Below are 57,506 nucleotides of genomic sequence, written 5' to 3' on the forward strand. Positions count from 1 at the left end.
CGTGACGCTCGCGAAAAAGGTCAGGTGGGGCAGAGTCAGGACCTTGGCAAACTGCTGGTACTGATGGTCGTCAGTGAAATCACCCTGGGCCTGGCCGATGACAGCGTCGACCGGTTGCAGGCCTTGCTCGCACTGTCTTTCAAAGGTATTGACCGGAGCTTCGCTGCATCCGTCGAGCTGATCGCCAGCGAAGGCCTTTCCGTGTTGCTCAGCTTCACGTTATGCAGCGTCGGCATGGCCATGTTGATGCGCCTGGTCAGCAGCTGGATGCAGATCGGCTTTCTGTTCGCGCCCAAGGCCTTGAAGCTGGACATCAACAAGATCAACCCCTTCTCGCATGCCAAGCAGATGTTTTCCGGGCAGAACATCCTCAACCTGCTGCTCAGTATCCTCAAGGCTGTTGCCATTGGCGCGACCTTGTACATGCAGGTCAAGCCCGCGCTGGGCGCTCTTATCCTGCTGGCCAACAGCGATCTGACGACGTACTGGCACGCATTGGTCGAACTCTTTCGCCATATTTTGCACGTGATTCTGGGGTTGCTGCTGGTCGTCGCCATGGTCGACTTCGCCATGCAGAAATACTTTCACGCCAAGAAGCTGCGCATGAGCCACGAGGACATCAAAAAAGAATACAAACAGTCCGAAGGCGATCCTCATGTCAAAGGCCATCGTCGACAACTGTCCCATGAAATCCTCAACCAGGAGCCCAGCGCCGCCCCCAATCCGGTGGAGGAAGCAGACATGCTGCTGGTCAACCCGACGCACTACGCGGTGGCGCTGTATTACCGGCCAGGCGAGACGCCTCTGCCGCTGATTCATTGCAAGGGTGAGGATGAAGAAGCCCTGGCGCTGATTGCTCGGGCCAAAAAGGCCGGTATCCCGGTGGTGCAGAGCATCTGGCTGACAAGAACGCTGTACCGCGCCAAGGTGGGCAAATACATCCCTCGCCCCACGCTGCAAGCTGTCGGGCACATCTACAAAGTGGTTCGCCAGCTGGATGAAATCACCGATGAAGTGATTCAGGTTGAGGTGGAGCTTTAAGCTGGGAGCTGCAAGCCGGAGCCTCCATCGCCAGCGCTGCACTCAACGTAGCTCAATCGGCATGATCCGTACACTTATCTGAAGGATGTCCTCACATACCTACCGACGCCGCAGCCGAGTGAAGTTGATCAACTGCTGCCGCATAAGCGGATGCCGTTTCAGTCATGCAAGACGGAGTTGCTGAACGCTCGCGGTTCAGGGAATGGCGTGAGGCGAAGAACGAGCGACGGCTCCCATTATCGGCATCACCCTGGGCAGCTCAACTGTTCAGGGTGAAGTTCAATGGAAAAGAGCGTGCTGTCCCTGGCCAGGTAACTATGCTCCTGGTGAAACTTGAACCTGCGCATCATAGCCAGCAACTGCGGTTCCTTGCAGGCCAGTTGGTCCAGACCAAGACGTATTCTCGCCTCCATGCTGGCCTTGCGTTCCTCGGAGAGGCTGCTAGCTGGCAAGTCGATCCTGTAGCGGTAGAAGATCGTGTCACCGTACCTCAAACCCACGTACTCAAGGGTGGTAATTGCATCCAGTTGCTTTGGCAGGGTCGCGTCCAACTGGGCGAGGCGCTCGACAAGCAGAGCCTGTTGGGCCACCTTCTCCTGCTCTGCCTTGAGCGAGAAATAGCGCCCAATCCCGGCAACCAGGAGCACCGCAGCGATACCCAGGTAGAAATTACGCGGGTTGCGCCGCTTCTTCGGCGCCAGCTTCATCAACATCTTGAATGACTCGTCCTGAGCATGAAAAAGCCCCTAACGAAACCAGGAGCTACGGGTAAAAACGACATAGTTTGACACAGTACCTCAGGGGGAGCACTCGGCTAATCCCCGGGCGGGGGGGGGGGTTATCAGGCGAGCACTGCGTGAGCTATCTGCCCAAGCCTGAACTGACTTTGACGCGCTGCGGCTCCGAATCGAGAAACCAGGAAAAACCTCTAAGTGCCAACCGGTTTCATCACGCAAGGTGTGATGCCCGGACGCTTAACGCTTACCTTGTAGCTTGCCTCTTTCAGTTGCCCCAAAAAAAGACCGCCTCCTCTGCAGGGGCGGTCTTCTTTCATGCTGGCCGAATTGCCTAAGCCAGGTGTTCCAGGCCTGCCAGCATCAACTCATGTCGCCGTATGTCATCCAGGTTGGTGACGGCATCCGGCGCGTCGCTTACGGCATGCCACACTACAAAATCACGCTGTACATCCAGAAACAGAAAGTAGTTACGGAACCGCTCGGCCTCTGAGAACCTCATTTGCAGCGCCTCTCTCAGTTGCTCGGGACGCAGCGCACGCCCTTCGATGTGCAGCGCGATGCCCCAGTCATGATGCTCACGCCGACTGACGAAGGACACTCCGTTTGCCACCGGCCAGACAGCAGGGCTCTGGGCAGCGACGTTGTAGTAGAACGCCGCTTTTTCCTTTACCTCAATCATTTCTAATCCTTTAACTTCACGACTGTGTAATCCCGCTCGTGGTCCTGGTCGTCCAGACCGTCGCGCATGTCCGGCGGCCACCAGATGACCAGTTCGCGGTTTGTGGAGTCCGGACGTTTGCAGGCAACTCCCGTACAGCCATGGGTGGCACACCCCGACAGGGTAGCGAACAGCACCAGCACAACTGCAATGCTACTGATCTTCATGGTTTCGCTCCCTTGAGCAGTGATGGCCGACTCTCTTTCGCCATTTTCGATATCTGTGGCTGGCGCACAGCGATATACACCTCGCTCTCTTCGCCCGGTTGCAGCCAGGCGTGAGGCCAGGCGGCAACGCCGATGACCCAGCGACCGCCGCAGCGGCTCTCGTCGATACGTACCGGTTTGTCGGTATTGTTGTGCGCCACGACAACCGCAACACCCCAATCCTTTCTGGCGTACCACTGCGAACGTTGACCGTCGAGCGTCAGTCCCGCGCCCGGATCACAAAGGCTATCGGTTTCAAATGGCAGCGTTTCGCCGGTACGCATACCCACGGGGGCAGTTCCATCGACCATCTGGGTGAAGACCTTCTGGACATCGCCACGGGTCGGCAACTCTCCACCGTCGCGTCGCTCCTTGATCCTTTTCATCTGATCATCGACGTCATGCGGGTTGCCGTTTTGCACATAGCGAGCCGGGTTGACCTGATCACCGATCAGGCGCGGGGTCAGAATGAACAGGCGCTCGCGATTGCTCAATTCACGGCTGCGGGACTGGAACAGCAGCTTGCCAATGTAAGGAATATCGCCCAGCAACGGAACCTTGTGGACCTTGTCATTGGCCTCCAGGCCATGGAAGCCACCGATCACCAGCGAGCCATGCTCAGCGATGACGGCCTGGGTGCTGACGTTGCCTTTGCGCACACTGGGTTGCGTATCGTTGATATCGGAGATATCGATCTGGCCGTCTTCAATGTCGACGATCAGCTGCACCTGCGGCTTGCCGTCGTTATCCAGTGAGCGCGGAGTCACTTGCAGGCTGGTGCCGGCGGTGATGGGCTCGATATTGGCGACGCGCTCTGAGGTTGCAGTGAGGTATTCGGTGCGACTGAAATCAATCACCGCCGGTTGGTTTTCCAGCGTCAGGATGGACGGGTTGCCGATCACCGACGCTGAACCGTTACCTTCCAGAGTATGCAGCTCCGCCGTGAACTTGCCTGCGTTCTGAATGAACATAGTGGAAGTGGTGCCTGCGTCGAACATATTGACACCGCCACCCACACTGCCCGCATTGAAGTTCCAGCGGCTGGACAGTTCTGCCAGTTCGTTGCGATCAATATCGAGAATCACCGCATCGATTTCGATCAGATTGCGCGAAACGTCCAGTTCCTTGATGAGCTTTTCGTACATCGGCTTGCGCGACGGCAAGTCGTAAATCAGCACAGCGTTATTACGCACATCGGCTGTTACACGAATGGTCGCACGGCCACCCGAGCGACTTTTTCCGCTGCTCTTGCCACCGCCACCGCTGCCATAATGCAGCACTTGATCCAGGCCTTGCTCCAATGCGCCGGTATTGATGCCGCTGGCGTTCAGCGGCAGACTCGGGGTGTCCTGACCGTCACCGCCCGACAAGCCGCCGGTACCGCGACCACCTCGCCCTATCAGGTCCGTACCTTTTATAGACTGACCGCGAGAACGGACATCGAGCAGATCCTGCAGAATGCTGGCGACCCCTGCGACTACCAGCTCTTGATCACGATAGCGAATGGTACGGTCCGCCGCGCTGGCATATTTGAGCGGAAATACGATGATGTCTTGCTTGTCGCCCTTTTCCGGCGTATCGACTTTCTTGCTGTAATCGCGCACCAGCTCCACGTATTTTGCCGGACCGCGCACCAGCACCACGCCCTCGTTCGGTAGCACCCCCCAACCGAAGCGTTTATCCAGCAATCCCACGTCGGTCAAGGCCGTTTGCAAGTCGTCTACCGCGTCGGCTGATACTTCGACGCGCGCCGAGGTGTGTTCGCTGGACGGGCTGACGTAGAGCGTGTCGTTATAGACAAACCACTGGAAGTGGTATTCCTGACCAAGCCGGTCGAGAAACTCTTCCGGGCTCTGGGCACGAATCCGGCCATCGAGCGTTCCCGGAATGGACGGCATGTCCAGCGCCATGCCGAACTCTTTGGCAAAGTCAGCCAGCGCCGTGGTCAGTTCAGTCTGCCGGGCGTCGTAGGCGTAAGCCGTGTGTTTCCAGGCTTCGGGGGTGACCGCCCATGTAACAGGGGTCAACCCGATCAACAATAAAGGCAACCACATCAAGGCCTTGCGCATTTCAAACTCCCGGTTGCCGGTGATTGAGGGTCGTGCGCCCGGATATCGCGGGCGTCATGTCGCCAATGGTGGTCTGCATCAGGCTGAGCAAGGCCGCACGCTGATTGGCCAGGCTTTCAAGGCGATCGAGTAGATCGGCGAGGTTGCAGGGGTGGGGTATCCAGGTGACCAGGACCATGCAGCGGGTCTGCGGATCAATGGCGAAGGCGCCATCACAGGCACACGCAAGGCTGGCACCCCCGTGGCTGAGCAACGCCTCGATGCGTTGGGAGTCATTGGCATCGTAGGGATCGAGCAGCTCAATGCTGCAACGTATCCCATGACCAACCACTTCCAGGCGGACGTTGGCGTCGTCGACCCAGCAGTCCAGCGCAGTCGATGGACGCTGATCACACCACTGGCCGACGACCTCAGCGAACTCACTGAAATCCATCGATGACATTTTTGGTCAATTTGTAACCAGCCTGCTGGCATTGATTAGCGATGCTGGAGCTCACCGCAGCTTGCTGGCTCGCTTCGCTGAAGGCATCGATATCGTCGGCAGTGAACTGGCCGTTACCGCTGTCCAGTACGTCATCCACGTCGGACAAGGCGCGCGTCATCGTGCTGTCGAGGTTAGTTTGCAGGGATTTGAAATTTATCATGTCCTGATACTCCAGCAGAAAGGTTCAAACCTTGAGTGGAGCAAACAGGTGGGGCGGTTCCATTTTTGCTGTGAGAGTCTGTTTCAGGCAGACGGTTCGTTGCCTGCCAGGCCATTGCACAGCGTCGTCCAGTCGATGTCGAAAGCGCCGTTGGCATCGCTCAGGCGCAGGCATTCGGGCGCCAGCGTGGCATCGCGCTTGAGCTGCCAGTGTTCGGCAAAGCGGCTTTCAGCCAGCCATTCGGCGACCGGCTCGGCCATGTCGGGGTGAACGCTGAGAGTTGCCACAGCCTCATTGAGCTGACTGGCAGCCAGGTTTCTGACCAGCGCCCGGGCACGCTCGGCCAATGTTGTTTCATCGAGCAACTGCCGCAACGCCACACTCAACAGCTCCTCCACGGCGACCATTGCCTGCTGCTGCAAGGCGGCGCGCTGCATCTGCAGTTCGCCAAGAAAGGCATTGGCGGTTTCCCAGAACTGTGCAAGAGCCTGCTGATGCTGGCGCTCGGCTTTCTCCTGCCCCAGCACCAGTATCTGCTCTGCCTGCTGGCGTGCATCAGCCAGAATGTTGCGCGCCAGCAGACTGTTGGCGATATCTTCACGGCGCAACACTGGCTCAGGCAGAACCGCTTTGCCGGTCAAGGTAATACTGCGTTTGGCAAGCATGAGAATGTCCTGGTACAGAGGGATCCGAATCGGGATTCAACCCGCTGTGACACGCCATAAAACAGCCTGCCACAACGTCCGAAGTTTATTCTCGGGTGCCTCGCAGGGCCTGTCGGCGACCGCATCGGGCGCCCAGGCCAGACGCAGGCGCGGCCAGTATTCAGGCCCCAGCCAGGCACCCAGCAGCAAGCGAGCATCTTCAGACTCCTGATCGAGCCAGACACCGGGGCGCAGCGCTTTAGTCAGCGCCCAGCACCACGCCCCATCAGCGCCATCGCTTTCGTTGCGGGAGAAACAGATTCGCTGCGCCAGATCCAGTGCCTGATCACGTTGAGCGGGTGTCAGTGCCAGCCAGTTCAACAGCGGCTCGGCAGGCGTCGGCGGCTGACTGGGGGCGATGCCCATGCGCTGCAGAAATACACTGTGACGGCTGACCATGAGCGCGTCACACTCCTCCACCGTCAATCCGCACTCAGCGGCGAACCGGCTTTGCCAGTCAGGATGTGCCCACTGCCAGGGGTTGCACCACCAGTGCACCCAATGGTCCTCGGCAGCCCGCTCCATCATGCGCGCGCCGGTACGATCGAACGGCTCTGCTTGCCGCCAAATCCAACTCGCTGAAGCACCGCGTTACGCCAGTCACTGCGCAACAGCAGCGCGGCAATCAGCAACAACAGCACCAGGCCGATCGGCACCAGCCACAGCATCAGATTCCAGAATGGCAGATTGGCGCTATCCAGCTTGAACGGTCCGAAACTGGCCCACTGGGTGGTTTCCTGAAACTCGGTAGCCGGTACGAAAACAATGGAAAACTTTTTTGATTCTGCCGACTGCGTCGACATACCGGGGATACTGCTGGCGACCATTTGTTGAATACGCCCACGTACGCTGTCAGGATCGAGCGCCGCCGAATGTTTGATGAACACCGCAGCAGACGCCGGTTGCACCGGCTCGCCTGGCGCTATACGTTCTGGCAACACGACATGAACCCTGGCGACGATAACGCCATCAATCTGCGACAGCGTCGCCTCAAGCTCCTGGGACAACGCATAAATGTAGCGGGCACGCTCTTCGAGCGGGGTCGAGATGACCCCTTCTTTCTTGAAGATTTCCCCCAGGCTGGTACGTGACTGGCGCGGCAGGCCCGCAGCGTTGAGCACCCGCACGGCGCGGTTCATGTCACGGGTCGCGACCGTGACGACGACGCCGGTTTTTTCCAGGCGCTTGCGCGCATCGATATGCTGATCCGCAAGGCGTGCAACCACCTCGTTGGAGTCCTGCTCGGACAGGCCAGTGAACAGATCGGTTTCATCACTGCACCCACCGAGCAGCAGCATGCAAAACAGCAGCAGCCCTGCGCTCAGAAATTTCACGGCAACCTCTACTGCAAGTTAGTCAGCTTATCGATCGCCTGCGCAGTCTTGCTCACGACTTTGGTCGTGAGCGCAGTCTGCAACGAGCATTGCGACAAGGTTCTGGTCATCGCCGCAATATCCAGCGCATCACCGGTACCAGAGGCTTTTTTCATGGAGCGCATGGCTTGCTGGGAGATCTTTTCGGTTTCGCCCAGACCACCGGAAATCGCACTGGCGATATGCTCGGAAAGCGGCGCACCACTCGAAACCTTGTCCGGTTGCGCGGCGGCGGTGAACAGATCGACATCAGCCTGGTCCGGTTCCAGAACAAGCCCCTGTGGCACATCCTGCCCAAGTTCGGACGGGATGCTTTTAACATTACCAATATGGGAAATGGTCACGTGAGTTCTCCGTCAGGCGGGTGTCCGTCAGGCAGCCGCCTGGTTGCGGTTACTTTGCAGCAGAGCGTCGACCAGCAAGTTGGCAACCTGCGCTGCACTGCTGTTCAGGTCATTGCCGATCTGACCAGTCCCCATGAGCGTCGCCTCCAGCCCTTTACGCACCAGGCCGCCGAGCAACTGATCCAGGTTCTGTTCGACACCCAGCGAAGCGTTTGCCTGCAGACTGACCGGGGGGGTTCCCAGTCCGCCGCCGGACAATACCGACTGCAGGCCAAGGTCGATCAGCTCACCGATCAACTGCCCCACGTCACCCGTGGAATTTGTACCGTTCCCGGGGCCGGTGTTGGCTTCGATCAGCGGGTCACCTACCGGGCCGGATGAACCGGCTGAAAAGCTGCCCAAGCCGCCATCGCCTGCTGCGAAATCGCCAGTATCATTCTGCTGGTTGCCAAGCTGTTGACCGATGATATCGAGCGCAGCACGGAACTGAGCGGTCTCGTCGCCATCGAGGAAATTGTCTTCTTTGAGTTCGCTCACCCACGAGCCCGAGTTCGGCGCAGGAAACTGTGCAGGGTTGTCATCCATGAACTGCGCGATCTTTTCCAGCATCGGCATGTCGTCATTGGAAAAGTTAGTCCCGTTACCTTGCTGGGTCAGAAGATCATCTAGCATCGATTTGGCCAGACCGTTCAACACTTGCGTCATCAGGTCAGGCTGTCCGACACCGCCCAGACTGTCGGCAGCGGCGCCAAAATTGTCACCCAGTTTTTCATGGATCAGCTTGTCCAGCGCGGCGATGACATCCTCAATGCCGCCGCCAGCCATGCCATCGGCCGCCATCGACTTCGCCAGCAGCTTGCCCAATGGCGAGCTCTCGTCCAGTTGACCATTACGGGTCAACTCTTGAGCCAACTGCACGATGACATCCTGAAGCGCCTTGCTGGATGTGTTCGCACCCGTAACCTCGGTTTCAGGACGAACAAGAACAAGCGCCATCGCCGGGGTCTGCAATGAGCTGTTAAGACTGAGACTCTGCATCACAACCTCCTCAAAGAAACCGCCCCTTCAGGTGTGAAGGGGCGCTCAAGACATCAGAACTGGACGACCGCGTTCTCGATTTTCTTTGCCACGATCTGGTTAGCCAGTTTTTCATCAGCAGCCTCGAAGCCCGCCATCATGCTTTCTTCGCGACGCTTGGCGCCCTCTTCGGTGGAGATGTCCTGCAATTTATCGTTCTCTTTGTCACCCTTTCTGAGGTTGTCATACACAGAATTTGCGGAATCGTTGGAACCGGTGTTTTTGTACATCGACGTCTGACGGTCTTTGGCGCTGTTCATGTCGCTCAGACCTTGCATGGCGCTACCGCCGCCGTTGATCAACTTGGTGCCAATGCTGGATAAGCTCATCGTTTGATACCCTTTAGTCAGTACCAGCGTAATTGCTTGGTACAACTAGGTGGTGACAGGCGGTGAATGGGTTCCAGCGTTCACACAAAAAAATCAGATCTGCAACTCCTTGATACGTCGATAGAGCGTGCGGCGTGGCATGTCCAGCTCCAGGCTTGCCGCATCGATGCAGTTACGGTGACGCTTGAGTGACTGTTGAATCAGGGCCTTTTCAATCGCCCTCAGCTGGGATTTGAGCCCACAGGCCAAGTGTTCTTCACTCTGCGGGTCGACACCCAACACCGGGAAACCCAATACATGGCGCTTTGCAGCAGCCTTGAGCTCACGGATATTGCCGGGCCAGTCATGCCCCAACAGCACCTGCTGAAGCAGCGGACAGACATCGGCCGAGGCGACGTCCAGTTCTTTGGCAGCCGCGGCCATAAAGCGCTTGAACAAGGGCAGAATGCGCTCAGGCTGTGTGCGCAAGGGTGGCAGTTGGAGCGTCAACACGTTAAGGCGAAAGTACAGATCGCGACGAAATTTCCCCTGCTCGACGGCATCATCCAGAGACGACTGGGCCGAAGCGATCACGCAGACATCCAGCTTGATCGTCGATGTCGAACCCAGTCGTTCCAGTGCTCGGGTTTCCAGCACCCTCAGCAGCTTGGCCTGCAGGCTGAGCGGCATGCTATCGATCTCATCCAGATACAGCGTTCCGCCTTGTGCCGCTTCGATGTAGCCGACTCTGGAGCGGTCAGCACCGGTGTACGCACCGCTGACCACTCCAAACAGCTCACTCTCTGCCAGCGACTCCGGAATCGCAGCGCAATTCATCGCAACCAGGCGACCTTTACGGCCAGACATTGTGTGAATTCGCTGGGCAATCGTGTCTTTGCCAGTGCCGGTCTCGCCTGACAGCAACACATCGATACCGAGTTGCGAAATGCTTTCAGCGACGATCCCCAGATTTGGAACACGCTCCTCGTCCAGGTCGTCATCAAACCCCTCATCAAGATCCATCACATGACTCCCGAGACATCAGCTTTTTGGACTCCAGCCGTTGCTGCGATCTATGCAGCAACTCCCAACTCCTTCATGCGGTGGTAAAGCGTACGTCTAGGCAGTTCGAGCTCCTGAAGCACGGCGTCGACATTGTGTCGATGCCGTTTCAACGCATCCTGAATAAGCATCTTTTCGATCACGCGCATCTGCATGCGCAGACCTGTCACCGGATCGCGCGCATCCATCGGCTCGGCCCCCAGCAGCGGGAACCCCAATACAAACCGCTTGGCTGCGGATTTCAGTTCGCGCACGTTGCCCGGCCAGTCATGGCTGAGCAGGATCTGCACACGACCGTTGTCCAGTACAGGAACGGGACGTTGGAACTCAGCGGCAATCTCCTGGGTGAACTGGTCGAACAATGGCAGGATCTGTTCGCGACGTTTGCGCAAGGCTGGCAAGTGAAGCGTCAGCACGTTGAGCCGAAAAAACAGGTCGCGACGAAAAAGTCCTTGTTCCACCAGTTCATCCAGAGGGCGCTGGGCGGAAGCAATCACGCGCAGATCCAGTGGAATGAATTCGGTTGAGCCCAGCCGCTCGACCCCCCGGCTCTCCAGCACGCGAAGTAACTTGGCTTGGAGGCTAAGCGGCATACTGTCGATTTCATCGAGGTAAAGCGTGCCGCCGCTGGACGCTTCGATGTAGCCCTCGCGAGCGCGGCAGACACCGGTAAATGCGCCATTGACGACACCGAATAACTGGCTTTCTGCCAACGATTCGGGGATGGCGGCGCAGTTCATGCCGACAAAGGGCCCGGACCTGCTGGACAGCTCATGAATGCGATTGGCCAGGGTGTCTTTACCCGTCCCGGTTTCCCCGCACAGCAGTAAGTCCATATCCAGAAACGCGCTGTTCATTGCAATTTGATGACCAGCGGATAATGCAGTTACGTCCCAACACGCTCGGACGTCCTTATCAATGTCTGTGCTCATCGATCACTCTCACTGTGGGTGGCAAGCGGACTATTAATACCACGTCTTACAAGGCATACATATAGTAATTTAGTTCCCCATGAAATGAGAAAAACCTCACAAAGTTGAGAATTATTATCATAGTAATATCGTCATATGAAGCACAACCCTAGCATAGAGCCAGACTGTTGGGATGATTAGCTTAATCTATCGATACTGTATTCCGATCAAGCGCTTACCACTCAAAAAAACGTTAAAACCCCCGGCTTCCGGGGAGCCAACCGCACTGCCCCGTCTTGGACCCTGGCAAAAAACCATGTAACCACACGGTTTATTATTAAAAAAAACTTCACAGAAAAGTCACACAACTCATAAAAATAAACTTAACGTTATAGGCCGTTTTACAAGGGCTCACTTAATAACGGGCTGAAGGAAATTAAAACGGGAAACACATACTCAAGCCGTCCTCTTTCAAGGAAAATAAACGTAACAAACTACCCGACTAAAACGAAAAGTTCGACAGTGAAACTTAACTTATTGATGGGGAACGGAAGATGTTACATGTAACGCTCGACAGGGTGACTCATGGGTTTTCATACATTCGGTTTTCCGAACGCCGCTCACCCTTGGCATGGAGCGTTACAAAATCCTCCCGGTTTTTGGGCTCGAAACTAGATAGCTTTTTGCCACCCACCCATTCGGCTATCCGAACGGGTGGGTTTCATAGCATGCGGGCTCAAAATTTGATCGAAGAGATAGTTAACTGAAAGGATTCAGTGTAGGACAATCCGTCAATCGCAAGCTGTCGCCACGCCAAAGGCGATGACCATAACGAACGGTGATACCTCGTCATCACGGAAGAATGTTTCTAAATGTGTGTAAGCACTAGCTTACAAAACTTTACAAAAGTTCAGCAAAAATAGTCGGCGAGCGTAAAAAGTTCATGGCTACCTGCCGCGAACGAGAACAAAAACAAGGACGTATCAGCGTTGAAATATAGCGTCTTAACGGCGAGTCACACCGAAACGCCAACAAGAAAAAGCACCAAAAAAGGGCATTTTTCAGGTGATTTTGCTAGACATCCGGCTTTAAAACCGCAGGTTATTAGCGTGAACCGCTGGCATAGACCACGATACGCGGGCCGCTTGGCAGCTCGCGCGGACCCGTACGATCCTCGATATCATCACGCCTGCGAGGCGACGAGCGGTCATCCACGTAGCGCCCGGCGTGTACCACGCTAGGCACCGATAATGCCTCCCTTGCCGGTGTCCGCGGGGTCGCTGGCGGCTCTTTATGCTCGACAGCCGGTATCAAGGGTGGTGTTTGCGGCGCAGAAGACTGCTCTGTTACCCGCATGGGTTCCACTGGGTTGGGCACAGGTGCCCGTTCAGCTACCTCAACCGGCTGCGCTGGCCTGGGCACCGGCGTTCGCTCGACCACCCTCACCGGCTGTGCCGTCTGGGGTAATGCCAAGTGTTCGACCACAGGCTTATCAATGCGCTGAGGGGTGCCCATAGTCACAGGAGATTCCCCGGTTATTCGCGCGATACCGGCTGTCAGCACTTGCTTCTGAGTCTTGGGCAACAGCAACCGCCCTGGTCCATCTGGCGTTTTTTTGCGCAGAAACGCCGAGTTGAGTCTCAGCAACTGGCCCTCATCCACACCCGCAGTGGCTGCAAGCTGGGTCAGGTCTACTGCATGGTTGAGTTCGACCACGTCGAAATATGGCGTATTGGCGACAGGGGTGAGTTTTACACCATAGGTAGCGGCGTTGCGCACGATCAGCGAGAGCGCCAGCAGCCTGGGCACGTAATCCTGGGTTTCCTTGGGCAAATTCAGGTGCCAGTAATCAACAGGCAGTCCGCGCCGCCGATTGGCCTCGATCGCCCGGCCGACAGTGCCTTCGCCCGAGTTGTAGGCCGCCAGTGCCAGCAGCCAGTCATTATTGAACTGATCATGCAGGCGGGTCAGGTAATCCATCGCTGCCTTGCTGGAGGCCACCACGTCACGGCGAGCGTCGTACGTAGCGCTTTGATAAAGATTGAAGCTGCGCCCGGTAGAAGGCATGAATTGCCACAGGCCAGCCGCCGCAGCCGGTGAATTGGCCATCGGGTTGTAGGAGCTTTCGATCATTGGCAACAGCGCCAGCTCCAACGGCATGTTGCGCTCGTCCAGGCGCTCGACAATAAAATGCAGATAGGGGCTGGCCCGGACACTTGCCCCACTGATAAACCCACGATTGCTCAGCAGCCAATCGCGCTGGCGAGCGATACGCTCATTCATACCCTGGCCATCGGCCAGTCTGCTGCGTTGCGCAACGCGCTGCCACACGTCCTCGCCGTTATAGACGGGCAAATCGGAAATTTTCTCTGCCGCCCGCGCACCTTCCTGATCATCTCCCCCCCAGTAGACCAGGCCCGTAACCAGACGCGGATTGCGTTCCTGCCGGGGTGCTGAATAGTCCATAGACTGACAACCCACACACAGCGAGCCCAGTGCGAGCACAGCAATTTGAATAGCGCGAGCCAGCAAGCGGGGGCTCGATACGATGGAGGCAACGGCGGGCATGGGGGGAATGTCCTGAACGTGTCCATCCTACGTGGCACGTTCACCGTTACGGTTCCCTTTTGAAACCGATATCAGCCGCGCAAGGCATCTTGCTGAATCATTTCAGCCATAAGTATTTGCGATGGAACCCGCCGTTATCAGGTGCCACTCAGCCAATGAAGGAATTTTCAAGCTTTGCATCAGGCTGCCATCAGTGGCACATGGACAGGGAGATTCACCGTGCATTCATCATCGATCCACCGCAACACCGGAGGCATCATTCAGCCGACAGTCCCGGCAAACACGAACGCTGCAACTGATCTACAGCAAAAAACCGAACAACCCAAACAACGCTCCTCGCACTCACTGAGCAGTGTCGGCAAGCGAGCGCTGAAGAACGTCAGCAAACTGTTCCAGAAATCCAAGGCACCGCAGCAGAAAGCGGCCACGCCTCCCACCGTAAAAAACGTCAAGCCTTCACAGCCCACTTCAAATGCGAAGACAGCCAAAAATAAAGCGCCTGTATCTCAGTTATCGAGCAATAGTCTTGATGACCTGGACGATACGCGCCAGCCAGTGACGCGTGCGGGGCATAGCGGCGCCAGCACTTCCGGCACCAAAGCCCAAGACCCGGACGAGCCGGCTACTATCCAGAGTTCTCGGCAATCGATGATGACGCGCAGCAACGGAGGCCGTTTCGAGCTGAAAGACGAAAAACTGGTTCGCAACTCAGAGCCACAAGGCAGCATTCAACTGGACGCCAAGGGAAAGCCTGATTTCTCCACGTTCAATACTCCCGGCCTGGCTCCATTGCTGGATTCCATTCTCGCCACCCCCAGGCAAACCTACCTGGCCCATCAAAGCAAAGACGGCGTTCACGGCCATCAGTTGCTACAGGCCAACGGGCACCTGCTGCACCTGGCGCAGGACGACAGTTCGCTAGCCTTGATCCGCAGCAGCAAAGAAGCACTGCATATAGAAGGAAAGAAACCGCCAGCGGTGAAACTGGAGCGTGAAGACGGCAACATTCACATCGACACCGCCAGCGGACGCAAGACTCAAGAGTTACCCGGCAAGGCGCACATCGCTCACATCACCGGCGTGCTTCTCAGGCACGACGGCGAGCGTATGCGTGTGCATGAAGACCGGCTCTATCAGTTCGACCCGCTCAGTGCTCGCTGGAAAGCGCCTGAAGGCACGGAGGACATTGCTTTCAATAGTCTGGCCACAGGCGGCAACGGCTCGGTCTATGCGAAAAGCGACGATGTGGTAGTCGACCTCACGAGCCCTTTCATGCCGCACATCGAAGTCAAGGATCTGCAGTCATTTTCGGTGGCACCGGACAACAGAGCGGCATTGCTCAGCGGCAAGGAGACTCAGGCGATCCTGCTCACAGACATGAGCCCGGTGATTGGCGATCTGACCGAGAAGAAAACAAAAGCGCTTGAACTCGACGGCGGCAAGGCGCAAGCAGCTGCGGTCGGCCTGAGCGACAACAAGCTGTTCATAGCAGACACCCAAGGCAGACTTTACAGCGCGGACCGTAGTGCATTTGAAAGCAATGACCCGCAATTGAAGCTGACGCCCGATCAGGCAAACTTTCAACTGGCAGGCCTGCCGCTGGGTGGCCACGACAGCGTCACCGGATTCATCAACGGGGATGACGGCCGTGTGCATGCATTGATCAAAAACCGCCAGGGCGAGATTCACTCCCACGCGCTCAATGAGCAGGATTCAAAACTGGAAAGCGGCTGGAACCTGACCAATGCTCTGGTACTGAGCAACAATCGCGGGCTGAGCATGCCCCCGGCACCCACCGCCGCTGACCGGCTCAACCTTGATCGTGCGGGTCTGGTTGGCCTGAGCGAAGGACGCATTCAGCGCTGGGACGCGACGCCCGAATGCTGGAAAGACGCCGGTATAAAAGATATTGAGCGCCTGCAACGCGGTGCCGACAGCAACGCCTATGTGCTCAAGGGCGGCAAACTGCACGCGCTCAAGGTGACTCCTGAACACCCCAACATGGCCTTTGACCACAACACAGCGCTGGCCCAGACCGCGCGCTCGACAACAGTCGAGATGGGCAAGGAAATCGAAGGCCTCGACGACCGAGTGATCACAGCCTTTGCAATGGTCAGCAACAAATGCTTCGTCGCCCTTGATGACCAGAACAAGCTGACCGCCCACAGCAAGGATCACAAACCCTTCACTCTCGATATCCCCGGCCTGGAGGGCGATATCAAGAGCCTTGCTCTGGATGAAAAACAGAACCTTCATGCGCTCACCAGTACCGGCGGGCTTTATTGCCTGCCCAAGGAAGCTTGGCAATCGACAAAGCTGGGGGATCAGATGCGCGCCCGCTGGACGCCGGTTGCCCTACCTGGGGGTCAGCCGGTCAAGGCACTTTTCGCCAATGACGACAACGTGCTCAGCGCCCAGATCGAAGACGCCGAGGGCCAGGGTCTGATGCGGCTCAGTGCAGGCAAATGGCAAGCTTTCGAGCAGCGCCCGGTAGAAGAAAACGGTTTGAATGACGTGCACTCGCGAATCACGGGATCGAACAAGACCTGGCGAATTCCAAAAACCGGGCTGACGCTCAGAATGGACATCAATGCATTCGGGCGCAGCGGTGTGGAGAAATCCAAAAAAGCCAGCACCCGCGAATTCATACGCGCCAACGTCTACAAAAACACCGCAGAAGTGCCCCGCTGGATGAAGAACGTTGGCAACAGTATTCAACATCGCCACCACGGTCGTCTGGGTCTGAATGAGGTTTATGAAACCGAGTCCATGCTGTTCAAGCAGTTGGAGCTGATCAATGAGTCCGGCGGCAGGCCACCAGCCCCGGGCAAGGATTTGAAAGCGCGCATTGCCGCACTGGAATCAAAACTGGGGCCTCAAGGCGCTACGCTGGTCAAGGAACTGGAAACCCTGCGCGAAGAGCTGGAAAATCACAGCTATACGGCGCTGATGTCTATCGGCCAAAGCTATGGCAAGGTGAAAAACCTCAGGCAACAAGATGGCATTCTCAACCAGCACGGTGAGTTGGCCAAGCCGTCGGTGCGCACTCAGTTCGGCAAGAAACTCGCTGAGCTGGGCACAAAGCTCAACTTCAAAAGCTCTGGACATGACCTGGTCAAGGAGCTTCAGGACGCCTTGACTCAAGTTGCTCCGTCTGCTGAAAACCCCACCAAAAAGTTACTCGGCACGCTGAAGTATCAAGGGCTGAAACTCAGCCACCAGAAAGCCGATGTACCCTTGGGGCAGCGCCGCGATGCCAGTGAGGAGCATGGCCTGAGTAAAGCGCGTCTGGCGCTGGATCTGGTCACGCTGAAAAGCCTCGGCGCGCTGCTCGACGAGGTCGAACAGCTACCGCCGCAAGCCGACATAGATCCGTTACAAAACAAACTGGCGACGCTACGTGATGTGACTTACGGCGAAAACCCGGTCAAGGTGGTTACAGACATGGGCTTTACCGATAACAAAGCGCTGGAAAGCGGTTATGAAGCGGTCAAGACATTCCTCAAATCGTTCAAAAAAGCTGACCATGCCGTGAGCGTCAACATGCGCGCAGCCACAGGCAGCAAGGACCAGGCGGAGCTGGCCGGGAAATTCAAAAGCATGCTCAAGCAACTGGAGCATGGCGACGACGAAATCGGGCTGCAACGCAGTTACGGACTGAACCTTACCACCCCGTTCATCATTCTTGCCGACAAGTCCACAGGACTATGGCCAACGGCAGGCACCACCGGCAACCGTAACTACATACTCAATGCCGAGCGTTGCGAGGGCGGCGTTACCCTGTATCTGATCAGCGAAGGTGCGGGAAACGTAAGCGGTGGCTTCGGTGCCGGCAAAGACTACTGGCCGGGCTTTTTTGACGAAAACCATCCTGCTCGTAGTGTCGACGTCGGTAACAACCGCACGTTGACCCCCAACTTTCGCCTGGGCGTGGACGTGACAGCCACCGTCGCCGCCAGCCAACGTGCCGGCGTGGTCTTCAACGTTCCGGATGAAGACATCGACGCATTCGTCGACGACCTGTTTGAAGGCAAGCTGAATCCATTGCAGGTGCTTAAGAAGGCAGTAGACCATGAGACCTACGAGGCTCGGCGATTCAACTTCGACCTCACGGCGGGCGGAACTGCCGATCTACGCGCAGGGATAAATCTGACCGAAAACAGAGACCCGGATGCCGATCCCAATAGCGATTCGTTCTCTGCGGTGGTACGCGGCGGATTTGCGGCGAACATCACCGTTAACCTGATGACCTACACCGATTACTCGTTGACCCAGAAAAACGACAAGACCGAGTTGCGCGAAGGCGGCAAGAACCGCCCGCGTTTTCTCAACAACGCAACGCTTGGCGGGCAGCTTCGAGGTCAGATCGGCGGCACCCACACGGCCCCCACAGGCACACCGGCCTCCGCCCCGGGACCGACGCCCGCGTCACAGACAGCCGCCAACAATCTGGGAGTAGCGGTCAATTTCAGCGTAGAGGACAGGACTGTCAAACGGGTCAAGTTTCGCTATAACGTCGCCAAGCCGATAACCACCGAAGGTTTGGGCAAGCTGTCTAAAAGCCTCGGCGAGGCATTCAAGGACAGCACGACCAAAGCAAAACTGGCCGAACTGGCCGACCCGCTGAATGCGCGTTACGCAGGCAAGAAACCGGATGAGGTTATTCAGGCGCACCTCGACGGCCTTGAAGAACTGTTTGCCGACACTCAATGGCAGAACGACAAGCAGTACAAAGCGCTTCGTGGTCTGAAACGCGGGGCGGTCGAGCATCGGGCATCAGTCAATAAGCACAGCGTGATGGATAACGCACGTTTTGAGACCAGCAAAACCAACCTCTCCGGCCTGAGCAGTGAAAGCATACTCACCAAAATCATGGGCTCAGTGCGTGAAGCGAGCGCCCCCGGCAATGCGGCCAGGGTTGCCGAGTTCATGCGCCAGGATCCGAAGCTCCGCGCCATGCTCAAGGATATGGAGGGCAGCATCGGGACGCTGGCGCGCGTAAGGCTGGAACCGAAGGACTCGCTGGTCGATAAAATCGACGAAGGTAGCCTGGACGGCACCATGACCCAAAGCGACCTCTCCGCCCTTCTGGGAGACCGCAACCAGATGCGCATCAAGCGCCTGGTGGTATTCCACACCGCGACTCAGGCTGAAAACTTCACCTCACCCACCCCCTTGGTCAGCTATAACAGCGGAGCGAATATGAGCGTCACTAAAACGCTGGGGCGCGTCAACTTCATTTATGGCGCAGACCAGGACAAACCGATTGGTTACACCTTTGACGGCGAGTTGTCGCGGCCATCGGCGTCGCTCAAGGAAGCGGCGAGCAAGTTGAAGCAAGAAGGGTTTGAACTGAAAAGCTGAAAACGCAAACAGTGGAAAAAAGCGCCGCTTTTACGCGGCGCTTTTTTATTCAAGCCTGTAGAAATGCGCGTGCCTCACGAGCCTGGGAAATGAAGCCGCGAGTCACGTCGCAGAACGCCGGCTCATCGAGCAATGCCAGTTCACGCTGGGCGCATAGACGTACATCGCCCTGATCGACAGCAAACCAGCAACCGTGCAAACGGGCGACGTCGAAGTTCAGGCTCAACAGGCGCTGTAGATCAGTGGAACGCTCCGGACAACGGCCTACTCGGCAATGAAAGACGACCATTTCGCTGTGCTCGGGCAATTCGATGACCGCCGCTTCGTTGTTCTGGCCGTCGTAAAGGGCGCATACGCCATTCTGCAAGGCCAGTGATGTACCGAGTTGGACGCCCAGAGCGTTGATGAAGCGTGCAAAATCGGGTGTCGGGTTTCTCATCGTTATAGTCCTTTAACGTTAAAGCAGTATGAATCAGCCGGACAGCAGACAGGTACGGACTGTGCCCGGCGTTGGAATCAACGCGGAGCGAGCAAGCCTTCTTCGAGCGCCCGCAACTGCTCGTCGTCAAGCGGAACGGAGGGTGCCGGCCTCTGCACTGTGGGGCTGGATGGCGGCGTTGGGGCCGTGTTCCGGAGCTCGTCGGCGGACCCGCGAGCTTCAGGCGGTTTTGCTGGCGTAAGCGCAGCGCGTGCTGACGACACGCCGTTCAGCGCACCGTCTGCCAACACTCGAACCGTGTCCACGGCCATCTGGGTTGGCAGCTGCAACGCGCCTCGTCCCATGTGATAAGCGCTTTCCATAGCCCTTGGAATACCGCTCAACGTGCTCGGCTGGAAGGTATGTGGCAGCGATGCCCTGTTCGGATGGCGGATGTTGTTCAAGGCTGTTTCGGTACGATCCAGCATCGGCGTTGCGCCCCCCATCCCCGCATCCTTCAACGCCTTGGCTTCGGCGGTGACAGACTGGTTGGCGTACAGCGTGGACAGGTAGGAAATCGAGCCCGTTGCGGCCAGAGCCATATTGCGCAGGATATTCCCCGCACTGAGCGTACCGCGCGCGCCTTCCGGCTGGGCTGTCACAGGCGGCAGTGCCGAGGTCAGCGCCGAGCTCTGAATACCCGATATTGCCTTGCTATAGAACGTGGTACGTACCGAGGCTTCGCGCAGGTCCATACCTTTGGCCAGATCCTTTTTCAGCTCTGTCTCGGCTCGGTCTGGCGTGAATACCGGAATTTTGCGCCCTGCGGGATCGACATACGTCGACTTCAACTGCAAAAGCGTTTGCGAACTGGCAGACACCGCCCCGCCAAAGCCGGATGCCAAGGCTCTTGCACTCAGCGTCTGACCATTGATCTGGTGTAAATCGTTGAGCATCTGGCGCACGGCCTGTGAACCACCAAAGGCACTGTAAGCCATCATTTCACCCACTGGATGGGTGGACGAACCCTGGACCTTCTTCTGATTCAGCACTGCGCGTTCGCCCTTGACGAACGCCTTGTCCTGAGCGATTTCCTCGGGCGTTTTTCTGATCAGCTCACCGTGCTCGCTTTTCAGTTCGAAGGGGTCAGGAATCACCGAATTGGTATCGATAGCCTTGAGTGGCACCATGTTCAGCCGTTCGTTCAGGCCAGTCTTCTGCAAAGTAGCCTGAAACACCGGTTTCACTACGCTGTTGACTGTCTCGTGGGCAATGCCCGCGACCATTCCGGTTATCGCCGCCTTGAGCATGCTGGCGTCGCTGCTGGTCTCAGGCACCTCCTCTCGCAGCTTGTCACTGGTGGACAAACGCACATAACCCAGGTGCGTCATTGACGACAGGAACTGTGGAACCGCAGCCGCGACAATCGGCCCGGCACCTTTCCAGCCGCCAACCGAGTTGCGGGCAGTGACAAGATCACTGACGACGGTGTCCAGTTGTGTGTGTGCGGCGACCGAAGCAAGGCGTTTGGCCTCTGGCGATTTGACGAAATCGGCGTGCAGGCCGACCAGAGTGGTTTTCGCATCAACCAGCGCCTGTCTGTTAGCGTGCAAAGCGTCCTTGGCGCCCTCTTCGGCACTTTGCAGGCTCACATCCAGTGCAGCGATGTGATCATCCAGCGACACGATGCCTTTGCTGAGCCCTTCGCCGATTGCCTTGCTCGCACGACCGGCGTACTCGCCAAGGGCTGTCTGACTGACGGCAAGAGTCGCCCGATCCTCGTTGGCATGCGGGCCTGTCTTGGTGGGCGTAGCGTCATGCATCAACTGAAAGTGCTCCAGTTGATCGGCGACCGATTGCGCGAAGCCCTTGATCAGTTGACCGACTTCGGCTTTGTCGGGGGCCTGACCCGGCTGGGTAAACTTGTCCAGCAGTTGTTGCAAGTCCGAACCATGAAACTGCTTCAGTTGATAGCGCTCAGGGGAGAGACGCTCGGCCATGACTTCAAAAGGCAGCTTTTCAGCTTGTAGCAAGCTGCCAATCAATAACGCGGCACGCGAGCTGATCATCGGCGCGCCGCTGACCGGAGCTGTCGCCTGCTCAGCCTTGAAGGCCTGCAAAAGCTGCGTGTGTCGCGCCGCAACATTCAGCCGCGCGGCACCGGTAGCCGAGCTTTCGGCTGCGTGCGGCCCTGCCTGATTGGGAGTCAGCGGCGGATTCATGCCTGGCGTCACTGCATTCGGGTGAGCGGTCTGGGCGGGAATCGCATCGGGCTGCTGGTTTATCCGGGCGAGCTCGATGCCGCCCGATCCACCGATTCGCGGAGTGTTCATTGAAACCTCCCTGAGGCCGATAGGCTCTCGCGTTTGGCTGCCGTGGCAACAGGCTGCTCAACCGGGGCACCTGCTGTTTTGACCTGCCCGATGAACCCATGCTCGCGCCACTCGTTCGCCAGATCAGCGAACGACCTCATCAACAGCAGCACGCCTTCGGCAGAGGCTCGCTCCAAGCTCACGGACCCCATAAGCAATACCCGACTGGTCTGAGCATTCCAGGAGAAAACCGGGCTATGGGCACCCGAGAACATATGAAAATTAATGTCCATCAACGCCAGCAATGCAGCGTCACGATTGCGTTTCGGCAACGCTCCCATGTCGCCGTAAATCAAAACAGCACGGCCCTCATCGCGATCCTGATACTGAAGTGTGAAGTCCACTTCGCTGATTTTGAAATTGGCAGACTCGTAAAAACGTTCAGGCGTGGAAATAAGGCTGAGCGCGCAGATTTCATTTATCAGGGTGTGGTACGGGTCATTATTGGTCATTTCACGGCCTCTGAGTGCGATATGAGACCACACCGTTTTTCTGTCGGTGTGTTCCGCACTGAGTCGAAGGTAAAGGCGTTTTGGTTCCGTGTGCTCGTCAAGCGCACCAGGGATCGCGTATTGAAAACATCGCCATCAATAGCGGCGAAACGGGAACCGCTCACCTCGCTTTGCCACTCACTTCGAGCAACATCTGGCGAATTCCTCGTCGACCTATAGAACTGACAGGGACGCGGCGACCGACGCTGGTAAATCCGGAAGACGACGCTGGTTCATATGTCCACCCCATCGAGGTAAAACATCATGAGCATCGGTATCACCCCCACACCCTACCAACCCACGTCAGCCGCGCTGGACTTCTCGGCGCTGAGTGAAAAAAGCCCGCAGACAAACACCTTCCACGATGAGAACGCCCCACAGGCCGTAGACGCTGGTGCCATGCTGTTCAACAGCGCCGCACCGAAAAACGTCAGTTTCGGGCAACCTGACAACAGCGTGCAGAGCCCGCAGGATGCCAACAACACAGCAAACCCCGAGTCCAACCTCATCAAGCTGTTCAGTGCATTGATTGTTTCACTGCTGCAGATGCTCATGAACCTTAATAAAAAACAGGACACAGATCAGGACTCGAGCGAGTGGCAGGACCCTTTTCAGAACAATGGCGGGCTCGGTACGCCTTCAACCGATAGCGGGGACAGCGGTGACGGCAGTACGCTAGCCGCAACGGGCGATGGCGGCGGCGATACACCCACTGCAACAGGTGATGGCGGTGGCGATACGCCGACTGCAACAGGCGGTGACGGCGGCGACAGCCCTGCACCCACTGCAACAGGTGGCAACACGCCTTCTGTCGAAGGCAGCAGCGAGAACGATGATGGCGTAACACCGCAAATCACACCGCAACTGGCCAACCCCAACCATACCTCAGGCACGGGTCCGGTTTCGGATACAGCGGGCGCCAACGACCAGGCAGGCAAGGTCATTGTGGTGAAAGACACCATCAAAGTCGCTGCCAACACAGTCTATGACGCACACGGCGCAACCTTCACCGCCGACAAGTCGATGGGTAACGGAGACCAGAGCGAAAACCAGAAGCCTTTGTTCGAACTGGCAGAAGGCGCCACCTTGAAAAACGCTAACCTGGGTGAGAACGAAGTGGATGGCATACACGTGAAAGCCAAGGACGCCCAGCAAGTCACCATCGATAACGTGCACGCCGAAAACGTCGGGGAGGACATGATCACCGTCAAGGGCGAGGGAGGCGCAAAGGTGACCAATCTGCAAATCAAAAACAGCAGTGCTGAAAACGCAGACGATAAGGTTGTCCAACTTAACGCGAACACTCATTTGAACATCGCTGGTTTCGAAGCCAACAATTTCGGAACGCTGGTTCGCACCAATGGTGAAAAGCAGTTTGATGACATGAATATCAAGCTGGACGGTGTAGACGCTAATCACGGCAAGTTCGCACTGGTAAAAAGCGACAGCGAAGACCTGCAGCTGGAGACCAGCAACATCGCCATGACCGATGTCAAACATGCCTATGATAAAACCAAGGCCTCGACCCAACACACAGAGCTTTGAATCCCAACCGGACAGCTGGAAAAAAGGGGTGGCCTCACTCGTTGAACCCACCCCTTTTTACCGTCTAATTGCAACTTACAGTTTGCTTACGACCGCCCAGGCTGAAACGGTGTTTCACTTGGAGACGCCGCAATACCACCCTCTTCGATATCCGCTTCACGAGCGGGACGATGACGCAGGTTATTGACCGTGTTGCGCAAGCTGGCACCGGTATTGACGAGCGCTTCCCCGCCTTTGTCTTTGACGGTTTTCGCCAGTTTTACGCTCTGGTCGGCGACATAGCCTGTCGTACTGGACGCAGTCGACTTCACCGTGTCCTGTATGAACGACTCGGCTTTTTTAACCGCAGGGTCAGTCGCCAGTGCAGCGGTGGTCCAGCCTGCGAAAACGCCTGCCGAACCCGCCAGGTTGGTCAACTGACTGACCGCAGCACTGGTCGCCGGATGGGTAATGTTTTTCGTCGCCATCTCCTGCAACTTGCCTACCCCTGCGAAACCGCCCGCCAAGGCAACACCGTTTTGTACCAGACTGGTTGCCGAGACCAGACTTCTCACCGCCTTGAGCCCGTCAGTCGCGATGTCCAGTGGCAGGCCGGCCATCCGCTTGCCAGCGTTAAGCGCCGCACCTGAGTAGCTGGCCGACTTGATCGCGTTGTAAGCATCGAGCCAGTCGGTTTCTTCATTCAGATCAGCCTTGGGCTCTTTATCCTTCAGGCCGAGCACGAATGCACCACCACGCAGGTGATCGCGCGACTGCACACTGAGCATGCGGTTGCCAAAGCCTGCGTTGGCAGCCAGACCACCCGCCGTCGACACGCTGATGTCGACAGCACTCTGGACTGCCGGTCTGGACGCCAGTGCCGGCGCCAATACCGTGCGTACTGCGTTGCGCGCCGAGTACGTTTGCACCGCAATCCCCATGTCCACAACCTGCCTGCCAAGCCCTGGCGAGTGGCGTTTCACGGAAGTAGCCATCGCATCATGGAGCCTGTCCGGCGAGGTGCTCAGATAATGCAGATCACCCGTCGCGCGATCCATCATCTTGGTGCCCACCTGGTCCATCGCTCCCGACAGCGCCCCGGAAATAAACGGGGTTAGCGGCTTGAGTGGAGCAGGTAGCCAATCGCCCTTGTTAATCGCCGGTTGCATGTACTGAAGCACCGAAGCCGCGGCAAATGGCGTGGCCCGTAACGCGCTTGATGCGGTAGTCGCCAATCGGTCGAACTTTTCCGCCTTGGCAAATGTTTCTCCGATGCTTGCACGGGTTTCGCCCTGCTCGCTCAAACGCCTGGCGCGTGCATCGATCAGCGCATCGATCTGCTCGTTATGAGCATGAATGGCAGCGTGGTCCTCCAATGAGTCGGTCAACGGCAATTTGTGTGCAGCGAACACATGATCCTTCAGGTAATCAGTAATCGCATGCAGATTGTCCTGCGCACCGGAGCTGACGGACCGCACAGAACTGGAAGCAAGAGACGCGTCAGACGCGGTTCGAAAGCTCTCCATCTCAATACCAGGCGGTTGTGGGGCGGATCGGTTGATGTGCATGGAAATTCCCTCTCGGTCTACGGAGTTTGAACAGCAAAACGCTGAGGCGGGCTTGTCCGGAACGAGTAGTTGCGCGAAAGCAATGCAGCGAAGTGTCGATCAAACAACGCCAGAAACAGCGAAACGTCCGGCTACCCGCCAATTGAACAGGATCGACAAAGGCTGTGTGGTCCCGGATCCGTTGACGGTTCCAGTGCATGACCTGTGCATGCCGAACTCAAAGGCTCCAGCCGAAACAGCACAGCAAACCGTGTTGAAGATTACGCACCTGGAAATTAAGCGGGCTTTAAGGCAAGCGGCGTAAGTTCGCGGCATAGCGTGTTCAATGAACATGCACAGCCTTTTTCCAACCCAGCAAGGGAGTGCCGTAATGACGGGTCTTTTCGAAAAAAAATGGCGGTGCATCAGCAGAACAGTGACCTATGTTGGCTGGTCGCTGTTCTGGCTTCTGCTCTGGGACCTGGCCGTGACCATGGATGTCATGCTGATCGAAGGCAAGGGCATCGATTTCCCGCTGATGCCTCTCACTCTGCTTTGCTCGGCATTGATCGTGCTGATCAGCTTTCGCAACACAAGTGCCTACAACCGCTGGTGGGAAGCGCGTACGTTGTGGGGCGCGATGGTCAATAGCTCACGCAGCTATGGCCGCCAGGTGATTACCTTGATTGAAGGTAATACCGATGATCGCAACAACCCGGTGAAAGAAGTGCTGTTTCATCGCCACGTGGCCTACCTGCGGGCACTGCGGGCCCATCTCAAAGGCGATGTCGGCACCGCAAAACTCGACGGACTGTTGTCGGACGCCGAAATTCGTCGGGCCTCTGATAGCAATAACTTTCCCAATGACATTCTGAACGGCTCGGCGGCCATCATCTCCGAAGAGTTTGCAGCGGGACGCATCGACAGCATTCGTCTGGCGCGACTGGAGTCGACCATGGTCGAACTGTCCAACTGCCAGGGCGGCATGGAACGCATCGCCAACACACCTCTGCCCTACCCGTACGTCTATTTTCCGAGGCTGTTCAGCACCTTGTTCTGCGTCATCATGCCACTGAGCATGGTAACCACCCTGGGCTGGTTCACCCCGGCGATATCCACAGTAGTCGGCTGCCTCCTACTGGCAATGGACCGTATCGGCACCGACCTGCAAGCGCCCTTCGGCAGCAGTCAGCACCGGATTCGCATGGAAGACTTGTGCAACACCATCGAAAAAAACCTGCGTTCGATGTTTAGTGCGCCGGAAAAGCAGCTGCTGTGGACAGGCTCGCAAAGCGAGGACGGTGATGCTTGGAAAGCGCATCGGCTGGCCGTTTGAGGGGCGGATATAAGCGCTAGCGGCCAACCCTGCAAATTTTCACAGCCCAAGGAGGTTTAGAGGCATAGCGTCGATGATCATCCCGTCGGCAGGTGTGAGGCCGTAGCCTGGGATGAGCGGCACATCATTGACTGCCAAAGCCGAGCTGACAGGAACGACGGCCTTCACCCCGTACTCTGGCGAAGGTCAGGGTGCCAAGCCATAAGCTTCTGACGCGGGGCCGCCGCCCTTGCCGTGAAGCGGGGCAAGGCATGCTGCAAGTTCGCTTTTGCGAAACGGCTTTGTGAGCCGCGGAAGATCCGGATCAAGGCCCTCACGTTCGGCATACCCGGAGACCAGAAGGACCGCGGTTCCAGGCCTTGAGGAGCGGACCACCCGGGCCAGATCGGTCCCGTTGATACCCGGCATGAGGTGGTCAGTGATCAGCAGATCAAATGCCTGCCCGTTGGCTATCAGTTGCATGGCCTCTTCACCTGACCCGGCCTCGATCACGCGGTAACCCAGCTCGGCCAGCATGTAACAGGTGCTTGCCCGTACCAGTTCCTCATCGTCGACCAGCAGCGCGATCCCGCGCGTCAATAGCGGCTCTGACGCCTCGACAATGTGCAAAGCCGCTGCTGGCACGGCCATGCTGCGCGGCAACCACAGCTCCACTTTCGTCCCGAAACCTGGCGAACTCTGAATCGTGAGAGCACCGTTCAATTGTGATGCCAGCCCATGCACCATCGAAAGACCCAGACCAGTCCCTTTGCCGACACCCTTTGTGGAGAAGAATGGCTCCACCGCTCGGCCAAGCGTGGCAGCGTCCATGCCAGTGCCCGTATCTGCGACGGTTAAACAGAGGTATTCGCCTTTCGGCAGCTTCGAACGATGCCCATCGCCGACCAGCACCGTGCCGGCAGATATGCACAGCGTGCCGCCCCCGATCATCGCGTCACGCGCGTTCACGGAAAGGTTGAGAACAGCCATCTCCAGCTGGTTTTGATCGGCAATGGCAGCGGGCAGATTCTCTGGAGCGTCGACGACCACTTTGATCTTCGGCCCGGCCGTTCTGGCCACCAGATCGCCCATATCGCTCAGCAATTTGGCCACATCGACCGGAACCGTCTGCAACGGCTGACGGCGCGCGAAGGCCAGCAGTCTCTGTACCAGCGTCTTGGCACGCTCCGCCGATTGCATTGCGCCCGAGATGAGACGTTGCTCTCGATCGCCACCCACGCCACGTCGCAGAAGCAGATCGAGCGTGCCCACAATGGGCGTGAGCAGGTTATTGAAGTCATGCGCAACGCCGCCGGTAAGCTGCCCCATCGCTTCCATCTTCTGGCTCTGGCGCAGCGTCTGCTGGACCTCCTCGCGCTCGGCGATGGCCTGGACAATTCGCCTTTCAAGGGTGTCGTTAAGCTCCCTCAACTCCTCCTCGGCGGCCTTGCGAGCAGTGATTTCGATTGCGGTGCCGGTGACGCGCAAACAGACACCGGCTGCATTGAACACCCCGCGCCCCTTTGCCGCGATCCAGCGAACGACGCCGTCCTCTCGGCCAACCGTGCGGTAGTCGACCTCGTAGAGCGCGCGACGCTCTGGATCTGCGGCCGCCAGGAAGGCGTCGATCGTCGCATCACGATCCTCAGGGTGCAAACCATCATAAAAATCTTGCAACGTGACTTTCACGTTAGCCGAGATGCCGAACATCGCCTTGGTTTGTGAAGGCCAAACCAGCGTGTCATGAACCAAATCCACGTCCCAGAAACCCACATCGGCGTGGTCGACGGCAAGACGCAATCTCGACTCGCTGATACGGATCGCGGAATCCGTTCGTGCACGGTGAACAATCAGTCCGACCGTATGAGCCACGAAGTTGATGATCTCAATATCCGCTGGCAATGGCTCACGCAGCTCACGGTGGTACAGGACGAACGCACCGAGCAGTGCGCCCTGCGCCGAACGGATAGGAACCGACCAGCAGACGAGCAGCCCATGTCCGACGGCCAGATCACGAAACTCGCTCCAGCGTGGGTCGATCATGATGTCGGCCACTGCCATTAATGCGCTCTGATAGCACAGGAACGGGGCGACAGCAATGGCTTTGAGAGCGTCAGTGTAAGCGTCAGGCAGACTCGGGCCGGCACAATGCTCCACGTGCTCCATGTCTTCATCCAGGAGCACGATGCTCCCCACGAATCCCGACGTTGACAGCGCTTCCACTTCGCGGACGATTGCATCCAGGGTAACGTTCAGGGTTGTTACTTCTACAGCCAGCTCCAGGATTCGATTCTGAGTGGTCCTTAGTGCCGCCCCGCGATTGCGTGCCTGGGTCAGGCGCGCATTCTCGATTGCGATGGTTGCCAGTCGCGCCAGACTTTCCAACAGTTTGATCGTATCGGGATCATGATCGCGAACATCGGACCAGTAAGCGCCAAGCGCCGAGAACGGAACAGGTCTACCGATGGGCACCATCACGAGGCTTCGGACAAAGGTCGGCGCGTAAGCGTCCTGCGGGATGCGTGGATCGAGCCAAACGTCACGGATCGCAACCGTCTCACCATGACGCATCGTCCAACCAGATACACAATGGTCAATCAGGAAGCTCTGTCCTTGCCAAAGGGGAGAGACCGCATCTTCGGCTACATAAGAACAGCGGCCTTCATTTTCAATGACGACCGCAATGCCCTCCGCGCCTACCGCAGCGCGCGCCGTGTCCCTCAACACAGCGACGACCTCCTCCACCGAGGCCGCACAGGTCAGTCTCTCGCTGGCACTCAGCATATGAGACAGGCGGTCATCACCGATCAGATCCTTGGGGACATTAAGCAAACGGATCTCCCAACGGCCGCAGAATCCTGTTCCGCGGCGTGGTTCAAATTGAAGGAGTAAAAGAGAGACTGAAGCGCGCCTCTCTTTTCACAATTGTCGAATTTCAGTCTCTCAGAAAAACGATTATCAAGCATCACCGCTGCGGTATTTTGCGACCGGTAGCACTTAGCCATGATTTTTTTCCCCGCGAAGGGCAGCTTTGGGCCGGCTGTGTTGAAAAAACTGGTTTTCTCAAACGGGCTGATCATTGGTCGACGACTTATTCAACAGAATCGGTAAAAACTGTCTTTCGCAGGCGCGATCTTGTTGCACAAAGAGTCTTGCAATGGCGGCACCGATGCCTTGAGCCGCGCCGGTAACGACTGCGGTCCTGGAAACCAGTTTATTTTCCATAAATGATGACATCTCCATGGTGAGGCTTATTCAGACCGCATGAGAATGAGGCCATGCCCTATGCCATGCTCACGCTTGGCAAAGAGGCTAAAACATAAGCGGGGCGGCTCAAAACACAAACCCCTGCCCTAACTCATTCTCCATCCATTCAAGAAATCTTCTGACTCTGGGGAAGCCGGAATGGGCCTTGGGAAAGACCAGATGATGCGCTGCAACCGGTGCAGTCAATTCTTGAGGCGCAACTTCGATCAGTTCGCCAGTGCCCAGATACTTTTGCGCCAGCAAGGTGCTTTCCAGCGCAAAACCCAAGCCGTGACTGGCGGCTTCCAGCGTCATGTACGAGCGGTCGAAACTCAGCGCATAAGGCTTTTCCGGGCGAGCCAGTCCATGCCGGGCAAACCATTCGGGCCATTTGAGCAACGTGGCTTCGGAGAGAATCAATTCGCGGTCGAGCAAATCCGCTGCGCTGTGCACCGGGCGACGCGCCAGCAGTTGCGGAGACGCCAGCACAGCGAATTTCTCGTCACGCAGGGTGCGCACTTCGTAGCTCGGCCAGTTTGGCCTGCCATGACGGATATCGACATCGATCTTGTCCCGGCTGAAATGCAGTGACTCATAAGAGCACGACAGGTTGATCTGGATATGCGGGTGGCTTACCCGAAACGCCTCCAGCCTCGGCATTAGCCAGAGCAGCCCGAAACTGGGCGCTGAATGCAGGCGCAAGCAATCGAGACTGACATCGCTTGCCGCACGTTCGGTCGCGACGGCAAGGCTGTGCAACACCCCCGAGACATCTTTCAGATACTGCTCGCCGACCGGCGTGAGCGTGACACCGCGCGCGGCCCGGACGAACAATTGCCGTCCGATCAAAGCCTCCAGTCTGGCCAGTTGGTGACTAACTGCCGAGGGTGTCAGGTCCAGGACCTCGGCTGCTCTGGCCAGATTGCCGAAGCGGGCAGTCTGTTCGAAGGCCTGAAGCGCTTTCAGCGGTGGCAGGCTCAGAGGTGCATCGTCATCAGGCTGCATGAACACTCCGATGTGTCCGATTATTCGAGTTTCATGCATTCAACCACTGGTATTGCGGATTGACGAGAGGTGAATTTTTTTCAGCACCCAGTGATTTTTGCGGCATTGCTCAGAACCGGCACCGGGAACACTCTGAAGTCATCGATCACCCGAATCGAACCCAACAACAATAATCAGAGGTATCCCTCATGCTTCTTCAAGGCAAAATCGCAGTCATCACCGGCGCGGCGTCGGAGCGCGGTATCGGTCGCGCAACCGCGGTCACGTTCGCCCGCCATGGTGCACGCGTGGTCATTATCGATCTGGACGAATCCGCTGCACGCGATGCCGCTGCCGCGTTGGGTGAAGGCCACTTGGGCCTGGCAGCCAACGTCGCCGATGAAAAACAGGTTCACGAAGCCGTCAGCAAAATCATCGCGCACTACGGTCGCATTGACATTCTGGTGAATAACGCGGGTATCACACAGCCCATCAAGACTCTGGACATCCGCCCTGGCGATTACGACAAGGTGCTCGACGTCAGCCTGCGCGGCACTCTGCTCATGTCGCAAGCGGTGATCCCGACCATGCGCGCCCAATCCTCGGGCAGCATCGTCTGCATGTCTTCGGTTTCCGCCCAGCGTGGCGGAGGCATTTTCGGTGGCCCTCACTACAGCGCAGCGAAAGCCGGCGTGCTGGGGCTGGGCAAGGCGATGGCACGTGAATTCGGGCCTGATCAGGTGCGTGTCAATTCCATCGCCCCCGGTCTGATTCATACCGATATCACCGGCGGTCTGATGCAGGATGAGCGACGCCACGCGATCATCGACGGCATTCCGCTAGGCCGCCTGGGCGCAGCGCAGGACGTGGCCAATGCCGCGCTGTTTCTGGCCAGCGACCTGTCGTCCTATCTCACCGGTATCACGCTGGATGTGAACGGCGGCATGCTGATTCACTGACCGCGTGTGGACGGGCTGGCAAACAGCCCGTGTTTGTTCTGGATCGACGATACGCCGGGCGAATGCCTGGCGGTCTATAAAAACAAGAGATCAGACCATCATGATAACCACCATGACCCTCGACGCGGTGTCGACCACGCGCGCCAATGCCTACCGCAAGACCGCCTGGCGACTGATGCCGTTCCTGATGCTGTGCTACCTGTGCGCGTACCTGGACCGTGTCAATGTCGGCTTCGCCAAGCTGCAGATGATGAACGACCTGTCGTTCAGCGAGACCGTCTACGGCCTCGGTGCCGGCATGTTCTTCATCGGCTATTTCCTCTGCGAAGTGCCCAGCAACCTGATCCTTCATCGCGTCGGGGCAAGACGCTGGATCGCCCGCATCATGATCTCCTGGGGCATCATTTCCGCCCTCTTCGCCTTTGTCGAAACCGCCTGGCAGTTCTATGCCCTGCGCTTTCTGCTCGGCGTGGCGGAAGCCGGTCTGGCGCCGGGCCTGCTGCTGTACCTGACGTACTGGTTCCCCTCTTATCGCCGCGCGCGCATGACCGTGCTCTGGTTCATCGCCATCCCGCTGTCCGGCATGATCGGCGGTCCGCTGTCGGGCTACATCATGACCCGCTTCGCAGGCGTTCATGGCTGGGCCGGCTGGCAATGGATGTTCGTCCTTGAAGCGATCCCGACGGTGATCGTCGGCTTGTTGGTACTGAGCTATCTGAAGGATGGCGTGCACCAGGCGACATGGCTGTCCGCTGAAGAAAAGGAATTGGTCAACAAGGAACTGCAAGAGGACAACAGCCAGAAAGTGGTACACGCGTCGGTAGGCGCCTTCATTCGCGACAAGCGTCTGTGGCTGCTGGCGTGCATCTACTTTTGCGTGGTGATGGGCCAGTACGCGATCACCTTCTGGCTGCCGACGCTGATTCGCAACGCAGGCGTTTCCGACCCGCTGCACATCGGCCTGATGACCAGCCTTCCCTACCTGTGCGCAATCGTCGTGATGCTGCTGATGGGGCGCAGCGGCGACAAGCATCGAGAACGCCGCTGGCACCTGGTCGGCCCGATGATCGCAGGCGCTCTGGGGTTAAGCCTGGCAGCGCTGTTCGGCGGCAATCTGCTGCTGTCGGTGCTCAGCCTGTGCCTCGCCGCTGCGGGCATTCTTTCGGCGTCCTCCATGTTCTGGATGCTGCCTACCACGCTGCTGGGCGGGGTATCGGCGGCCGCCGGGATCGCCGGAATCAACAGTTTCGCCAATCTCGCGGGCTTCTGTTCGCCCTACCTGATCGGCTGGATCACCACCACGACCGGCTCAAGCGCCATCGGCATGTACCTGATTACCGGCGTGCTGTTCATCGGCGCCTATCTGGTGCTGCGCATCCCCGCCGCCTCGGTCAATCGTTGAGTCAACGGAGTAATCACCATGACAGCCACTACTTTATCTGCGCCTTCAACCTCGCTGGCGCAGCGTGCTCATAACATTCGCCGGCACGCATTACGCATGGGCCAGGTTCAGGGCCAGGGTTATGTCGGACAGGCACTGGGCGCTGCGGACCTGCTCGCCGTGTCCTATTTTCACGCGCTGAACTATCGGCCTGAAGACCCTGAATGGGAGCAGCGCGACCGCTTTTATCTGTCGATCGGCCACTATGCCATTGCGCTGTACGCGGCATTGATAGAGGCGGAAATCGTCCCGCTCGATGAACTGGAAACCTACGGCTCGGATGACAGCCGTTTGCCCATGTCCGGGATGGCGACTTACACCCCCGGAATGGAAATAACCGGCGGTTCGCTAGGTCATGGTCTGGGCATTGCGGTAGGTGCCTGCCTGGGGCTGAAGCGCAAGGCCTCAAGATCTTTCGTTTACAACCTGCTGTCGGACGGCGAGCTGAACGAAGGCTCGACCTGGGAAGCGGCCATGTCCGCCTCGCACTGGAAACTGGACAACCTGATCGCGATCGTCGATGTGAATAACCAGCAGGCCGATGGCCACTCCAGTGAAGTGCTAGCTTTCGAACCCATCGTGGATCGCTGGCAGGCGTTTGGCTGGTTTACCCAGCGCGTCGACGGCAACGACTTGAACGCACTGGTCGCAGCCTTCGACGCGGCCCGCCAACACGTCGGCGCTCAGCCCAGGGTCATCATCTGCGACACGAAAATGGGCAAGGGCGTGGCGTTTCTGGAAACCCGTGAAAAGACCCACTTCATCCGCGTGGATGAGCACGAATGGGACGTCGCACTGAACAACCTCGACGAGGGGAAAACCGTATGAGCTCTGCCAATAACACCTCGGCTCCGTCCGTTGCCCCGAAGAAAAAACTCACTACCTCGGCGATGATCGCGTCCATCGCCTCCGAGGGTCAGGCCACCCGCCCGGCTCCGTTCGGTCATGCATTGGCGGCGCTCGCGGAGCAACGTCAGGATATCGTCGGGCTGTCGGCTGACCTGTCGAAATACACCGACCTGCATATCTTCGCCAAAGCGCACCCTGAACGTTTCTACCAAATGGGCATGGCCGAACAGTTGCTGATGAGCGCGGCTGCGGGCATGGCTCGGGAAGGCTTCGTACCGTTTGCGACCACTTATGCGGTGTTCGCCTCGCGTCGCGCCTACGACTTCATCTGTATGGCGATTGCCGAGGACAACCTCAACGTCAAAATCGTCTGCGGCCTGCCGGGCCTGACCACCGGCTACGGCCCCAGCCATCAGGCCACCGATGACCTGGCGATCTTTCGCGCCATGCCCAACCTGATGATCGTCGACCCCTGCGACGCGCTGGAAATAGAACAGGCGGTCCCTGCGATCGCAGCGCATCAGGGCCCGGTGTACATGCGCCTGCTGCGCGGTAACGTGCCCTTGGTGCTGGACGAATACGGTTACACATTCGAGATCGGCAAAGCCAAGACCCTGCGCACCGGCAACGACGTGCTGATCATCTCCACCGGCCTGATGACCATGCGTGCCCTGGAGGCGGCCAAGGCACTCCAGGCCGACGGTATCGATGTTGCGGTGCTGCACGTGCCGACCATCAAGCCGCTGGACGAGCAGACCATTCTGGCGGAAGCCAGAAAACCGGGCCGTCTGGTGGTGACCGCCGAAAACCACTCGATTATCGGCGGGCTGGGCGAAGCAGTGGCGACGGTGTTGCTGCGCAATGGCGTTACACCGACCTTCAGGCAGATCGCCCTGCCGGACGCTTTTCTCGACGCTGGAGCGCTGCCTACACTGCATGATCGTTATGGCATTTCCACGCCCGCCGTCTGTACGCAAATCAAGGCGTGGCTTTAAGCACTGACAGGCGCAGGGGCTTATTTCCCTGCGCCTCGGGAGCACGTATTGAACGCCGATGAATTACTGGACCCGGCCTATCGTTGGTTCATGGACGAGCCGTCGAGCAACTGGACGCTGCACACCCTTGCCGACATCAGGGCTCGCGTCAGCGCCTCATGGGCAACCGCCGCCACCAAGCGCGGCGAGCAACACTGGACTTCCTCCGATTCGGACAACGGCGTCAGGTTATGTCTTTATCGTCCGGACCTTTCGCTCTCTCACTCTGGACTCCCCGTCATCCTGTATATCCACGGTGGCGGCTTTGTTCTGGGCAGCCCGGAGATGGCCGATGATTACCTCGCAGAGCTAGCCGTCGAGCTCAAGGCAATCATCGTCGCTGTCGATTATCGGCTCGCCCCCGAGCATCCATTCCCGATCCCGCTGGAAGACTGTTACGCAGCGCTGGAGTGGATATTCAACCACGGGCCGACGCTGAGCATGAACACCGGTAACCTGGTGATCATGGGCCACAGCGCCGGCGGCGGGCTTGCTGCCGCGCTCGCTCTGCTGGCAAGAAACAAAGGGCTGCGGACAATCGCCGGTCTGGTGCTGATCTACCCCATGCTCGATCACCGCACTGGCGCGCCTGACGCTCCGCCAGCCAACCCGACTACCGGCACTTTCAGCTGGTCGCGCCAGGCCAATCATTTTTGCTGGGAAAGCCTGCGCGGTGCCTACGCACTGGACGATGATCGCAAGACCCTGTTCTCGCCCGCACTGGCCACCGACCTGAGCGATCTGCCGCCCACTTTCATCTGCGTTGGCGCACTCGATCTGTTTCTTGAAGAGGACCTGGCATTCGCACTGACCCTGTCGCGTTCGGGAGTGCCTGTTGAAATGCACGTCTATCCAGGCGTGCCGCATATGTTCGATCAGTTGCCAGGCGAGCAGACCGGGCAGGCGACGCAAGATATTGCCCGCGCCGTGCGCAGGATGATTGCCGCAGGGTTATGCGACTAGAATGACGCGCATGTTGCGGTGACGATCGCGAGTGCCATTTCAATGATGCGCTGAATGTGCTTGGCTGAGAGGCTCCCGCAGGGTCACGGCCTCGCCTCTGCTCAGGAATGCACACCTTACGACTGGAAAAGGGACACGCCTTGATGCTCGCCACGAAACTTCACCTGCTGAGCGGCAAGATCGCATCCGGTAAATCGACACTGGCAAAATCAATCGCGACCGAGCATTCAGCGATCCTGCTCAGTGAAGATCAATGGCTCTCTCGGCTCTACCCTGACGAGATCAAATCAGTGGCGGACTACGTGCGTCTGGCCCATCGGATTCGCGACATCATCGGCCCTCTGGTCATCGACATGCTGAAGTCCGGCATGTGCGTGGTTCTGGATTTCCCAGCCAATACGCTTGCAGACCGCCAATGGCTTCGCAGCCTGGCTGAAGACGCTCAGGTTAAGCATCGACTGCACTATCTCGATGTGGAAGATGATATTTGCCTTGCCAGACTGCATGCTCGTAACGAAACAGCAGAGCATGAATTTGCGGCTACAGATGCGGAGTTCAGGCTGATCACGCGCTACTTCCAGACTCCACACACTGACGAGGGGCTGGATATTCTGGTTCACCGCCTGTAATTCATCAGAGGGCGCGTGGCGATGTCCTTCCAAGAGTCTGATTTCTGATGCTCCCGCAACAGGCACCCTGCGTAGCCGGTCGGCAAAGATCGGGACAAACGGATGCCTTAACGCCACTCCACAACGAAGCCTGCCATATGAACCTTCGGCCGATATGACGCTCACTTTATAGGTTGCCTTGTCTCATCGCCGAAAGGAACTCGCATGCTTTCAACCTCGCCATCGATCCCTCTTGTCAGTCCTGTCGAGCGTGAACTAAGTCTGCGCGCGGTCATTACCGGGGTCGTGCTCGGTATCCTGTTGACGCCTTCCAATGTGTACGCCGGGTTGAAGATTGGCTGGTCGTTCAATATGTCGATCATCGCCTTGTTGATCGGTTATGCGATATGGCAAGGCCTGTCAAAGCGTTCGTCCGCGCACCTACCGTGGACGCTACATGAGAGCAACATCAATCAGACCGTGGCGTCGGCGGCTGCGTCGATCATTTCCGGTGGGCTGGTCGCGCCGATTCCGGCTTATACCTTGCTGACCGGTCAGCAACTGGATGCCGTCCCGATGATCGCCTGGGTATTCTCGGTAAGTTTTCTGGGGATCTGGATTGCCTGGTACTTGCGCCCATCACTGCTCAACGACAAGTCGCTGAAGTTTCCCGAAGGCATGGCCACTCTGGAAACCCTGCTACACATCTACAACCATGGGCGCGAAGCCGCAATACGCTTGAAGGTGCTGCTCAGCACCGCGTTGCTGTCTGCGCTGGCCAAGTGGGTGGACACGTTCATATGGGCCTTCCCGCGCTGGTCGCCGAGCGCTCACCTGGAGCGTCTGACCTTTACCGCCGACCCTTCGCTGCTGCTGGTGGGGTTTGGCGCAATTATCGGCATTCGCGTCGGCATTACCCTGCTGCTCGGTGCTCTGCTGGCCTGGGGCGGCGTGGGGCCGTGGCTGCTGGAACAGGGGCTGGTGATATTACCGGCCGACAGCAGCGGCCCGCAGTTCGCAGCACTGGTGGAATGGTTGCTGTGGCCGGGTGTAAGCCTGATGGTCTGCTCGACCCTGGCTTCACTGGCGATTCGTTTGTGGGCACTGCACAAATCCACCAGAACCAGTGGCGGGACGACCTGGTCAGTGCCTAAGGCCGGGCCTGCCGTCGGTTTTGCGTTGGCGATTTTGCTGGTGGTCAGCCTGCAGGCGCTGTTATTCGGTATCAATCTGTGGATGGCATTGCTGACCATCCCCTTGGCAATCTGTCTCGCAGCCGTGGCGGCTCGAGTGGTCGGTGCCACCGGCATTCCCCCTATCGGGGCAATCGGGCAGTTATCCCAACTGAGCTTCGGCATCGTCGCGCCCGGGCAGGTGCCGATCAACCTGATGAGCGCCAACACGGCCGGAGGTTCTGCCGGGCAATGCACGGACCTGATGAACGACTTCAAGGTCGGCCGGGCGATTGGTGCCACGCCGCGTAAACAGTTGATCGCCCAGACACTGGGGATTTTCGTCGGCAGCATCGTCGGCGTCCTGGCTTACATGGCGCTGATCCCGGACCCGCAATCGATGCTGCTTACCGAGGAATGGCCCGCCCCGGCGGTGGCCACCTGGAAAGCCGTCGCGCAAACGCTGACCCACGGCCTGGATTCATTGTCAGCGAGTATCCGCTGGGCAATTTTCATCGGCGGGCTGGCGGGGTTGTTGCTGGGCATCCTCGACAGCACGTTACCCGCCCATCGCACCCGGTACATGCCGAGCGCCGCCGCCCTGGGCCTGGCTTTTGTCCTGCCAGCCTCAGTATCTCTGATGATGGCCCTTGGCGCGGTGCTCACCTGGCTGGTGAACTGTCGCTGGCCGTCCCTCACAGAACGCTTCGCCATTACCGCAGCGGCAGGCCTGATTGCCGGAGAGAGCATCACCGGTGTCGGGGCGTCGCTGTGGCAGATGGTTGGAAACGTAGGGTAATCGACGCGTGTATGAGCAGATATTCCAGCTGGTATCATCCACGCATCTGCAAGCGAGTTGAAGAGCATGAATCGTCGTAAAAAAATACAGCAGCTACTGAAAGCCCACGCAAAAAAGGCCAGCGCAAAACTGGCCCCGCAGAGCAAGGCCAAATACATCAGCAAGGCCGACCGCTTGAAGCTGGCGGCCGAAGCGGATCAGGATTCGGTAAGCCTGTCCGAAGGCTGACCAGCAACGTACGCGCCTTGGCGACGCAGAGCGTGTGGAACGATAACCGCAACTATCGTGCGGCGCTCTGCGTCGCATGCCTTTCTGGACGCTCTGCGTCCTCTTGCGACGCAGAGCGTCGAGAACTGCGTTACCACGCTGGAGCATGGGAACGAGAGGTGTCCGGGAGAACACTTCTCGTGACTATGCGCGGCGCAAGCGCCTCAGGCACGGCGGTTACTTGGCGAAAGAATATTCCCCACCCTGCTCCAAAGCCTTGCGGTACGCAGGCCTGCCCTGCAGTCTTTCAACCCACACCGTCACATTCGGGTACGGCTGCAGCATTCCCTGAGCCTTGGCGAACTCGCCAATGAAGCTCATCTGAATATCCGCGCCACTCAGATCTTCTCCCAACAGATAAGGCGTCAACCCCAGAGAGTCGTTCAGGTAACCCAGATAATTGGCCAGCTCTGACTGAATTCGCGGATGCAGCGGTGCGCCAGCGTCACCCAGACGTCCTACGTACAGGTTGAGCATCAGCGGGAGAATGGCCGAGCCTTCCGCGAAATGCAGCCATTGCACGTACTCATCGTAGGTAGCGCTGGCAGGGTCCGGTTGTAGTCGGCCATCGCCATGACGGCGAATCAGGTAGTCGACAATGGCACCTGACTCGATGACAACATGAGGGCCATCTTCAATAACCGGTGATTTGCCCAGCGGATGGACAGCCTTGAGTTCAGGCGGCGCAAGATTGCTTTTCGGGTCGCGCTGATAACGCTTGATCTCGTAGGGCAGGTCGAGCTCTTCAAGCAGCCACAAAATGCGCTGCGAACGTGAGTTGTTCAGGTGGTGGACAGTGATCATGTCGGGCTCCGCGGGGTGAAAGTGTCTAGAAAAGACTGCGCTGCCACCGGGGAGTGCCCTGAAATGCTGTTACTTCGACGAGCGTGCCGGAAAAGCTGCGTTGATGAGCTGCACACCGATGAAAATCTCAGGCGCCTCTGTCACTGGAGCCGGCCGCTGGCTCGCCACGAAGTTCTCGCTCCACTGCGGCTTTATCAATGACCGACCAGACGCTGACAATCTTGCCGTCGCTGAATGTGTAGAACACGTTTTCAGAAAAGGTAATACGCTGGCCATGCGCATCCAGCCCCAGAAATCGCCCCTGCGGCGAGCAGTTGAATATCAGGCGGGCAGCAACCTGTGACGCCTCAACCACCAGCAAGTCGATGTTGAAACGCAGGTCAGGGATAATCCTGACGTCGTTTTCCAGCATCGCCCGGTAGCCGACCACGCTGATCCGCTCGCCGTTGTATTGCACATCGTCGTCGACGAAATCGCCGAGATCCTGCCAGCGGCGTTCGTTAAGACAGGCGATGTAAGCTCGATATTGCTCGGCCAGATTCATGGTGCGCCCTCCTGTTCAAAAAATACTTGAAGCAGCCTTTTTAAGGGGATGCTTCAAAAGATATGCGCTTCTGCGCATCTGAATGCGCTCAGGCCAACGCCTCGGCCGGACCAAAAAACTCATAATGGCTCTGCCGGTCCGGAACACCCAGCTCGTGCAGCGCGCGCTTGATGAACACCATGAACGGCTTCGGACCAAGAAAGTAGGCCTCGACATCCGTGTCCTCCGGCAACCATTGCTGCAGATGCTCCGTCGAAGCAAGCCCCGTCACGGTATTTGCCGGTACATCACCGGCCGTAGCTTCGCTGTAAACCACGTGCGCCGCAAACTGCGCATATCGCTCGCGCCAGCCATCAATGACCGCCTGGAACGCCTGCACGCTGGCATTACGCGCGTAGTGGATAAACACGACGTGTCGGCCACCTGCCTGCAACGCCGCTTCCGCCATGGCCAGCGTCGGGGTGATGCCGACACCGCCGCTGATCAGTACCAGCGGTTTGCTGCCTTCGATAAGCACGAACTCGCCAGAGGGCGGGAACAATTCTACGGTGTCGTCCACTGCGACCTGATCGTGCAGGTAGCCGGACGCAACGCCCCCCTGCTCTCGCTTGACGCTGATGCGATAGCTCACACCGTTGGCAGGCGCAGAGAGCGAGTAATTTCTACGAATTTCTCCGCCTTCGGTGTTCAACCGGATACCGATGCACTGACCGGGCTTGTGCGCGATGACCGGTTTACCATCAACAGGCTGCAGGTAGAACGACATGATCTCGCTGCTTTCCGGCACCTTGCGAACAACCTTGAACAGCCGTCCGCCACGCCAGCCACCCGGTGCTGCGGCGATGCTTTCATACACATCGCGCTCGGCATTGATCAGCATGTCAGCCAGTTGCTGATACGCCGCAGCCCATGCATCGATCACTGCATCCGTTGCGATCTCTGCGCCCAGCACCTCGCGAATGGCGCGCAGCAGGCAGGCACCGACAATCGGATAATGCTCCGGCAGTATCTGTAGCGCGACATGTTTGTTGACGATCTGCGCCGCCAGCGACCCGAGGTTTTCGAGGCGATCAATATTGCGCGCGTACATCAACACCGCATTGGCCAGCGCCCGTGGCTGTGCGCCATTTGCCTGGTTGGCCTGATTGAACAGCGGACGAACCTGAGGATAGTCATTGAGCATGATGCGATAGAAATGAGTGGTCAGTGCCTCCCCGCCTGTTTCAAGGATCGGTACGGTGGCTTTAATGATGTCGCGATGAGCAGTGCTGAGCATAATCAATTCCAGAGTGAGCAGTTTCGTTACTGGAGTCAGAGCAACGCGCGTGCCAGATAAAAACTGCTTTGGCATCAATGAATAGCAGATTTTTAAGTCAAAAAGACCTAGTCTTATTGACCAATATCAAGAAAATTTTGGTCATTATGACCAGATCAAGTTAATCGTTTCAGCCATCCTCGCACGCAGAACGCATTCAAGAATTCAATCCCGACCGGGTTTGTAGGGAACTAGCGCGCAACACATCGCCCTAAGCCTGACATCTACGTACTGGCGCGACGCTGGTTTCAAACGAAGGACTTCAGATTCATGTCTTCAAGTAGCACCTCAGCAGCGGCCGATCCGCAAGGTCGGCAAAGCGCTTCACCGAATCGACTCATTTTTATATCCGTGCTCGTGGCCACCATGGGTGCGCTGGCGTTCGGCTATGACACCGGCATCATCGCCGGTGCATTGCCTTTCATGACGCTACCCACCGATCAGGGCGGGCTGGGCCTGGATGCCTACAGCGAAGGAATGATCACCGCCTCACTGATCGTCGGCGCTGCGTTTGGCTCGCTTGCCAGCGGCTACATCTCCGACCGTTTCGGACGCCGTCTGACCTTGCGCCTGTTGTCGGTGCTGTTCATTGCTGGCGCACTGGGCACGGCCATTGCGCCTTCCATTCCGTTCATGGTCGCTGCGCGCTTCCTGCTGGGTATCGCGGTGGGTGGCGGCTCGGCTACGGTGCCGGTGTTCATTGCCGAAATCGCCGGACCGTCGCGGCGTGCGCGACTGGTCAGCCGTAACGAACTGATGATCGTCAGCGGCCAGTTGCTCGCCTACGTTCTAAGCGCGGTCATGGCCGCTCTGCTGCACACACCTGGCATCTGGCGCTACATGCTGGCCATCGCCATGGTGCCGGGAGTGTTGCTGCTGGTCGGTACATTCTTCGTACCGCCGTCGCCGCGCTGGCTGGCGTCCAAAGGCCGCTTCGATGAAGCGCAGGATGTGCTGGAGCAACTGCGCACCAACAAGCAGGATGCGCAGCGCGAAGTGGACGAGATGAAAGCGCAGGACGAGGAGGCTCGTCATCGCCCGAAAGCCAGGGAGTTGCTGCGTCAGGGCTGGGTCATCAAGTTGTTGCTGATCGGCATTGGCCTGGGCTTTACCGCGCAGCTCACAGGCGTTAACGCCTTTATGTACTACACCCCGATCATTCTCAAGAATACCGGCATGGGCACCAACGCCGCGCTGACCGCCACCATCGGCAACGGCGTGGTATCGGTTATCGCGACCCTGCTCGGCATTTGGGCGATTGGCCGTTATGGCCGTCGGCACTTGTTGATGACCGGACTGGTGATGGTCATCCTGATGCAGGCAGCGCTGGGTTGCGTGTTGCAATTCATGCCGCAGAACCTGACCCAGAGCTACACCGCCCTCGCCTGCATTCTGGTGTTCCTGCTGTTCATGCAGATGTGCATCTCGCCGGTCTACTGGCTGCTGATGTCGGAATTGTTCCCGATGCAGGTGCGCGGATTGCTGACCGGCACAGCGGTATCGATGCAATGGCTGTTCAACGCATCGGTGGCATTCACCTTCCCGATTGCAGTCGATACCATCGGCAACCCGACGTTCTTCATCTTTGCGGCCATCAACGTCGGCTCGTTGATATTTGTCTTCCTGTGCCTTCCGGAAACCAAAGGCAAATCGCTTGAGCAGATCGAGAAGCATCTGAAGAAGGAGCTGTAACGGCTGACCGGATGAGGCCATCAACGGCCTCATCTACCCTCCAGGCAGATCAGCGCACCAGCATCGACGCTGCCGCCGCTACCATGATTGCTGCCGCACCGCGAAACAGTTTTCTCTGGGCGCGCTCGCTCGACAATAAATGTCGAATGCGCAATGCGGCAAATATGAATACTGCACCGACGCCAAGCAACACCAGCACGGTCAACGGCACCAGAACCAGCCCCCACGTCTGCAAAGAAACCGTTTCGAGATTGATGACCAACGGTAAAAGCGCCAGATAAAAGGCAATGGTCTTGGGGTTGCCCAAGGTGATGGTCAATCCTGAAGCGGCCGCAGACAGCAACTCTTTTTTCTTTGCTGATTTTCCGATTTCTATGGCTTGATGGTCTGCGAACCAGAACTGCCAGGCCAGGTAGCACAGATAAATCGCGGCCCCCCAACGCACGACCTGAAACAACGCATTGAAGTGTTCGGCAATCATGGCAAGGCCAAATACTGCAAATGACAGATAGGTCAGATCCCCCAGGATGAGACCGGCCAGCAGGCAGAAGCCTGACAGCGCACCGCCACTGACACTGCGCGCAACCAGTGCAGCCATGCCAGGGCCGGGAATGGCTGCGGCAATGCCCAGCGCTGCCGAGTACGTAAGAACCTGAGTCAGATCCAGCATGTAGCACTCCTTGAAATGTAACAGCCAGCTTGAATACAGAGCCTGCTCAAGCTCCATGTTCAAAAATACTACGCGCTTGAAGCCGGAAAAAATCACCTGTTCTTACTGGCTGCGCGGCTGAAACCGGTATAAGTTTCCCCATCCAGGAGGAGTAACGGTATTTATGACCTCACCGACGTTAAGCTCGATTGATATGAGGATCCTCACGGCCCTGCAACAGGACGGCCGGATCACCAATCAGACCCTGGCCGATCAGATCGGCATGTCTGCCTCGCCCTGCTGGCGACGGGTCAAACAACTTGAAGAGCATCGCTATGTGCTGGGTTACAAAGCGGTGCTGGACCGTCGCAAGATCGGGCTGGGTGTCATGGTGTTCATTCGGGTCAGCATCGACTCTCACAGTGAAGCCGAGGCAAGAAAATTCGAGCAGGAAGTCATGCAACTGGAGAACGTCGTGGCGTGCTACAGCATCGGCGGAGATGCCGACTTTCTGCTTCAGGTGGTGGCACGCGACCTGGATTCGTTTGCCGACTTCGCCATGACGGTGGTCAGAAGGCTGCCCGGGATTAAAGAGATGCAGAGCATGTTCGTCTTGAAGGAGATAAAGCCTTTCGTCTCATTTCCGGTCAAACCTGCGGCCTGACCGCATCAGGCTTAGGCCCTGGATGGCAAGTTCGGGTCAGCAAACATGCATCACCTGTAAACATCAAACAATCGATCGTTTTCAATAAAGGAATAGTCATGTCCACGACCGAGCAAGCCACTGTGACTTTCGACAGTGCCATCCCGATCCTGCGGATGTTCGACGAACGCAAAGCGCGTGAGTTCTACCTCGACTTTCTCGGTTTCAGCGTCGAATTCGAGCATCGTTTCGAGGCCGATCTGCCGTTGTATCTGGGGATCAGCCGCAACGGGCTGCATTTGCACCTTTCTGAACATCACGGCGACGCCTGTCCGGGGGCTGCGGTGTTTATTCCCACTCAAAACATCGAGCAATTGCGCGATGAGCTGCTTGGCAAGCAGTACGGTTATGCACGACCCGGCATTGTTCAGCAGGGCTGGGGCCAGGTACTTGAAGTCTGCGATCCGTTCGGCAACCGCATCAGGTTCTGCCAGAGTTGAGGCAAACGCATTAACGTCAGCGGAGACCGATAAACCGGTTGTCCGGCTGACGCCACCACTGCCTGAACAATGGATATGCCGTGATCCATCGTTGTGCACATTGCCGCGTTCAAGCGCAAAGATGACGCATGACTGCGTCGAAAAACTTCGCTAGCAGCCTTTAAATCCCTGTCAATCCGCCTTCGGTCAACCTTGGCCCATAACGTGCAAACGTGCCAGCTCATCTTGTATACATGAATGAACACCACTATGACCGCACTCGATATTTCCCAACTTCAGTCGGCGTTACGTTCAGGTCAAACAACCCTGACGGCACTAGTGCAAACCCTGACGACGCACATTGATGCGGATGACCGGGCGGAAGTCTGGATTCATCGCGTGCCCGTGACGCAGCTTCTTGAAAGGGCGAAGACGCTGGAAAGCATTGCCGCAGAAGCGGGCGATTCGGTGTATGAGCAACTGCCGCTGTTCGGCGTGCCGTTTGCGGTCAAGGACAATTTTGACGTGGCCGGAATGCCGACCACGGCTGCGTGCCCGGCTTTCGCCTACACGCCCAAGGAAAATGCTCACGTTGTCCAGCTACTGCTCGACAGTGGCGCGATACTGATGGGCAAGACCAATCTCGATCAATTCGCCACCGGTCTGGTGGGTGTCCGCTCGCCCTATGGGGCCGTGCGCAATGCCCACGACCCGGCCTACGTCAGCGGCGGTTCAAGCTCCGGCTCGGCGGTGGCCGTCGCGCGTGGCTACGTGAGTTTTGCACTGGGCACGGACACGGCAGGATCAGGCAGAGTACCCGCCGGTTTCAACGGTATCGTGGGGCTCAAGCCCAGCCTTGGCCTGTTCAGCAGCCGAGGCGTGGTGCCCGCCTGTCGCACGCTGGACTGCCCGTCGATATTTGCCGGGGATGTGCTGCAAGCCTGGCAAGTGGCGCAGGTCATCGCGGCTTACGACCCGCTAGACCCCGCCAGTGTGGCCGTGCAGGCATTGGCGGTACAGCGCAGGGCTCGGCGTGTCGCGGTGCCAAGGCACTGCGAGTTCTTCGGTGATGCTCAGGCGCAAACGGCTTACATCAAAACCCTGGAAGCCCTGCAAAGCGACCCGCTGGTGACTGTCGAACCCATCGACTTCGATGTCTTCGCCGAGACCGCGGCCCTGCTGTACCAAGGCCCATGGGTGGCCGAGCGGCGGGCAGCGGTAGGCAGATTCTTTACCACCCATGCTGACGATATTCATCAAGTGGTGCGCGGCATCCTGCAGAGCGCCGCTTCGTTTGATGCCGTGGACACATTCAATGCCCGCTATCGACTGGCGGAACTGACGCGAACAGCCCAGCAATTGCTGGCCGGGGTCGATGTGCTGGTGGTCCCGACTGCGCCCTGCATGCCGACCATTGATGCAGTGCTCGCCAACCCGGTCGAGCTCAATTCACAGCTCGGCTATTACACCAACTTCGTTAACCTGATGAATATGTGCGCCCTCGCCGTCCCGACAGAGCGCCGTGCCGACGGTTTGCCTGCGGGCATCACGCTGATCGGCCCCGCTGGTGCCGACCAACGCCTGGCAGAAATAGCCGCAGCCTGGCAGCCACTCTTCGGCAAGGCAGACCAGAGCGAAGCCGTCGCGATGGCACCCCTGCCCCGCAACAGCCCTGTCGTGCAGGTCGCGGTTGTCGGCGCGCACCTCGTTGGCCAGCCGCTCAACTGGCAATTGCTCGAAGGCAGTGCCCGTCTGCTGCGTACCACAACCACCAGCGCAGATTACCGGTTGTATGCACTGGCCGGGACTTCGCCACCGAAGCCGGGCCTGGTGCGTGTACCTGACCAGGGCGAGCGCATCGAAGTCGAGGTCTGGGAAATGCCGCTGAACCTGTTCGGGGCCTTCGTCGCCGCGATTCCCGCGCCATTGGGCATCGGTTCTCTGCAATTGGCCGACGGCCAGTGGGTCAAGGGTTTCATCTGTGAGCCAGCCGGCCTTGAGGGCGCGCTGGACATCACTGATTTCAAAGGCTGGCGCGCCTACCGCGCCGCGCACACATCTTCCATCGCTCATTGATCAGGGGTAGCACGCATGTCGAACGTTGATCGTCGCAGTTTCATCAAGTTGGCAGGCATTATCGGCCTGAGCGCAGCACTGCCGTTTGGTCGTGCCTACTCAGCCGACGCGCCGCTGGTGGTGGGTTTCATCTACGTCGGCGCTCGCGACGACTTTGGCTACAACCAGGCCCACGCCCAGGCGGCAGCCATCATCAAGACGCTGCCCAACGTCAAAGTGATCGAAGAGGAAAACGTCCCGGAAACCGTGGCCGTGCAGAAGACCATGGAAGCCATGATCCGTCAGGACGGTGCGACACTGATTTTCCCGACCTCATTCGGCTACTTTGAGCCGCATGTGGTCAAGGTCGCGAAAAAGTACCCGGACGTGCGTTTCGCGCATTGCGGCGGCCTCTGGCAGAAAGGTAAGGACCCGATCAACGCGGGCAGCTTTTTCGGTTACATCGACGAAGCGCAATACCTGAACGGCGTGATTGCCGGGCACATGAGCAAGAGCAAAAAACTCGGTTTCGTCGCCGCCAAGCCTGTGCCTCAGGTACTGCGCAACCTGAATGCCTTTGCCATGGGCGCACGCTCGGTAGACCCGAGCATCGTGACCACGGTGATTTTTACCGGAGACTGGTCCTTGCCGGTCAAGGAAGCAGAAGCCGCCAACGGCCTGATCGACCAGGGCTGTGACGTGCTGACCTGCCATGTCGACGGCCCCAAGGTGATCGTCGAGACGGCTGAAAAGCGCGGTGTGATGACCTGTGGCTACCACGCCAGCCAGGCCGCGCTGGCACCAAAAGGTTACCTGACCGGTGCCGAATGGAATTGGGAAACGCCTTATCGCGCCCATGTCGCGGCAGCCCAGAGCGGCGCGCCGATGATCAACTTCCTGCGTGGCGGGCTCAAGGAAGGCTTCGTCAAGACTTCCGCCTATGGGCCCTCGGTGACTGCCGACGCCAAACAGCAAGCGGATGCCATCAAGGCGCAAATGATGGCCGGGCAGTTCGTGATCTTCAAAGGCCCACTCAAGGACAACAAAGGCGCAGTGGTGATTGCCGATGGTGTGTCACAAGGCCAGACCAACATCGCCCTGGAGAGCATGAATTACCTGGTCGAAGGTGTACTTGGCCAGCTCTGAGGAATGTTCATGAGCCTATCCATTAGTCTGCGTCGCCTCGCCAGCGCGCTGTTGCCGGGGCTGCCTACGGTGTTGGCGGTGTTTTCCTCGTGCGTGCTGTTCGGGCTGTTTCTGGCGGTTCAGGGCAAGCCTGCCTGGCAAGCCCTGCAATTGGTCGGCGAAGGCGCGTTTGGTTCATGGTTCGCCCTGGAAAATACCTTGCAGCGTGCAGCGCCATTGATGTTGACCGCACTCTGTGTGGCCCTGCCCGCCCGGGCCGGGCTGATCATTATTGGCGGCGAAGGCGCGCTGGTACTGGGCGGTCTGGCAGCGGCAGTGACACCCTTGTGGCTCGGCCCTTTGTCACCCGGGGTGATGCTCGTCTGCATGGCCCTGGCGGCGATGAGCGTCGGCGCGCTGTGGATCGGTCTGAGTGGCTGGATGCGCCAGCGTCGCGGAGTCAACGAAACGATCAGCAGTCTGCTGCTTTCCTACATCGCTCTGGCGCTGTTCCGGCAGTTGGTGGAAGGGCCGTTACGCGATCCGGCAAGCCTGAACAAGCCTTCGACTCCACCGCTGGACGATGCCTATATGCTCGGCACCATCAGCGACAGTTTCGAGGTGCATTGGGGGCTGGTGGCGGGCGTGGTCGCGTGTCTGCTGGCGTATGTGCTGGTGCGCCACAGCATCAAGGGTTTTGCCCTCGCCGTGGTCGGCGGCAACGTACGCACGGCGTTGATGATCGGTCTTCCGGTAGACCGCTTGATCCTGCTCAGTTGCCTGCTGGGCGGCGCGGCAGCGGGTCTGGCCGGCATGTTCGAGGTCACCGCAGTGCAAGGCAGCGCCAACGCCGCGCTGATTGCCGGCTACGGCACCAGTGGCATTCTGGTCGCCTTTGCCGCACGCCATCATCCGCTGGCCATTGTCGTTTGTGCCATTTTGCTGGGTGGTCTGGAAGCCAGTGGTGGGCTGCTGCAACGACGGCTTGGCCTGCCGGACGCCACCACGCTGATTCTTGAAGGTCTGCTGTTCACCAATCTGCTGCTCTGGGAAGCCCTGGGTGGGCGTATCGCCGCCTGGAAGATCAGGCTGACGACGTCGCCCGCGTCACTCGACAAGGGAGCACTGCAACATGGCTGATATCGACCTGACTACCTTTCTCCTCGCCCTGCTGGCCGGAGCTATCCGCGTCGGCACACCTTTTTTGTTCGTCAGCCTGGGCGAATGCCTGACCGAGAAAAGTGGCCGGATCAATCTGGGGCTGGAAGGCATTCTGGTTGCCGGCGCGATGTCCGGATACGCCGTGGCGTGCCTGAGCGGCTCGGCGTGGCTGGGCGTTGGCGCTGCCGCCGGGGTCGGCATTTTATTGGGGCTGCTGCACGGCCTGGCGTGCTCGTTACCTCGGGTCAACGACATCGCGTTCGGCATCGCGCTGATTCTGCTCGGCACCGGGCTGGCGTTTTTTCTAGGCAAGGCGTTTATCCAGCCGCAAGCGCCCATGCTGCCTTCATTGGCGCTGGGTGCCTGGAGCGACGAAGAACGGGTGCGTTCGGCGCTGAATATCAATGTGCTGTTCTTCGTCGGCGCAGCGCTGGCATTCGTACTGCACTGGGGGCTGCGCACCACACGCTGGGGGCTGATGCTGCGCCTGGTCGGCGACCACGCCGAAACCGCTCAGGCGCTGGGCTATCGACCGCTCAAGGTGCGCATTCTGGCGACAGCGGTCGGCGGCGGATTGGCCGGAATAGGCGGCGCTTACCTGTCGCTTTACTACCCCGGCAGCTGGAATGAAGGGCTGTCCAGCGGGCAAGGATTGATGGCCGTGGCGCTGGTGATCTTTGCCCGCTGGCGTCCACTGGCGTGCCTGTGGGCATCGTTGCTGTTCGGCGCTGCCGGAGCCATCGGCCCGGCCCTGCAAGCGGTCGGTATCAGCACCGGCTACTACCTGTTTGCCGCAGCACCTTATGCGCTGACGCTGGTGGTGATGTATGCCACTTGCCGCCGTGGTCGCACCCTGAACGTCGCACCTGGCGAGCTCAGCCTGACGCGATGAACTGATCTTTTCGAGGAGGCATGCACATGGCCAGTGGTCTTGGTGGTTTGAACAAGTCGCCCAATGGTGTGGTGATCGGCCTGGCGCAACTGGCGCTGCCTGATCCGCACACCCGTGAGGCGTTGTGGGCACAAACGCAGAAAGTGGTCAGCATGGTGGCCAAGGCGCGACGCAGCAATCCGGGCATGGACCTGATCGTGTTTCCCGAGTACTCGCTTCACGGCCTGTCGATGAGCACCGCGCCAGAGATCATGTGCAGCCTCGACGGGCCGGAAGTAATGGCGCTGCGCGAGGCGTGCCGGGAGCAGCACATATGGGGCTGTTTCTCGATCATGGAGGCCAACCCGCACGGCAATCCATTCAACAGCGGCCTGATCGTCGACGATCTCGGCGAGATTCGCCTGTATTACCGCAAGCTCCATCCGTGGGTGCCGGTCGAGCCCTGGGAACCTGGCGATCTGGGTATTCCGGTCTGCGATGGGCCGCGTGGCAGCAAGCTGGCGCTGATCATCTGTCACGACGGCATGTTTCCGGAAATGGCCCGCGAGTGCGCCTACAAGGGTGCCGACATCATGCTGCGCACCGCGGGTTACACCGCACCGATCCGTCACTCGTGGAAGATCACCAACCAGAGCAATGCCTTCACCAACCTGATGCAGACCGCAAGCGTCTGTATGTGTGGCTCCGACGGCACATTCGACTCCATGGGCGAGGCCATGTTCGTCGACTTCGACGGCACGATCATGGCTGAAGGCGGCGGTCGGGCCGACGAAATCGTCTGCTGCGAACTGCGCCCCGATCTGGTCCGTGAGGCCCGTGTGCACTGGGGCGTGGAGAACAACATCTATCAATTCGGCCATCGCGGCTATGTGGCGGTCAAGGGTGGCGCGCGCGACTGTCCTTACACCTACATGCATGATCTGACCGCAGGCCAATACCGTCTGCCCTGGGAAAACGATGTCGTGCATACCGATGGCAGCTCGTGCGGGTTTGCGGCCCCCGAGCGCGACTTCAAACCTACCCCCAGCAGTTGGGAGGAGTAATGCCATGAGTGAACGTCATATTGCATCGGCGCCCTACCCCTGGCCCTGGAACGGGCAATTGCATGCGCACAACACCGCGCTGATCGTCATCGACATGCAGACTGACTTCTGTGGCGTCGGCGGCTACGTCGACAGCATGGGTTACGACCTTTCGCTGACCCGTGCGCCCATCGAGCCGATCAAGGCACTGTTGGCGCTGATGCGCCCGCTCGGCTTCACCATTATTCATACCCGAGAAGGCCACCGCCCGGACCTCAGTGACTTGCCAGCCAACAAACGCTGGCGCTCGCAACGCATCGGCGCGGGAATCGGCGACCCAGGCCCCTGCGGCAAGATTCTGGTACGTGGCGAGCCAGGCTGGGAAATCATCGACGAGCTGGCACCGCTGCCCGGCGAAATCGTGCTCGACAAGCCCGGCAAAGGCTCCTTTTGCGCCACCGATCTGGAACTGATCCTGCGCACTCGCGGCATCGACAATCTGATCCTGACCGGCATCACCACCGACGTCTGCGTGCACACCACCATGCGCGAAGCCAATGACCGTGGCTTCGAGTGCCTGCTGCTGGAAGACTGCTGCGGGGCGACCGACCCTGGCAATCATGCGGCGGCCCTGAGCATGGTCAAAATGCAGGGCGGTGTGTTCGGCGCAGTGGGACATTCCTCGATGTTTCGCGACCTGTTTGGAGCATGAACATGCACGCCCCAAGCCTTGAGACGATTGGTGCCAGCAAGCATTTCGGTACGTTTCGCGCACTCGACGAGGTGTCGTTCAAGGTCCGCGCCGGCACCGTCCACGCCCTGCTCGGCGAGAACGGCGCCGGCAAAAGCACGCTGGTCAAAGGCATCATCGGCTACAGCCCGCTGCAATCGGGCAGTATTCTGGTCAACAACCGCGAGCATGCGATCAGCACACCGCGCGATTCTCATCAGTTGCATATCGGCATGGTGTATCAGCACTTCACCGTCGCGCCGGGCCTGAGCGTGGCTGAAAACCTGGTGCTCTCACGTGGTGATCTGCCGTGGCGTATCAACTGGACCCGCGAGCATGAGCGTCTCGAAGCCTTCATGGCAAAGATGCCTTTTCGTCTGGATATCCATCGGCCGGTCAGCAGCCTGGCCGCCGGTGAAAAACAGAAACTGGAAATCCTCAAGCAGTTGTATCTGCAGCGTCGGCTGATCATTCTCGATGAACCGACCTCGGTACTCACGCCGCAAGAGGCCGATGAAGTGCTGGGGCTGATGCAGTCGATGGCGCATCGCGGTGAACTCACCGTGCTGATGATCACCCACAAGTTTCGCGAGGTTAGCACCTATGCCGATGACGTTACTGTGCTGCGCAAAGGTCGCTGGGTGGGCAGCGCAGCAGTGGCTGACACCACCACACAACAGATGGCAGCGTGGATGATGGGCGACGCACAGGTTCGCGGGGTTAGCACCGAGCGCCCGGTGATGGCGGCTCGTCCGCCGCAGTTGCAGGTGGCAGCTCTGGATGTTCCTGGCGACAAAGGCACGCTGGCGGTGAAAAACCTTTCTCTGGCGGTGCATCCGGGAGAGATCGTCGGGGTTGCGGGTATTTCCGGTAACGGCCAGCGCGAACTCACCGAAGCCCTGCTCGGCCAGCGACCATTCAGTGCCGGACAGATATCGGTCGATGGCCAGCCCTATCATGCGCAGCGTGAACAAATGCAGCGCCTGCGCGTGTTCAGCCTGCCCGAGGAGCCCTTGCGCAACGCCTGTATCGGCAGCTTCAGCGTGGCCGACAATCTGGCCCTGCGCAACTTCGACCAGGCGCCGCTGTGCCGTCAGGGCTGGCGTCTTGATCGTCATGCAATAGGCGCACAGGCACGCACCCTGATCGAACAGTTCAAGGTCTCGCCCAACGACCCGAACCGCCCTATCGGCACCTTGTCGGGAGGCAATGTGCAGCGCGCCGTACTGGCGCGAGAACTGCCCCCTGACGTCGCGGTGCTGATCGTCGCCAATCCGGTATTCGGCCTGGACTTTGCCAGCGTCGCGCTTATCCACCAGCGCCTGATTGACGCACGTAACAGCGGCACAGCGGTCCTGCTGCTCAGTGAAGACCTCGACGAGCTGCTGAGCCTGGCAGACCGCATCGTGGTCATTCATGACGGCGAACTGGTTTTTGAAACCAGCGCAGCGGTCGCTGATCGAACCGAGCTGGGTCGACACATGGCCGGCGCCGAACAGCTGGCCGGAGAACCGGTATGATCAGCGTCAATGCGCGTCCGGACTGTTTCACGTTCGCCCCCTCCTGTGCCGCTGTGGTGATCATCGACATGCAGCGCGATTTCCTCGAGCCCGGCGGCTTTGGTGCCGCGCTGGGCAACGATGTCGTACCGTTGCAGGCCATCGTGCCATCGGTGCAACAACTGCTGGCGCTGGCCCGTGATCAGGGCATCACGGTGATACACACTCGTGAATCGCACAGCGCGGACCTTGCCGACTGCCCGCCCGCCAAGCTGGCCCACGGCTCGCCAGGTCTGCGCATCGGCGACCCTGGCCCGATGGGGCGTATCCTGATTCGCGGCGAACCCGGCAATCAGATTATCGACAGCCTGACGCCGCTCGCCTGCGAGTGGGTCATCGACAAACCCGGCAAGGGCATGTTCTTCGCCACCGACCTGCATCAGCGGCTGACCGACGCTGGCATCACGCATTTGATCTTCGCAGGCGTTACCACCGAAGTTTGCGTGCAGACCAGCATGCGCGAAGCCAGTGATCGGGGTTATCGCTGCCTGCTGATCGAGGATGCGACCGAAAGCTATTTCCCGGCCTTCAAACAGGCCACTCTGGACATGATCACCGCACAAAACGCGATTGTCGGGCGTGCAGCGTCACTGGCCGATCTGCAACACGCCCTGCAAACAAGGAGTACACCCTGATGGACATCAACCTTGCGCACATCGTCGCCGAAGTGACCCACGCTTTCACTGATTACGAGCGCGCCCTACTGGCCAACGAGCTGACCACACTGGATGGGTATTTCTGGAATTCCGAACAGACCGTTCGCTATGGCGTCGCGGAAAACCTGCACGGTGCCGAAGCCATCGCGCGCTATCGACGCCACTGTCAGCCAGTCGGGCCCGGTCGAAAATTATTGCGCACCGTGGTGAGCACCTTCGGTGAAGACTTCGCCACCGTCAGCACCGAGTTTCACGATGGCGTTACTGAGCGTCTGGGACGGCAGATGCAAACCTGGGCACGCCTGGACGGCGGCTGGAAAGTCGTTGCGGCACATGTCAGCATTGACCTGAGCAGCCTGGAGCCACGCCCTTGAATTCCCCCAACACCACCAACGCGCTGGCAGAGGACGTCTATCGTCGGCTCAAGCAGGAGATCTTCGACTTCTATCTGCTGCCCTACGACCGCTTCACCGAAACGCAACTGGCAGACCGTTATCAGGTGTCACGCACGCCGGTGCGTGACGCGTTGTACCGGCTGCAGCGTGAGGGTTATCTGGATGTCGAGTTTCGACGGGGCTGGTCAGTCAAGCCGCTGGATTTCGACCAGATAGACCAGTTGTACGATCTGCGCATCGTGCTTGAATGTGCTGCGGTCGAGCGTATCTGTGCATCCCACGAGGTGCATCCGGAACTCAATGTGCTGCGCCAGCACTGGCTGATTGATCGCAGCCAGTGGCAGATAGACATGCAAGTGGTCGCCGACCTCGATGAGCAGTTTCACACCCAACTGGTGGCCGCCTCGGGCAATCTGGAAATGGCTCGTGTTCATCAGGAAGTGACCGAGCGCATTCGCATCGTGCGCAGGCTGGACTTCTTCAAAAGCGCCCGTATCGAACATACCTACCTGGAGCACGCCGCGATCCTCAATGCATTGCAGGCACGCAAACGGGACGAAGCGCTGCTGCTACTGCGCTCTCATGTGGAAATCAGCAAACTCGAAGTGCGCAAGCTGACGATATCGATGCTCAGAGATGCGCGGCGGCGGCATGAAGCATGAAGCATGAAGCATGAAGCATTGAAGATTATCAGCTGCTTCTGCCGAGTTATCTGGTGAACGGTCGTCGGGAGATCGTTTCAAGATCAGATTGGCGATACCGCCAATTGTCAGAAACAGCTTTCGAATACGGAGCTCAAGCTCGCCCAGAATAAGCGCGTTGGATTCCTGCGACCTGCTATACGCGTCGGGCGAAGAGCGCCTTCCATTCTTGCGAAAAGCGCCGGTCGTTTGCCACGTTCGGAACGTCGATGGTTTTCCCGGTCAATATGCCTAGTCCACATGAGTCGCGCTTGCCGGTAGTGATGTTATCCACAAGAGCTTCAGAAAAACCGGACGGCAGATTCGGGAAAATGCGATACGTGAGTTGGACAACACGTCTTTTAGAGGAAGACAGCGTGCTCGTCGTTGTTCAGCTATTAACGCTATCCTCGGCACTTTCCGGAAATGGAAGCCCACAATGACACGAGCCGTACTGTTGGTGCTGTTGATCCTCTCGGTTGCATGGCTGGCGCAAAGTGGTGATGGCGACGAAATGCAATGCCCTGACAAAGATGCGAATTTTTTTGCTGAATCCATCAACGCGTATTTTGACAAACATCCACCAAAAGCCGGTAAAGCCGTGACCATTCCTGACGGCGCCCGTTACGACAATCGTACCCACTGGTGGATAGTTCCGGTCGACGTCGGCCAGGAAAGATTACAGGCGCTGTTGAGTTGCGACGGCCATCTAGAACTGTCCGGGCGTAAAACATGAACAACATTGCGCTGGATATCACCTGCCTGACGCCACTGCCTTACCATCGATAGGTCGTTGATTATCTGAAAAACAGCGAACCTGCAGTGCGGAGCTGGGCCTAGTCGCTCGGTGTCAGGCAGGAATGTGTCGAGGACGTGAAGGTCGGAAGCTCTGGAGGAGGTCATGAGGTCTGTTGCGGTCTGCGGTGTCTGTCAGCTGTGAGTGACAAGCCGGTCAAGTGCATCAATTGCCGAGCTGCACCATTCGGTCACATCATCGAATTTGTACTCCACTGCCAAGGCGTCGGTGATTTCAACTTCAAGTTCTGCCTCCGCCCCGGAGTTGTCAAACAAGTAAGCTCGACTTGACGCTTGAATGGCCTCAGGAAGCAGTGCCAGACACCTATGATAACGAGCACGTATCGTTTCTGGCTTAACGTCGTGCCCTCCTTCGCCAACACGAATGGCAACCCGGTTGATATTGATTTCCGGGGCCTCGGTTGAAACGAAATACAAGTATGTGCGGTATCCCAACGACCTGGCTTTCTTGATGAAATCAACCTTGGAGCGGTCTGACATAACCGTTTCAAAAGTGAAGCTGGCGGCTTGTTCAAGCAATTGATGCCGGATGAAGTCAGCGACGACCGATGAGTGGTACGAATTTATCTGGATCGAGTCGATCATCAGGGATTGACCGACAACAGTGAAATGCTCAGCCTGAGCCCCCAGCTGTTCTCTGACGATCAACGGATGAGAAGTAAAAAAGTCTTGAAACGCTTGCTGATCGAGGCTCACGGAGAAAGGCGAGAGGTCTATGAAACCGTTCTCTCCCGCCTCACGTTCCAGGTCGTCAGCATTAACGTATATATAGATTAAATCAGGATCAAGAAGACGCTTAATGGTGCTTTTGCCAGAGCCGTTTGGCCCTGCAAATACACGGAGTCTAGGAACCGGCACTGGCGGACGCCCCAGAGCCGATTTTGAAGCAAACTCCAGCCTTCACGCTGCGACGGGGTTTGGAAGCACAAACAATTTGCTCGGTACCGTCTGCTCGTTCGGCAACGATAAATCCGCCCTTGGAAAGCACAACGGTACGACCAGCTGCCTTGGCTTTTTCGTAAGCCATCCGTGTCGCAAGAGAAGCCTGAGCCGGGATCTGAGCTTCAAGCTTTTGAGTGGCCTCTTCAGACAATGCTTTGTTGACGGCTTTAGGCATGAATCCTCCTGGTCCTTCTGCTTAGGTGAGCGTGAACGACTTCATAGTAGCCCGAAA

General features: G+C 58.2%; 54 protein-coding genes and 2 pseudogenes (1 of these 56 only partly in view). 27 read left to right on the forward strand and 29 right to left on the reverse strand.

Features of this window, described 5'->3' with window-relative positions; translation table 11 throughout:
- Both sctU and RYB66_RS21990 read left to right on the forward strand, forming a co-directional pair.
- A protein-coding gene (gene sctU / locus RYB66_RS21985) for a type III secretion system export apparatus subunit SctU (RefSeq protein ID WP_054076883.1) crosses the window boundary here: on the forward strand, nt 1–1,041 show its 3' portion. 39 nt of this gene lie to the left of the window's left edge; only the last 1,041 of its 1,080 coding nucleotides appear in the window; its start codon lies off the left edge, out of view; its stop codon occupies nt 1,039–1,041.
- A 51-nt stretch (nt 1,042–1,092) separates the two neighbouring features.
- Nucleotides 1,093–1,197 (forward strand): annotated as a pseudogene (locus RYB66_RS21990) (transposase domain-containing protein); the annotation flags it as partial.
- A gap of 89 nt (nt 1,198–1,286) precedes the next feature.
- Here RYB66_RS21990 and RYB66_RS21995 read toward each other — a convergent pair.
- The 15 genes from RYB66_RS21995 to RYB66_RS22065 all read right to left on the reverse strand — a co-directional run bounded on the left by RYB66_RS21995 (nt 1,287) and on the right by RYB66_RS22065 (nt 13,762).
- On the reverse strand, nt 1,287–1,754 hold the full coding sequence (locus tag RYB66_RS21995) for a hypothetical protein (RefSeq protein WP_002552411.1): 468 nt from the start codon (nt 1,752–1,754) through the stop codon (nt 1,287–1,289).
- 355 nt (nt 1,755–2,109) lie between these two features.
- Nucleotides 2,110–2,457 carry a hypothetical protein gene (locus RYB66_RS22000; protein WP_002552410.1) on the reverse strand — a complete coding sequence of 116 codons (348 nt, stop codon included), beginning with the start codon at nt 2,455–2,457 and terminating at the stop codon, nt 2,110–2,112.
- A gap of 2 nt (nt 2,458–2,459) precedes the next feature.
- Nucleotides 2,460–2,663: an HrpT family type III secretion system protein gene (gene hrpT, locus RYB66_RS22005; protein WP_002552409.1), complete on the reverse strand. Its 204-nt coding sequence runs from the start codon at nt 2,661–2,663 to the stop codon at nt 2,460–2,462.
- Nucleotides 2,660–4,771 (reverse strand): type III secretion system outer membrane ring subunit SctC, encoded by a 2,112-nt coding sequence (gene sctC, locus RYB66_RS22010; protein WP_057403512.1) that lies wholly within the window; start codon nt 4,769–4,771, stop codon nt 2,660–2,662. The genes hrpT and sctC overlap by 4 nt, the downstream gene beginning before the upstream one ends.
- 1 nt (nt 4,772) lies before the next feature.
- Nucleotides 4,773–5,204, reverse strand: a complete 432-nt coding sequence (locus tag RYB66_RS22015) for a type III secretion system protein HrpG (protein WP_057405406.1) — start codon at nt 5,202–5,204, stop codon at nt 4,773–4,775.
- Nucleotides 5,191–5,415 (reverse strand): type III secretion protein, encoded by a 225-nt coding sequence (locus RYB66_RS22020; RefSeq protein WP_005743309.1) that lies wholly within the window; start codon nt 5,413–5,415, stop codon nt 5,191–5,193. Before RYB66_RS22020 ends, RYB66_RS22015 begins: the two co-directional genes overlap by 14 nt.
- 83 nt (nt 5,416–5,498) lie before the next feature.
- Nucleotides 5,499–6,080, reverse strand: a complete 582-nt coding sequence (sctL, locus tag RYB66_RS22025; RefSeq protein WP_057405405.1) for a type III secretion system stator protein SctL — start codon at nt 6,078–6,080, stop codon at nt 5,499–5,501.
- A gap of 36 nt (nt 6,081–6,116) precedes the next feature.
- Entirely contained in the window at nt 6,117–6,644 is a 528-nt protein-coding gene (locus tag RYB66_RS22030; RefSeq protein ID WP_057405404.1) for a hypothetical protein, read from the reverse strand.
- A complete protein-coding gene (gene sctJ / locus RYB66_RS22035; RefSeq protein WP_057405403.1) occupies nt 6,644–7,453 on the reverse strand; it encodes a type III secretion system inner membrane ring lipoprotein SctJ in 810 nt (269 codons plus the stop codon). Before sctJ ends, RYB66_RS22030 begins: the two co-directional genes overlap by 1 nt.
- Nucleotides 7,454–7,461: 8 nt before the next feature.
- Nucleotides 7,462–7,836: a type III secretion system inner rod subunit SctI gene (gene sctI, locus RYB66_RS22040; RefSeq protein ID WP_005743305.1), complete on the reverse strand. Its 375-nt coding sequence runs from the start codon at nt 7,834–7,836 to the stop codon at nt 7,462–7,464.
- Nucleotides 7,837–7,863: 27 nt separating this feature from the next.
- Nucleotides 7,864–8,874: a type III secretion system effector HrpZ gene (gene hrpZ, locus RYB66_RS22045; protein ID WP_057405402.1), complete on the reverse strand. Its 1,011-nt coding sequence runs from the start codon at nt 8,872–8,874 to the stop codon at nt 7,864–7,866.
- A 53-nt stretch (nt 8,875–8,927) separates the two neighbouring features.
- Nucleotides 8,928–9,242 (reverse strand): ATP-dependent helicase HrpA, encoded by a 315-nt coding sequence (locus RYB66_RS22050; RefSeq protein WP_057405401.1) that lies wholly within the window; start codon nt 9,240–9,242, stop codon nt 8,928–8,930.
- 93 nt (nt 9,243–9,335) lie between these two features.
- Nucleotides 9,336–10,244: a sigma 54-interacting transcriptional regulator gene (locus RYB66_RS22055; protein WP_005743301.1), complete on the reverse strand. Its 909-nt coding sequence runs from the start codon at nt 10,242–10,244 to the stop codon at nt 9,336–9,338.
- Nucleotides 10,245–10,294: 50 nt separating this feature from the next.
- Nucleotides 10,295–11,215: a sigma-54-dependent Fis family transcriptional regulator gene (locus RYB66_RS22060; RefSeq protein ID WP_046832674.1), complete on the reverse strand. Its 921-nt coding sequence runs from the start codon at nt 11,213–11,215 to the stop codon at nt 10,295–10,297.
- Between the two features lie 1,083 nt (nt 11,216–12,298).
- Complete coding sequence (locus tag RYB66_RS22065) at nt 12,299–13,762, reverse strand: transglycosylase SLT domain-containing protein (RefSeq protein WP_316895436.1); 1,464 nt, start codon at nt 13,760–13,762, stop codon at nt 12,299–12,301.
- 219 nt (nt 13,763–13,981) lie between these two features.
- On the opposite strand from RYB66_RS22065, the gene RYB66_RS22070 reads away from it, so the two are divergent.
- Nucleotides 13,982–19,126, forward strand: coding sequence for an AvrE-family type 3 secretion system effector (locus RYB66_RS22070; RefSeq protein ID WP_046832680.1), 5,145 nt, complete (start codon nt 13,982–13,984; stop codon nt 19,124–19,126).
- 49 nt (nt 19,127–19,175) lie between these two features.
- On the opposite strand, the gene RYB66_RS22075 is transcribed toward RYB66_RS22070, so the two are convergent.
- From RYB66_RS22075 to RYB66_RS22085, 3 genes are all read right to left on the reverse strand, one after another.
- The gene (locus RYB66_RS22075) at nt 19,176–19,565 is read right to left on the reverse strand and encodes a type III secretion system chaperone (protein ID WP_016980449.1); all 390 of its coding nucleotides are present in this window, start codon (nt 19,563–19,565) and stop codon (nt 19,176–19,178) included.
- A gap of 77 nt (nt 19,566–19,642) precedes the next feature.
- A complete protein-coding gene (locus tag RYB66_RS22080) occupies nt 19,643–21,877 on the reverse strand; it encodes a restriction endonuclease (protein WP_316886470.1) in 2,235 nt (744 codons plus the stop codon).
- On the reverse strand, nt 21,874–22,368 hold the full coding sequence (locus RYB66_RS22085) for a CesT family type III secretion system chaperone (RefSeq protein ID WP_316895438.1): 495 nt from the start codon (nt 22,366–22,368) through the stop codon (nt 21,874–21,876). Before RYB66_RS22085 ends, RYB66_RS22080 begins: the two co-directional genes overlap by 4 nt.
- A 303-nt stretch (nt 22,369–22,671) precedes the next feature.
- On the opposite strand from RYB66_RS22085, the gene RYB66_RS22090 reads away from it, so the two are divergent.
- The gene (locus tag RYB66_RS22090; protein ID WP_117140305.1) at nt 22,672–23,952 is read left to right on the forward strand and encodes a pectate lyase; all 1,281 of its coding nucleotides are present in this window, start codon (nt 22,672–22,674) and stop codon (nt 23,950–23,952) included.
- Nucleotides 23,953–24,038: 86 nt separating this feature from the next.
- Here the strand turns inward: RYB66_RS22090 and RYB66_RS22095 are convergent, their stop codons facing one another.
- A complete protein-coding gene (locus tag RYB66_RS22095; RefSeq protein WP_316886469.1) occupies nt 24,039–25,409 on the reverse strand; it encodes a type III effector in 1,371 nt (456 codons plus the stop codon).
- A 460-nt stretch (nt 25,410–25,869) separates the two neighbouring features.
- On the opposite strand from RYB66_RS22095, the gene RYB66_RS22100 reads away from it, so the two are divergent.
- Nucleotides 25,870–26,814: a bestrophin family protein gene (locus RYB66_RS22100; protein ID WP_316886468.1), complete on the forward strand. Its 945-nt coding sequence runs from the start codon at nt 25,870–25,872 to the stop codon at nt 26,812–26,814.
- A 186-nt stretch (nt 26,815–27,000) separates the two neighbouring features.
- Here the strand turns inward: RYB66_RS22100 and RYB66_RS22105 are convergent, their stop codons facing one another.
- The 3 genes from RYB66_RS22105 to RYB66_RS22115 all read right to left on the reverse strand — a co-directional run bounded on the left by RYB66_RS22105 (nt 27,001) and on the right by RYB66_RS22115 (nt 31,044).
- Nucleotides 27,001–29,520 (reverse strand): ATP-binding protein, encoded by a 2,520-nt coding sequence (locus RYB66_RS22105; RefSeq protein WP_410478376.1) that lies wholly within the window; start codon nt 29,518–29,520, stop codon nt 27,001–27,003.
- A gap of 336 nt (nt 29,521–29,856) precedes the next feature.
- Nucleotides 29,857–30,018, reverse strand: a complete 162-nt coding sequence (locus RYB66_RS22110; protein WP_316886467.1) for a hypothetical protein — start codon at nt 30,016–30,018, stop codon at nt 29,857–29,859.
- A 108-nt stretch (nt 30,019–30,126) separates the two neighbouring features.
- Nucleotides 30,127–31,044 carry a LysR substrate-binding domain-containing protein gene (locus RYB66_RS22115; protein WP_316895440.1) on the reverse strand — a complete coding sequence of 306 codons (918 nt, stop codon included), beginning with the start codon at nt 31,042–31,044 and terminating at the stop codon, nt 30,127–30,129.
- 188 nt (nt 31,045–31,232) lie between these two features.
- Between RYB66_RS22115 and RYB66_RS22120 the strand changes: the two genes are divergently transcribed.
- The 8 genes from RYB66_RS22120 (at nt 31,233) to RYB66_RS22155 (ending at nt 39,076) form a co-directional block, all read left to right on the forward strand.
- Nucleotides 31,233–31,982 carry an SDR family NAD(P)-dependent oxidoreductase gene (locus RYB66_RS22120; protein WP_004656170.1) on the forward strand — a complete coding sequence of 250 codons (750 nt, stop codon included), beginning with the start codon at nt 31,233–31,235 and terminating at the stop codon, nt 31,980–31,982.
- A gap of 100 nt (nt 31,983–32,082) precedes the next feature.
- Nucleotides 32,083–33,384: an MFS transporter gene (locus RYB66_RS22125; RefSeq protein WP_054076863.1), complete on the forward strand. Its 1,302-nt coding sequence runs from the start codon at nt 32,083–32,085 to the stop codon at nt 33,382–33,384.
- 18 nt (nt 33,385–33,402) lie between these two features.
- Nucleotides 33,403–34,251 carry a transketolase gene (locus tag RYB66_RS22130; RefSeq protein WP_005743283.1) on the forward strand — a complete coding sequence of 283 codons (849 nt, stop codon included), beginning with the start codon at nt 33,403–33,405 and terminating at the stop codon, nt 34,249–34,251.
- Complete coding sequence (locus RYB66_RS22135) at nt 34,248–35,267, forward strand: transketolase family protein (RefSeq protein WP_005743282.1); 1,020 nt, start codon at nt 34,248–34,250, stop codon at nt 35,265–35,267. The genes RYB66_RS22130 and RYB66_RS22135 overlap by 4 nt, the downstream gene beginning before the upstream one ends.
- Nucleotides 35,268–35,315: 48 nt before the next feature.
- Nucleotides 35,316–36,269, forward strand: a complete 954-nt coding sequence (locus RYB66_RS22140; protein WP_010201869.1) for an alpha/beta hydrolase — start codon at nt 35,316–35,318, stop codon at nt 36,267–36,269.
- A 143-nt stretch (nt 36,270–36,412) separates the two neighbouring features.
- Nucleotides 36,413–36,898, forward strand: coding sequence for an AAA family ATPase (locus RYB66_RS22145; RefSeq protein WP_005778224.1), 486 nt, complete (start codon nt 36,413–36,415; stop codon nt 36,896–36,898).
- Nucleotides 36,899–37,102: 204 nt separating this feature from the next.
- The gene (locus tag RYB66_RS22150; protein WP_010201871.1) at nt 37,103–38,848 is read left to right on the forward strand and encodes an OPT family oligopeptide transporter; all 1,746 of its coding nucleotides are present in this window, start codon (nt 37,103–37,105) and stop codon (nt 38,846–38,848) included.
- A 66-nt stretch (nt 38,849–38,914) separates the two neighbouring features.
- Nucleotides 38,915–39,076, forward strand: a complete 162-nt coding sequence (locus RYB66_RS22155) for a DUF2986 domain-containing protein (protein WP_004656149.1) — start codon at nt 38,915–38,917, stop codon at nt 39,074–39,076.
- 216 nt (nt 39,077–39,292) lie between these two features.
- On the opposite strand, the gene RYB66_RS22160 is transcribed toward RYB66_RS22155, so the two are convergent.
- The 3 genes from RYB66_RS22160 to hmpA form a co-directional block, all read right to left on the reverse strand.
- On the reverse strand, nt 39,293–39,919 hold the full coding sequence (locus RYB66_RS22160) for a glutathione S-transferase family protein (RefSeq protein WP_005743276.1): 627 nt from the start codon (nt 39,917–39,919) through the stop codon (nt 39,293–39,295).
- Nucleotides 39,920–40,046: 127 nt separating this feature from the next.
- Nucleotides 40,047–40,463, reverse strand: coding sequence for an ester cyclase (locus RYB66_RS22165; protein WP_057405393.1), 417 nt, complete (start codon nt 40,461–40,463; stop codon nt 40,047–40,049).
- An 88-nt stretch (nt 40,464–40,551) separates the two neighbouring features.
- Nucleotides 40,552–41,739, reverse strand: a complete 1,188-nt coding sequence (gene hmpA / locus RYB66_RS22170) for an NO-inducible flavohemoprotein (RefSeq protein ID WP_316895443.1) — start codon at nt 41,737–41,739, stop codon at nt 40,552–40,554.
- A gap of 309 nt (nt 41,740–42,048) precedes the next feature.
- On the opposite strand from hmpA, the gene RYB66_RS22175 reads away from it, so the two are divergent.
- A complete protein-coding gene (locus RYB66_RS22175; protein ID WP_002552378.1) occupies nt 42,049–43,470 on the forward strand; it encodes a sugar porter family MFS transporter in 1,422 nt (473 codons plus the stop codon).
- Nucleotides 43,471–43,519: 49 nt separating this feature from the next.
- On the opposite strand, the gene RYB66_RS22180 is transcribed toward RYB66_RS22175, so the two are convergent.
- Nucleotides 43,520–44,140, reverse strand: coding sequence for a LysE family translocator (locus RYB66_RS22180; RefSeq protein ID WP_016980452.1), 621 nt, complete (start codon nt 44,138–44,140; stop codon nt 43,520–43,522).
- Between the two features lie 163 nt (nt 44,141–44,303).
- Here RYB66_RS22180 and RYB66_RS22185 point away from each other — a divergent pair, with 163 nt between their 5' ends.
- The 12 genes from RYB66_RS22185 (at nt 44,304) to RYB66_RS22240 (ending at nt 55,498) form a co-directional block, all read left to right on the forward strand.
- Nucleotides 44,304–44,783 carry an Lrp/AsnC family transcriptional regulator gene (locus RYB66_RS22185; RefSeq protein WP_005778217.1) on the forward strand — a complete coding sequence of 160 codons (480 nt, stop codon included), beginning with the start codon at nt 44,304–44,306 and terminating at the stop codon, nt 44,781–44,783.
- A gap of 98 nt (nt 44,784–44,881) precedes the next feature.
- On the forward strand, nt 44,882–45,262 hold the full coding sequence (locus tag RYB66_RS22190; protein WP_005778215.1) for a glyoxalase superfamily protein: 381 nt from the start codon (nt 44,882–44,884) through the stop codon (nt 45,260–45,262).
- Nucleotides 45,263–45,511: 249 nt separating this feature from the next.
- Complete coding sequence (gene atzF, locus RYB66_RS22195) at nt 45,512–47,317, forward strand: allophanate hydrolase (protein ID WP_316895444.1); 1,806 nt, start codon at nt 45,512–45,514, stop codon at nt 47,315–47,317.
- Between the two features lie 15 nt (nt 47,318–47,332).
- Nucleotides 47,333–48,442: a BMP family ABC transporter substrate-binding protein gene (locus RYB66_RS22200; RefSeq protein WP_316895446.1), complete on the forward strand. Its 1,110-nt coding sequence runs from the start codon at nt 47,333–47,335 to the stop codon at nt 48,440–48,442.
- A gap of 9 nt (nt 48,443–48,451) precedes the next feature.
- Nucleotides 48,452–49,561, forward strand: coding sequence for an ABC transporter permease (locus tag RYB66_RS22205; protein ID WP_005778208.1), 1,110 nt, complete (start codon nt 48,452–48,454; stop codon nt 49,559–49,561).
- Nucleotides 49,554–50,474: an ABC transporter permease gene (locus RYB66_RS22210; protein ID WP_010201875.1), complete on the forward strand. Its 921-nt coding sequence runs from the start codon at nt 49,554–49,556 to the stop codon at nt 50,472–50,474. The genes RYB66_RS22205 and RYB66_RS22210 overlap by 8 nt, the downstream gene beginning before the upstream one ends.
- A 26-nt stretch (nt 50,475–50,500) precedes the next feature.
- Complete coding sequence (locus RYB66_RS22215) at nt 50,501–51,517, forward strand: formamidase (protein ID WP_005756763.1); 1,017 nt, start codon at nt 50,501–50,503, stop codon at nt 51,515–51,517.
- 4 nt (nt 51,518–51,521) lie between these two features.
- Complete coding sequence (locus tag RYB66_RS22220) at nt 51,522–52,208, forward strand: cysteine hydrolase family protein (protein WP_005778203.1); 687 nt, start codon at nt 51,522–51,524, stop codon at nt 52,206–52,208.
- A complete protein-coding gene (locus RYB66_RS22225; RefSeq protein ID WP_162491499.1) occupies nt 52,205–53,746 on the forward strand; it encodes an ABC transporter ATP-binding protein in 1,542 nt (513 codons plus the stop codon). The genes RYB66_RS22220 and RYB66_RS22225 overlap by 4 nt, the downstream gene beginning before the upstream one ends.
- Nucleotides 53,743–54,420, forward strand: coding sequence for an isochorismatase family cysteine hydrolase (locus RYB66_RS22230; RefSeq protein WP_316895452.1), 678 nt, complete (start codon nt 53,743–53,745; stop codon nt 54,418–54,420). The genes RYB66_RS22225 and RYB66_RS22230 overlap by 4 nt, the downstream gene beginning before the upstream one ends.
- Nucleotides 54,420–54,815 (forward strand): oxalurate catabolism protein HpxZ, encoded by a 396-nt coding sequence (gene hpxZ / locus RYB66_RS22235; RefSeq protein ID WP_316895454.1) that lies wholly within the window; start codon nt 54,420–54,422, stop codon nt 54,813–54,815. The genes RYB66_RS22230 and hpxZ overlap by 1 nt, the downstream gene beginning before the upstream one ends.
- Complete coding sequence (locus RYB66_RS22240) at nt 54,812–55,498, forward strand: GntR family transcriptional regulator (RefSeq protein WP_316895456.1); 687 nt, start codon at nt 54,812–54,814, stop codon at nt 55,496–55,498. The genes hpxZ and RYB66_RS22240 overlap by 4 nt, the downstream gene beginning before the upstream one ends.
- Nucleotides 55,499–55,561: 63 nt before the next feature.
- Here RYB66_RS22240 and RYB66_RS22245 read toward each other — a convergent pair.
- Nucleotides 55,562–55,892: pseudogene (locus RYB66_RS22245) on the reverse strand (hypothetical protein); the annotation flags it as partial.
- Between the two features lie 63 nt (nt 55,893–55,955).
- Between RYB66_RS22245 and RYB66_RS22250 the strand changes: the two are divergent.
- Nucleotides 55,956–56,252 (forward strand): hypothetical protein, encoded by a 297-nt coding sequence (locus RYB66_RS22250; protein WP_031595622.1) that lies wholly within the window; start codon nt 55,956–55,958, stop codon nt 56,250–56,252.
- A 194-nt stretch (nt 56,253–56,446) separates the two neighbouring features.
- Here RYB66_RS22250 and RYB66_RS22255 read toward each other — a convergent pair whose 3' ends face one another.
- Both RYB66_RS22255 and RYB66_RS22260 read right to left on the reverse strand, forming a co-directional pair.
- Nucleotides 56,447–57,190, reverse strand: a complete 744-nt coding sequence (locus tag RYB66_RS22255; protein WP_005745864.1) for a hypothetical protein — start codon at nt 57,188–57,190, stop codon at nt 56,447–56,449.
- Nucleotides 57,177–57,449: a hypothetical protein gene (locus RYB66_RS22260; protein WP_005745863.1), complete on the reverse strand. Its 273-nt coding sequence runs from the start codon at nt 57,447–57,449 to the stop codon at nt 57,177–57,179. Before RYB66_RS22260 ends, RYB66_RS22255 begins: the two co-directional genes overlap by 14 nt.
- Between the last annotated feature and the right edge of the window lie 57 nt (nt 57,450–57,506).

Source organism: Pseudomonas syringae group sp. 243L2 (assembly GCF_032587875.1).
GTDB lineage: Bacteria > Pseudomonadota > Gammaproteobacteria > Pseudomonadales > Pseudomonadaceae > Aquipseudomonas > Aquipseudomonas amygdali.

Coding starts and splice junctions, on each gene's coding strand:
- RYB66_RS21995 (WP_002552411.1), bottom strand. CDS start 1,754: ATGTTGATGAAGCTGGCGCCGAAGAAGCGGCGCAACCCGCGTAATTTC.
- RYB66_RS22000 (WP_002552410.1), bottom strand. CDS start 2,457: ATGATTGAGGTAAAGGAAAAAGCGGCGTTCTACTACAACGTCGCTGCC.
- hrpT (WP_002552409.1), bottom strand. CDS start 2,663: ATGAAGATCAGTAGCATTGCAGTTGTGCTGGTGCTGTTCGCTACCCTG.
- sctC (WP_057403512.1), bottom strand. CDS start 4,771: ATGCGCAAGGCCTTGATGTGGTTGCCTTTATTGTTGATCGGGTTGACC.
- RYB66_RS22015 (WP_057405406.1), bottom strand. CDS start 5,204: ATGGATTTCAGTGAGTTCGCTGAGGTCGTCGGCCAGTGGTGTGATCAG.
- RYB66_RS22020 (WP_005743309.1), bottom strand. CDS start 5,415: ATGATAAATTTCAAATCCCTGCAAACTAACCTCGACAGCACGATGACG.
- sctL (WP_057405405.1), bottom strand. CDS start 6,080: ATGCTTGCCAAACGCAGTATTACCTTGACCGGCAAAGCGGTTCTGCCT.
- RYB66_RS22030 (WP_057405404.1), bottom strand. CDS start 6,644: ATGGAGCGGGCTGCCGAGGACCATTGGGTGCACTGGTGGTGCAACCCC.
- hrpZ (WP_057405402.1), bottom strand. CDS start 8,874: ATGCAGAGTCTCAGTCTTAACAGCTCATTGCAGACCCCGGCGATGGCG.
- RYB66_RS22050 (WP_057405401.1), bottom strand. CDS start 9,242: ATGAGCTTATCCAGCATTGGCACCAAGTTGATCAACGGCGGCGGTAGC.
- RYB66_RS22055 (WP_005743301.1), bottom strand. CDS start 10,244: ATGGATCTTGATGAGGGGTTTGATGACGACCTGGACGAGGAGCGTGTT.
- RYB66_RS22060 (WP_046832674.1), bottom strand. CDS start 11,215: ATGAGCACAGACATTGATAAGGACGTCCGAGCGTGTTGGGACGTAACT.
- RYB66_RS22065 (WP_316895436.1), bottom strand. CDS start 13,762: ATGCCCGCCGTTGCCTCCATCGTATCGAGCCCCCGCTTGCTGGCTCGC.
- RYB66_RS22075 (WP_016980449.1), bottom strand. CDS start 19,565: ATGAGAAACCCGACACCCGATTTTGCACGCTTCATCAACGCTCTGGGC.
- RYB66_RS22080 (WP_316886470.1), bottom strand. CDS start 21,877: ATGAACACTCCGCGAATCGGTGGATCGGGCGGCATCGAGCTCGCCCGG.
- RYB66_RS22085 (WP_316895438.1), bottom strand. CDS start 22,368: ATGACCAATAATGACCCGTACCACACCCTGATAAATGAAATCTGCGCG.
- RYB66_RS22090 (WP_117140305.1), top strand. CDS start 22,672: ATGAGCATCGGTATCACCCCCACACCCTACCAACCCACGTCAGCCGCG.
- RYB66_RS22100 (WP_316886468.1), top strand. CDS start 25,870: ATGACGGGTCTTTTCGAAAAAAAATGGCGGTGCATCAGCAGAACAGTG.
- RYB66_RS22110 (WP_316886467.1), bottom strand. CDS start 30,018: ATGGAAAATAAACTGGTTTCCAGGACCGCAGTCGTTACCGGCGCGGCT.
- RYB66_RS22115 (WP_316895440.1), bottom strand. CDS start 31,044: ATGCAGCCTGATGACGATGCACCTCTGAGCCTGCCACCGCTGAAAGCG.
- RYB66_RS22120 (WP_004656170.1), top strand. CDS start 31,233: ATGCTTCTTCAAGGCAAAATCGCAGTCATCACCGGCGCGGCGTCGGAG.
- RYB66_RS22125 (WP_054076863.1), top strand. CDS start 32,083: ATGATAACCACCATGACCCTCGACGCGGTGTCGACCACGCGCGCCAAT.
- RYB66_RS22130 (WP_005743283.1), top strand. CDS start 33,403: ATGACAGCCACTACTTTATCTGCGCCTTCAACCTCGCTGGCGCAGCGT.
- RYB66_RS22135 (WP_005743282.1), top strand. CDS start 34,248: ATGAGCTCTGCCAATAACACCTCGGCTCCGTCCGTTGCCCCGAAGAAA.
- RYB66_RS22145 (WP_005778224.1), top strand. CDS start 36,413: ATGCTCGCCACGAAACTTCACCTGCTGAGCGGCAAGATCGCATCCGGT.
- RYB66_RS22150 (WP_010201871.1), top strand. CDS start 37,103: ATGCTTTCAACCTCGCCATCGATCCCTCTTGTCAGTCCTGTCGAGCGT.
- RYB66_RS22155 (WP_004656149.1), top strand. CDS start 38,915: ATGAATCGTCGTAAAAAAATACAGCAGCTACTGAAAGCCCACGCAAAA.
- RYB66_RS22160 (WP_005743276.1), bottom strand. CDS start 39,919: ATGATCACTGTCCACCACCTGAACAACTCACGTTCGCAGCGCATTTTG.
- RYB66_RS22165 (WP_057405393.1), bottom strand. CDS start 40,463: ATGAATCTGGCCGAGCAATATCGAGCTTACATCGCCTGTCTTAACGAA.
- hmpA (WP_316895443.1), bottom strand. CDS start 41,739: ATGCTCAGCACTGCTCATCGCGACATCATTAAAGCCACCGTACCGATC.
- RYB66_RS22175 (WP_002552378.1), top strand. CDS start 42,049: ATGTCTTCAAGTAGCACCTCAGCAGCGGCCGATCCGCAAGGTCGGCAA.
- RYB66_RS22180 (WP_016980452.1), bottom strand. CDS start 44,140: ATGCTGGATCTGACTCAGGTTCTTACGTACTCGGCAGCGCTGGGCATT.
- RYB66_RS22185 (WP_005778217.1), top strand. CDS start 44,304: ATGACCTCACCGACGTTAAGCTCGATTGATATGAGGATCCTCACGGCC.
- RYB66_RS22190 (WP_005778215.1), top strand. CDS start 44,882: ATGTCCACGACCGAGCAAGCCACTGTGACTTTCGACAGTGCCATCCCG.
- atzF (WP_316895444.1), top strand. CDS start 45,512: ATGACCGCACTCGATATTTCCCAACTTCAGTCGGCGTTACGTTCAGGT.
- RYB66_RS22200 (WP_316895446.1), top strand. CDS start 47,333: ATGTCGAACGTTGATCGTCGCAGTTTCATCAAGTTGGCAGGCATTATC.
- RYB66_RS22205 (WP_005778208.1), top strand. CDS start 48,452: ATGAGCCTATCCATTAGTCTGCGTCGCCTCGCCAGCGCGCTGTTGCCG.
- RYB66_RS22210 (WP_010201875.1), top strand. CDS start 49,554: ATGGCTGATATCGACCTGACTACCTTTCTCCTCGCCCTGCTGGCCGGA.
- RYB66_RS22215 (WP_005756763.1), top strand. CDS start 50,501: ATGGCCAGTGGTCTTGGTGGTTTGAACAAGTCGCCCAATGGTGTGGTG.
- RYB66_RS22220 (WP_005778203.1), top strand. CDS start 51,522: ATGAGTGAACGTCATATTGCATCGGCGCCCTACCCCTGGCCCTGGAAC.
- RYB66_RS22225 (WP_162491499.1), top strand. CDS start 52,205: ATGAACATGCACGCCCCAAGCCTTGAGACGATTGGTGCCAGCAAGCAT.
- RYB66_RS22230 (WP_316895452.1), top strand. CDS start 53,743: ATGATCAGCGTCAATGCGCGTCCGGACTGTTTCACGTTCGCCCCCTCC.
- hpxZ (WP_316895454.1), top strand. CDS start 54,420: ATGGACATCAACCTTGCGCACATCGTCGCCGAAGTGACCCACGCTTTC.
- RYB66_RS22250 (WP_031595622.1), top strand. CDS start 55,956: ATGACACGAGCCGTACTGTTGGTGCTGTTGATCCTCTCGGTTGCATGG.
- RYB66_RS22260 (WP_005745863.1), bottom strand. CDS start 57,449: ATGCCTAAAGCCGTCAACAAAGCATTGTCTGAAGAGGCCACTCAAAAG.